Annotated in this window: 56 protein-coding genes (2 of these 56 running past the window's edge); 30 read left to right on the top strand and 26 right to left on the bottom strand. The window is 71.3% G+C overall.

The window, feature by feature from the left end:
• Positions 1-2633, top strand: the 3' portion of a protein-coding gene (locus tag ACH442_RS14885) for a discoidin domain-containing protein (protein ID WP_396338531.1). Its footprint begins 622 nt before the window's first position; only the last 2633 of its 3255 coding nucleotides appear in the window; its start codon lies off the left edge, out of view; it ends in the stop codon at positions 2631-2633.
• 181 nt (positions 2634-2814) lie between these two features.
• Positions 2815-3777 (top strand): LacI family DNA-binding transcriptional regulator, encoded by a 963-nt coding sequence (locus tag ACH442_RS14880; protein WP_396338530.1) that lies wholly within the window; start codon positions 2815-2817, stop codon positions 3775-3777.
• A 265-nt stretch (positions 3778-4042) separates the two neighbouring features.
• Here the strand turns inward: ACH442_RS14880 and ACH442_RS14875 are convergent, their stop codons facing one another.
• From ACH442_RS14875 to ACH442_RS14865, 3 genes are read right to left on the bottom strand one after another with little or no spacing between them, the layout of a single operon-like run.
• Positions 4043-4753 (bottom strand): class I SAM-dependent methyltransferase, encoded by a 711-nt coding sequence (locus tag ACH442_RS14875; protein WP_396338529.1) that lies wholly within the window; start codon positions 4751-4753, stop codon positions 4043-4045.
• A gap of 9 nt (positions 4754-4762) precedes the next feature.
• The gene (locus tag ACH442_RS14870; protein WP_396338528.1) at positions 4763-5077 is read right to left on the bottom strand and encodes a hypothetical protein; all 315 of its coding nucleotides are present in this window, start codon (positions 5075-5077) and stop codon (positions 4763-4765) included.
• 6 nt (positions 5078-5083) lie between these two features.
• Positions 5084-5851 (bottom strand): 3-hydroxybutyrate dehydrogenase, encoded by a 768-nt coding sequence (locus ACH442_RS14865; RefSeq protein ID WP_396338527.1) that lies wholly within the window; start codon positions 5849-5851, stop codon positions 5084-5086.
• Between the two features lie 108 nt (positions 5852-5959).
• Here ACH442_RS14865 and ACH442_RS14860 point away from each other — a divergent pair, with 108 nt between their 5' ends.
• The 4 genes from ACH442_RS14860 (at position 5960) to ACH442_RS14845 (ending at position 11990) form a co-directional block, all read left to right on the top strand.
• Positions 5960-6259 carry a hypothetical protein gene (locus tag ACH442_RS14860; protein ID WP_396338526.1) on the top strand — a complete coding sequence of 100 codons (300 nt, stop codon included), beginning with the start codon at positions 5960-5962 and terminating at the stop codon, positions 6257-6259.
• Positions 6260-6293: 34 nt separating this feature from the next.
• Entirely contained in the window at positions 6294-10259 is a 3966-nt protein-coding gene (locus ACH442_RS14855; protein ID WP_396338525.1) for a fibronectin type III domain-containing protein, read from the top strand.
• A 173-nt stretch (positions 10260-10432) separates the two neighbouring features.
• Positions 10433-11146, top strand: a complete 714-nt coding sequence (locus ACH442_RS14850) for an alpha/beta fold hydrolase (RefSeq protein WP_396338524.1) — start codon at positions 10433-10435, stop codon at positions 11144-11146.
• A gap of 25 nt (positions 11147-11171) precedes the next feature.
• The gene (locus ACH442_RS14845; RefSeq protein ID WP_396338523.1) at positions 11172-11990 is read left to right on the top strand and encodes an alpha/beta fold hydrolase; all 819 of its coding nucleotides are present in this window, start codon (positions 11172-11174) and stop codon (positions 11988-11990) included.
• 330 nt (positions 11991-12320) lie between these two features.
• On the opposite strand, the gene ACH442_RS14840 is transcribed toward ACH442_RS14845, so the two are convergent.
• Positions 12321-12677: a MerR family transcriptional regulator gene (locus ACH442_RS14840; RefSeq protein WP_396338522.1), complete on the bottom strand. Its 357-nt coding sequence runs from the start codon at positions 12675-12677 to the stop codon at positions 12321-12323.
• 59 nt (positions 12678-12736) lie between these two features.
• Here ACH442_RS14840 and ACH442_RS14835 point away from each other — a divergent pair, with 59 nt between their 5' ends.
• Positions 12737-13618, top strand: coding sequence for an NAD(P)-dependent oxidoreductase (locus ACH442_RS14835; RefSeq protein ID WP_396338521.1), 882 nt, complete (start codon positions 12737-12739; stop codon positions 13616-13618).
• On the opposite strand, the gene ACH442_RS14830 is transcribed toward ACH442_RS14835, so the two are convergent.
• Entirely contained in the window at positions 13566-14360 is a 795-nt protein-coding gene (locus ACH442_RS14830; protein WP_396338520.1) for an endonuclease/exonuclease/phosphatase family protein, read from the bottom strand. The genes ACH442_RS14835 and ACH442_RS14830 overlap by 53 nt on opposite strands.
• A gap of 78 nt (positions 14361-14438) precedes the next feature.
• On the opposite strand from ACH442_RS14830, the gene ACH442_RS14825 reads away from it, so the two are divergent.
• From ACH442_RS14825 to ACH442_RS14805, 5 genes are all read left to right on the top strand, one after another.
• A complete protein-coding gene (locus ACH442_RS14825; RefSeq protein ID WP_396338605.1) occupies positions 14439-15254 on the top strand; it encodes a helix-turn-helix transcriptional regulator in 816 nt (271 codons plus the stop codon).
• Positions 15255-15351: 97 nt separating this feature from the next.
• Positions 15352-15789 carry a hypothetical protein gene (locus ACH442_RS14820; protein WP_396338519.1) on the top strand — a complete coding sequence of 146 codons (438 nt, stop codon included), beginning with the start codon at positions 15352-15354 and terminating at the stop codon, positions 15787-15789.
• 97 nt (positions 15790-15886) lie between these two features.
• Positions 15887-16822 carry an NADP-dependent oxidoreductase gene (locus ACH442_RS14815; RefSeq protein WP_396338518.1) on the top strand — a complete coding sequence of 312 codons (936 nt, stop codon included), beginning with the start codon at positions 15887-15889 and terminating at the stop codon, positions 16820-16822.
• Between the two features lie 323 nt (positions 16823-17145).
• Positions 17146-17340, top strand: coding sequence for a hypothetical protein (locus ACH442_RS14810; protein WP_396338517.1), 195 nt, complete (start codon positions 17146-17148; stop codon positions 17338-17340).
• Between the two features lie 236 nt (positions 17341-17576).
• Positions 17577-18140 carry a dihydrofolate reductase family protein gene (locus ACH442_RS14805; RefSeq protein WP_396338516.1) on the top strand — a complete coding sequence of 188 codons (564 nt, stop codon included), beginning with the start codon at positions 17577-17579 and terminating at the stop codon, positions 18138-18140.
• Between the two features lie 99 nt (positions 18141-18239).
• Here the strand turns inward: ACH442_RS14805 and ACH442_RS14800 are convergent, their stop codons facing one another.
• Positions 18240-19187 carry a TIGR03619 family F420-dependent LLM class oxidoreductase gene (locus ACH442_RS14800; RefSeq protein ID WP_396338515.1) on the bottom strand — a complete coding sequence of 316 codons (948 nt, stop codon included), beginning with the start codon at positions 19185-19187 and terminating at the stop codon, positions 18240-18242.
• 679 nt (positions 19188-19866) lie between these two features.
• Positions 19867-20811: a helix-turn-helix domain-containing protein gene (locus tag ACH442_RS14795; protein WP_396338514.1), complete on the bottom strand. Its 945-nt coding sequence runs from the start codon at positions 20809-20811 to the stop codon at positions 19867-19869.
• 177 nt (positions 20812-20988) lie between these two features.
• Here ACH442_RS14795 and ACH442_RS14790 point away from each other — a divergent pair, with 177 nt between their 5' ends.
• Entirely contained in the window at positions 20989-21735 is a 747-nt protein-coding gene (locus ACH442_RS14790; RefSeq protein WP_396338513.1) for an ATPase, read from the top strand.
• Here ACH442_RS14790 and ACH442_RS14785 read toward each other — a convergent pair.
• The 3 genes from ACH442_RS14785 to ACH442_RS14775 form a co-directional block, all read right to left on the bottom strand.
• A complete protein-coding gene (locus tag ACH442_RS14785; RefSeq protein ID WP_396338512.1) occupies positions 21711-24812 on the bottom strand; it encodes a GH92 family glycosyl hydrolase in 3102 nt (1033 codons plus the stop codon). The genes ACH442_RS14790 and ACH442_RS14785 overlap by 25 nt on opposite strands.
• A gap of 113 nt (positions 24813-24925) precedes the next feature.
• Positions 24926-25582 (bottom strand): response regulator, encoded by a 657-nt coding sequence (locus ACH442_RS14780; protein ID WP_396338511.1) that lies wholly within the window; start codon positions 25580-25582, stop codon positions 24926-24928.
• Positions 25579-26853, bottom strand: coding sequence for a sensor histidine kinase (locus ACH442_RS14775; protein WP_396338510.1), 1275 nt, complete (start codon positions 26851-26853; stop codon positions 25579-25581). The genes ACH442_RS14780 and ACH442_RS14775 overlap by 4 nt, the downstream gene beginning before the upstream one ends.
• A 130-nt stretch (positions 26854-26983) precedes the next feature.
• On the opposite strand from ACH442_RS14775, the gene ACH442_RS14770 reads away from it, so the two are divergent.
• The 5 genes from ACH442_RS14770 to ACH442_RS14750 are packed head-to-tail and all read left to right on the top strand — an operon-like array spanning position 26984 to position 30863.
• The gene (locus tag ACH442_RS14770; protein WP_396338509.1) at positions 26984-27529 is read left to right on the top strand and encodes a hypothetical protein; all 546 of its coding nucleotides are present in this window, start codon (positions 26984-26986) and stop codon (positions 27527-27529) included.
• Positions 27526-28608, top strand: a complete 1083-nt coding sequence (locus ACH442_RS14765) for an HlyD family efflux transporter periplasmic adaptor subunit (RefSeq protein ID WP_396338508.1) — start codon at positions 27526-27528, stop codon at positions 28606-28608. Before ACH442_RS14770 ends, ACH442_RS14765 begins: the two co-directional genes overlap by 4 nt.
• Positions 28605-29291, top strand: coding sequence for an ABC transporter ATP-binding protein (locus ACH442_RS14760; RefSeq protein WP_396338507.1), 687 nt, complete (start codon positions 28605-28607; stop codon positions 29289-29291). The genes ACH442_RS14765 and ACH442_RS14760 overlap by 4 nt, the downstream gene beginning before the upstream one ends.
• Positions 29288-30472, top strand: coding sequence for an ABC transporter permease (locus ACH442_RS14755; protein WP_396338506.1), 1185 nt, complete (start codon positions 29288-29290; stop codon positions 30470-30472). The genes ACH442_RS14760 and ACH442_RS14755 overlap by 4 nt, the downstream gene beginning before the upstream one ends.
• Before the next feature lie 43 nt (positions 30473-30515).
• On the top strand, positions 30516-30863 hold the full coding sequence (locus ACH442_RS14750; RefSeq protein WP_396338505.1) for a hypothetical protein: 348 nt from the start codon (positions 30516-30518) through the stop codon (positions 30861-30863).
• A 40-nt stretch (positions 30864-30903) separates the two neighbouring features.
• Here ACH442_RS14750 and ACH442_RS14745 read toward each other — a convergent pair whose 3' ends face one another.
• From ACH442_RS14745 to ACH442_RS14730, 4 genes are all read right to left on the bottom strand, one after another.
• Positions 30904-31425, bottom strand: coding sequence for a hypothetical protein (locus ACH442_RS14745; protein WP_396338504.1), 522 nt, complete (start codon positions 31423-31425; stop codon positions 30904-30906).
• Positions 31426-31775: 350 nt separating this feature from the next.
• Positions 31776-32786, bottom strand: a complete 1011-nt coding sequence (locus tag ACH442_RS14740) for an alpha/beta hydrolase (protein WP_396338503.1) — start codon at positions 32784-32786, stop codon at positions 31776-31778.
• On the bottom strand, positions 32783-33421 hold the full coding sequence (locus ACH442_RS14735; protein ID WP_396338502.1) for a hypothetical protein: 639 nt from the start codon (positions 33419-33421) through the stop codon (positions 32783-32785). The genes ACH442_RS14740 and ACH442_RS14735 overlap by 4 nt, the downstream gene beginning before the upstream one ends.
• On the bottom strand, positions 33418-35166 hold the full coding sequence (locus tag ACH442_RS14730; RefSeq protein ID WP_396338501.1) for a phosphatidylglycerol lysyltransferase domain-containing protein: 1749 nt from the start codon (positions 35164-35166) through the stop codon (positions 33418-33420). The genes ACH442_RS14735 and ACH442_RS14730 overlap by 4 nt, the downstream gene beginning before the upstream one ends.
• Before the next feature lie 169 nt (positions 35167-35335).
• On the opposite strand from ACH442_RS14730, the gene ACH442_RS14725 reads away from it, so the two are divergent.
• The 5 genes from ACH442_RS14725 (at position 35336) to ACH442_RS14705 (ending at position 39240) form a co-directional block, all read left to right on the top strand.
• On the top strand, positions 35336-35899 hold the full coding sequence (locus ACH442_RS14725; protein WP_396338500.1) for a hypothetical protein: 564 nt from the start codon (positions 35336-35338) through the stop codon (positions 35897-35899).
• A gap of 232 nt (positions 35900-36131) precedes the next feature.
• The gene (locus tag ACH442_RS14720; RefSeq protein ID WP_396338499.1) at positions 36132-36596 is read left to right on the top strand and encodes a glutathione peroxidase; all 465 of its coding nucleotides are present in this window, start codon (positions 36132-36134) and stop codon (positions 36594-36596) included.
• A 2-nt stretch (positions 36597-36598) separates the two neighbouring features.
• The gene (locus ACH442_RS14715; protein ID WP_396338498.1) at positions 36599-37321 is read left to right on the top strand and encodes a molybdopterin-dependent oxidoreductase; all 723 of its coding nucleotides are present in this window, start codon (positions 36599-36601) and stop codon (positions 37319-37321) included.
• Positions 37302-37901, top strand: coding sequence for a cytochrome b/b6 domain-containing protein (locus tag ACH442_RS14710; RefSeq protein ID WP_396338497.1), 600 nt, complete (start codon positions 37302-37304; stop codon positions 37899-37901). Before ACH442_RS14715 ends, ACH442_RS14710 begins: the two co-directional genes overlap by 20 nt.
• 334 nt (positions 37902-38235) lie before the next feature.
• The gene (locus ACH442_RS14705) at positions 38236-39240 is read left to right on the top strand and encodes an LLM class flavin-dependent oxidoreductase (protein WP_396338496.1); all 1005 of its coding nucleotides are present in this window, start codon (positions 38236-38238) and stop codon (positions 39238-39240) included.
• A gap of 105 nt (positions 39241-39345) precedes the next feature.
• Here the strand turns inward: ACH442_RS14705 and ACH442_RS14700 are convergent, their stop codons facing one another.
• Positions 39346-39753: an SPW repeat protein gene (locus tag ACH442_RS14700; protein WP_396338495.1), complete on the bottom strand. Its 408-nt coding sequence runs from the start codon at positions 39751-39753 to the stop codon at positions 39346-39348.
• 387 nt (positions 39754-40140) lie between these two features.
• Between ACH442_RS14700 and ACH442_RS14695 the strand changes: the two genes are divergently transcribed.
• A complete protein-coding gene (locus tag ACH442_RS14695) occupies positions 40141-41217 on the top strand; it encodes a winged helix-turn-helix domain-containing protein (protein ID WP_396338494.1) in 1077 nt (358 codons plus the stop codon).
• A gap of 10 nt (positions 41218-41227) precedes the next feature.
• Here ACH442_RS14695 and ACH442_RS14690 read toward each other — a convergent pair whose 3' ends face one another.
• The 5 genes from ACH442_RS14690 to ACH442_RS14670 all read right to left on the bottom strand — a co-directional run bounded on the left by ACH442_RS14690 (position 41228) and on the right by ACH442_RS14670 (position 44678).
• Complete coding sequence (locus ACH442_RS14690) at positions 41228-41449, bottom strand: hypothetical protein (RefSeq protein WP_396338493.1); 222 nt, start codon at positions 41447-41449, stop codon at positions 41228-41230.
• Between the two features lie 175 nt (positions 41450-41624).
• Entirely contained in the window at positions 41625-42248 is a 624-nt protein-coding gene (locus ACH442_RS14685; RefSeq protein ID WP_396338492.1) for a hypothetical protein, read from the bottom strand.
• 260 nt (positions 42249-42508) lie between these two features.
• Positions 42509-42808, bottom strand: coding sequence for a hypothetical protein (locus ACH442_RS14680; protein ID WP_396338491.1), 300 nt, complete (start codon positions 42806-42808; stop codon positions 42509-42511).
• Between the two features lie 121 nt (positions 42809-42929).
• On the bottom strand, positions 42930-43637 hold the full coding sequence (locus ACH442_RS14675; protein WP_396338490.1) for a spermidine synthase: 708 nt from the start codon (positions 43635-43637) through the stop codon (positions 42930-42932).
• Between the two features lie 102 nt (positions 43638-43739).
• Positions 43740-44678, bottom strand: coding sequence for a M20/M25/M40 family metallo-hydrolase (locus ACH442_RS14670; RefSeq protein WP_396338489.1), 939 nt, complete (start codon positions 44676-44678; stop codon positions 43740-43742).
• 109 nt (positions 44679-44787) lie between these two features.
• On the opposite strand from ACH442_RS14670, the gene ACH442_RS14665 reads away from it, so the two are divergent.
• The gene (locus ACH442_RS14665; protein ID WP_396338488.1) at positions 44788-45576 is read left to right on the top strand and encodes a maleylpyruvate isomerase family mycothiol-dependent enzyme; all 789 of its coding nucleotides are present in this window, start codon (positions 44788-44790) and stop codon (positions 45574-45576) included.
• Between the two features lie 74 nt (positions 45577-45650).
• Here ACH442_RS14665 and ACH442_RS14660 read toward each other — a convergent pair whose 3' ends face one another.
• On the bottom strand, positions 45651-46118 hold the full coding sequence (locus ACH442_RS14660) for a peroxiredoxin (RefSeq protein ID WP_396338487.1): 468 nt from the start codon (positions 46116-46118) through the stop codon (positions 45651-45653).
• Positions 46119-46631: 513 nt separating this feature from the next.
• Here ACH442_RS14660 and ACH442_RS14655 point away from each other — a divergent pair.
• Positions 46632-47126 (top strand): GNAT family N-acetyltransferase, encoded by a 495-nt coding sequence (locus ACH442_RS14655; protein WP_396338486.1) that lies wholly within the window; start codon positions 46632-46634, stop codon positions 47124-47126.
• Here ACH442_RS14655 and ACH442_RS14650 read toward each other — a convergent pair.
• The 3 genes from ACH442_RS14650 to ACH442_RS14640 form a co-directional block, all read right to left on the bottom strand.
• On the bottom strand, positions 47123-48199 hold the full coding sequence (locus ACH442_RS14650; RefSeq protein ID WP_396338485.1) for a VanZ family protein: 1077 nt from the start codon (positions 48197-48199) through the stop codon (positions 47123-47125). The two genes, ACH442_RS14655 and ACH442_RS14650, sit on opposite strands and share 4 nt — an antisense overlap.
• 202 nt (positions 48200-48401) lie before the next feature.
• A complete protein-coding gene (locus tag ACH442_RS14645) occupies positions 48402-48809 on the bottom strand; it encodes a hypothetical protein (RefSeq protein ID WP_396338484.1) in 408 nt (135 codons plus the stop codon).
• A 127-nt stretch (positions 48810-48936) separates the two neighbouring features.
• The gene (locus ACH442_RS14640) at positions 48937-50793 is read right to left on the bottom strand and encodes a hypothetical protein (RefSeq protein WP_396338483.1); all 1857 of its coding nucleotides are present in this window, start codon (positions 50791-50793) and stop codon (positions 48937-48939) included.
• A 330-nt stretch (positions 50794-51123) separates the two neighbouring features.
• Between ACH442_RS14640 and ACH442_RS14635 the strand changes: the two genes are divergently transcribed.
• Together ACH442_RS14635 and lexA are read left to right on the top strand one after the other, a co-directional pair.
• Positions 51124-51288 (top strand): hypothetical protein, encoded by a 165-nt coding sequence (locus tag ACH442_RS14635; RefSeq protein WP_396338482.1) that lies wholly within the window; start codon positions 51124-51126, stop codon positions 51286-51288.
• Between the two features lie 221 nt (positions 51289-51509).
• A complete protein-coding gene (lexA, locus tag ACH442_RS14630; protein WP_396338481.1) occupies positions 51510-52169 on the top strand; it encodes a transcriptional repressor LexA in 660 nt (219 codons plus the stop codon).
• 133 nt (positions 52170-52302) lie between these two features.
• Here lexA and ACH442_RS14625 read toward each other — a convergent pair whose 3' ends face one another.
• Positions 52303-53496 (bottom strand): NAD(P)/FAD-dependent oxidoreductase, encoded by a 1194-nt coding sequence (locus tag ACH442_RS14625; RefSeq protein ID WP_396338480.1) that lies wholly within the window; start codon positions 53494-53496, stop codon positions 52303-52305.
• Positions 53493-53714 carry a hypothetical protein gene (locus tag ACH442_RS14620; RefSeq protein WP_396338479.1) on the bottom strand — a complete coding sequence of 74 codons (222 nt, stop codon included), beginning with the start codon at positions 53712-53714 and terminating at the stop codon, positions 53493-53495. The genes ACH442_RS14625 and ACH442_RS14620 overlap by 4 nt, the downstream gene beginning before the upstream one ends.
• 539 nt (positions 53715-54253) lie before the next feature.
• Between ACH442_RS14620 and ACH442_RS14615 the strand changes: the two genes are divergently transcribed.
• The gene (locus tag ACH442_RS14615) at positions 54254-54799 is read left to right on the top strand and encodes a hypothetical protein (protein WP_396338478.1); all 546 of its coding nucleotides are present in this window, start codon (positions 54254-54256) and stop codon (positions 54797-54799) included.
• 58 nt (positions 54800-54857) lie between these two features.
• A protein-coding gene (locus tag ACH442_RS14610; RefSeq protein WP_396338477.1) for a diacylglycerol/lipid kinase family protein crosses the window boundary here: on the top strand, positions 54858-55241 show its 5' portion. It continues 585 nt past the right edge of the window; 384 of the gene's 969 nt are visible here — the first part of the coding sequence; it begins with the start codon at positions 54858-54860; its stop codon lies off the right edge, out of view.

Raw genomic sequence — 55241 nt, 5'->3', positions numbered from 1 at the left:
CGATCTACCCGCGGTTCTCCGGTGACGGATTCACCGCGGCGAGCGGCGCGCTGTCCCGATCGGTGACCGTGCCGGCCGGCACCACCGTGACCACGAAGGTGCAGCTCGGCATGGTTGCGAACGAGATCCCGGCGTCGTTGACCGACTACAACGCCTATCGCGCTTCGAGTGCGGCCGACGCGTTCGCGACGCACGTGCGCGCCTACAACAAATGGTGGGCCGACAACGTCCCGTACATCGACGTGCCCGATCCTGCGATCAAGAAGAACATCTATTATCGCTGGTGGTTGATGCGCTTCAACTATCTGGACGCCGACATTCCGGGGCAGGACTTCCAGTTCCCGCAGTCGGTCGAGGGCGCGACCGGGTACAACAACGCGATCGCGCTGACCCAGCCGATGCACATCGACGACCTGAAGTATCTGCGGAACGCCGAGTACTCGTACGGCCCGTACCTGTCGGTCGGGCAGTACTCGGCCAACGGCCGGTTCGTCGACAACCCGGGTGACCCGGAGAACTGGTCCAATTCGTACACGCAGTACATCGCCGAGGCGGCGTGGCGGGCGTACCAGATTCACGGTGGTCAGCCGGCGATGCTGAACAATTTCGCGCGGTATGCCGAGGGCGACGCCAAGGGTCAGCTGGCGACCTACGACACCAACAACAACGGGGTGATCGAGTACGACTGGGGCGCGATGACCGGCAATGACGCCGACGCGGTCTCGTTCCACTGGAGGGCCGGCAACCTGGATCGGGCCGAGACGGCGTACGTCTGGAGCGCGGCGAACGCCGCCCGGGACGCATATTCGCTGGCCGGGAACAGCGCGAAAGCGACCGAGATGCAGACGCTCGCCGACCGGATCAAGAACGGAGTGGTCGGCACACTCTGGAACCCGGCCGACCAATTGCTGGAGCACAAGCACGTCGCCACCAACGCGTTCGTCCCCTGGAAAGAAATCAACAACTATTATCCGTACGCCGTGGGCCTGATGCCCAACACCGCCGAGTACCGCCAGGCCCTGCGGCTGTTCGCCGACCCGGCGCAGTACCCGATCTTCCCGTTCTACACGGCGAACCAGGTCGACAAGGCGGCAGCCGCGGCCGCCGGGAGTCCGGGCAGCAACAACTTCTCGACGATCAACTCGACGGTGCAGTTCCGGCTCTACTCGTCGGTGCTGCGCCATTACCCCAATCAGTGGATGAGCGCGGACGACTACAAGAAGCTGCTCTACTGGAACAGCTGGGCGCAGTACATCGGCGGCAACACCGACTGGCCGGACGCCAACGAGTTCTGGGCCGACTGGAACGGCAGCGCGATCACGTACCGCTCCTGGATCCACCACAACATCCTCGGCAGCAGCAACTGGACGGTCATCGAGGACGTCGCCGGGCTGCGGCCGCGCAACGACGCGCAGATCGAACTGTCCCCGATCGCCATCGGCTGGCCCAACTTCGCGGTCAACAACCTGCGCTACCGCAACGCCGACCTCTCGATCGTCTGGGACGACCCGGCCGACGGCGTGGTCAAGTACGCGGGTGTCCCGCAGGGCTACTCGATCTTCCTGAACGGGACGCGGGTCGCCACGGTCAACCAGCTCACCCCGTTCGTCTACAACCCGGCGACCGGGGCGGTCACCTTCCCGTCCGGGAGCGGGACGGTCGCGTACAACGTGGCGTTCCCGTCGCTGCAGGCGCCGCAGAACGTGACCCTGAACAGCGACCGCGTCGTGGACGTGTTCGCCAAGGCCGGCGTCGATCTGACCTCGACCGCGCCGAACCTGGCGTCCGGCGCGACGACCTCGGCCTCCTACACCAGCTCGGGCACGACCACGGCCGCGGCGGTCGACGGGCTGCCGACGAACTCGCCACTGTGGGGCAGTTACGGCAGCACGAACACGACCGACTGGTACGAGATCAACTTCGGTTCGGCCAAGACGGTGGACGAGGCCCGCATCTACTTCCGCAACGACCGGGCCGGCAACCACTATCGGCCGCCGACGGCGTACACCGTGCAGTATTGGAACGGCTCGGCCTTCGTCACCGCATCGTCGCAGGTGAAGACACCGACGGCGCCGCAGTCGAACTACAACAAGGTCAGCTTCGCCGGGGTGAGCACCACCCGGCTGCGGATCCAGTTCACCCAGCCGGCCGGCACCGCGAAGACCGGCCTGACCGAGGTCAAGCTGTACCAGCGCGGCGCGGTCGCCTCGTCCAACGTGGCGGCAAGCGCCACGCCCAGCGCCTCCTACACCTCGTCGTGGGAGTCGGTGAACGCGCTCAACGACGGCATCGACCCGCCGTCCTCCGACGACACGATCAACCCCCGATGGGGTACGTGGCCGAACACCGGCCAGCAGTGGGCTGAGCTCACGTGGCCGACGGCGCAGTCGCTGCGCTCGGCCCAGGTGTACTTCTTCGACGACGGCCAGGGCATCGACCTGCCCGCGTCGTGGAAACTCCAGTACTGGACCGGCACGGCGTACGCCGACGTGCCGGACGCCAGTGGCTACCCGATCGCCGCGAACCAGTACAACGAGGTCACGTTCCCTCAGCTCAGCACCACACGACTGCGGGTGGCGCTGACCAGCGGCACGGCCTCGGTCGGCCTGCTGGAGGTGAAGGCCTTCAGCTGACCGGCGGGTGCGGGCCCACCCCGGTGAGCCCGCACCCGCGCCCCGTCATGACGCGGTCTCGTCCCCGCCTTTCGGCGGCGGAGGGCGCGCCGGTGGGCGGCCGCGTACGCGTCGGCGAAACAGTCATGGTCGGTGACCGTGCGGCCGTCCGGGCGAGCCGACTCCGGATAGGGTTTGGTCCATGAGTGAGGAGCGGGCCAAGCTTGCCGATGTGGCGCGGGTGGCCGGGGTCTCCCGGGCCCAGGCGTCGCGGGCCATCAACGGTGGTTACGGCGTCGCGCCGGAGGTCCGCCGACGGGTGCGGGAGGTCGCCGATCGCCTCGGGTTCGAGCCGCACGGCGTGGCCCGCGCCCTCGCCACCGGCCGGGTCAGCGCCGGCTCCCGCGAACGCATCGAGATCCTGATCGTCGACCCGGACCCGCAGGCGCTCAGCGCCAAACCGTTCTACAGCCGGGTGCTGACCGGCGCGACCCAGGCGCTCGCGGGGCAGGACGTCGCGCTGGCGTTGAAGCTGGTCCCGGCCCCACCGACGGCCGACGGCGATCCGCCGTTCGGCCGCATCCTGGTCAACATGCCGCCGCTGCCGGGCGCCGCCTACGCCCGGCGCGGCCGCACCATCGCCCTCGGCGAGTCCGCCCCCGGCGTGCCGTTCGTCGCCCCGGACAACCTCAGCGGCGGCCACCAGGCCGCCGTCCACCTGGTCACCACCGGCCGCCGGCGCGTCGGCGCGGTGTTCGGGCCGGACACCCCGTGCGCCCACGAACGCAAGACCGGCTTCCTCACGATGATGGCCGGTGCCGGCCTGACCGTGGTGTCCGCGCACGGCGATTTCACCCGCGCCACGGCCTACACGGTGGCGAAGAGCCTGCTGGCCCGTGAATCCCGCCTCGACGCGATCTTCGCGGCCTGTGACGTCTCCGCGATGGGCGTCCTGCAGGCCTTGCGCGAAGCCGGCCGTCGCGTGCCGGACGACGTGGCGGTGGTCGGTTTCGACGGCAGCGCCCTGGCCGAGGCCGCCGACCTGTCCTCCATCTTCATGCCGGTCGAGGAGGAAGCCGCCGCCGCGGTCCAGCACCTGCTCGATCCCGCTCTGCCGCCACCGCCCCGCCTCCCGACCACCCTCGCCGTCCGCGGCTCCAGCTGACCGGTCGCGGGGTCGCCGATCGGCCCGGCCGCGGCCTGGGGTGTTGTCATATCTGCGGGCCGGCCCACCTTCCGTGACTGCCGGGCGGCGGCCGAGGCGGTGCGATCCGCGGAGTTCGGCGCCGCGGCGATCGACCTGATGCGTCCCCGGGGCCGCGGCTGCTTCCGGACGCGAGGCCCGGTGTGGCTGCAACTGCTCCGGCCCGGGCCGGGCGCAGCGGCTGGTCCGGCCCGGGCCGGCATCGTTCGCGGTGCTGGCCGCGGCCCTACCCCTGAGCGGTCGCTCTGCGCCCGAGTAGCAGCGAGAACCGCATCAGGTCGTCCTCCGCGAGCAGGTCGATCGTCTCCACGGTGAAACCGGCCGCCCGCAGGTCACGCCGCACCGAGCGGGCCGTGGCGGTCCGGTAGTACATGACGAAGGGCGGCGCCACCACGGCGTTGCGGACGACCATGGCCAGGTCGAAGCCGAGCGTCGCCCAGTAGGCGCCGCTGTTCGCCCCCGGCAGCTCGCCCAGCGCGACCGCGAACAGGCCACCGGGCCGCAACGCCCGGTGCACCCCCTCGAAGACCGCCGGTCGCTCCGACGGCAGGAAATGCCCGAGCGCCCCGAACGTCACCGCCAGGTCGAAGCCGGCGTCGAACGGCAGCGCCCGCGCATCCGCCCGCACCAGCGTGGCCTCCGGAACCGCGCCGCGCGCCTCGTCGAGCATGCCGGCACTGAAGTCGACGCCCGTCACCTGCTCCTGGCACAACTTCCGTAACACCGTCAGGCCGGCGCCGGTGCCGGTGCACACGTCCAGCCCCCGGGCGAACGGCCCGGCCGGGATCAGCGCGTCGACGGTCGCCTCGAGGATCTCCGGCGGGGTCCGGAACGGCGTGTGGTCGAACTTCGGCGCCAGGTGGTCGTATCCCCGTTCCACCGAGGTCAACGCCTGAACGCACAGCTCCCGGAGGGACGGACCTTCAGCAGAGAACACCGGCCGAGGCTACCCGCTCACCGCCTGCCCGCGCGCGAGCGCGGCAGGGGCCGGGGACGGCAGGCGCTCGCGGGGCCACAGCCGGGAAACCGAGACGAGCGCGACGATCCGGTCGGCGGCGCGGCCCGCGCCGGAGCCGGAGCCGAGCAGGATCGTGTAGTGGGCGACGTCCGGGACCAGTTCGGCGTCGGCGCCGTCGAGCTGGTCGGCCCGGTGGAGGCCGCCGGGGTCATCGCGCTGGTCGGCCCGGTGGAGGCCGCCGGGGTCGTCGGCCATCCCGCGCGGAGCCCAGAGCAGCGGGGACGTCGATCTCTTCCATGACACGACTGCTCAGTGCGCGGTCCAGCCGCCGTCGATGAGGATCGACGACCCGGTGATGAACTCGGCCGGGGGGCTGCACAGGTACGCCACGAGTTCGGCGACCTGTTCCGGCTCGATCAGCTTCTTGATCGCCGCCCGGTCCAGCATGATCTTCTCGACGACGTCGGACTCGGGGATCCCGTTCGCGGCGGCCTGGTCGGCGATCTGCTTGTCGATCAGCGGCGTACGCACGAAGGCCGGGTTCACGCAGTTCGAGGTGACCCCGTGCGGCGCGCCTTCGAGCGCGGTCACCTTGGAGAGCCCTTCGAGGCCGTGCTTGGCGGTCACGTACGCGGCTTTGTACGGGGACGCGACCAGGCCGTGCACCGAGGAGATGTTGACGATCCGGCCCCAGCCGCGGTCGTACATGTGGGGCAGCACCAGTTTGACGAGCCGGAACGGTGCCTCCACCATCACCCGCTGGATCAGCGCGAATTTGTCGGCCGGGAAGTCCGGCAGCGGCGCCACGACTTGCAGGCCCGCGTTGTTGACCAGGATGTCGACCGGGGCCGGCAGCGCATCCACCGCGTCGAGGTCGGACAGGTCGGCCCCGATCGCCCGGCCGCCGATCGCCGTGGCCACCTCTTCCGCCGATCTCTCGTCGAGATCGACCACGATCACGTCGGCGCCCGCCACGGCCAGCCGCCCGGCGCAGGCACGCCCGATGCCGCTGCCCGCGCCGGTGACCAGCGCGGTCCGTCCTGTCAGGTCGAGGTCGACCACCCGTGCCGTCGTCATGCCGGTGACCGTACGGATCCGCGCCCGTACCGGGGTATGTGGCCGCGCCACACAAGCAGGCGCCAACCCCTGTGATCGTTCTCCGACCTCACCCTGTCCCTGATCGGGGTGGCCGTGCTCGGCGGGGCCGGGACGCGGTGGGGCGCACTGGCCGGCGGCGTCCTCTACGCCTTCCTGGACCAGCGGCCGGCACGGCTCGGCGGGGACCTGCCGGGGCCGTTGAGCGAGCCGTTGTTCATCCTCGGCACCCTCTTCATCCTGGCCTTCCACTTCGCGCCGGGCGGCCTCCGCTCCCGCTGGTCCGCGCTGCAACGCGCGATCCCGCCGCCTAGCATGCCGATGCGCGGAGAAACCTCTATTTCGGAAATTTCCTGCTTTCCAGTGATCCGTCTCCTCCATCGGCGATAGTGAGAGAACAGCTGGGTCGGGGAGCGGGACGGGCATGTCGGTACGGATGTCGGAGCGTGGTGTCGCGGGTCTGCTGGTCGCCGCGATCATGGGGTTGGTCGTTCTCGCCGGGGTCGGATCGGCCTCCGCGTCGGACCCGGTGCAGGCCGTTCCCGGCCTGCTGACCTACGTCGTGGACGACACCGGGTCGGTCCAGAGGATCGGGCCGGACGGCACGATGACGGAGTTGTCCGACCAGGGTGCCAACGGCTGGGCCACGGACGTCGCGATCGCCGACGACGGCATGGTGTACGTCAGCACCATGTCACCGGACAGGATCATCAAGTTCGGACCGGACGGCACGATCGAAGACAGCTGGGGCGAGGGCACACTGACCCAGCCCATGGCGCTCACCGTGGACAACCACGTCAACGCCGTATATGTCCTCGACTTGAGCCCGACCCCGGTGTACCGGATCGGCCAGGACGGCATCGCTACGCGGATCACGGTCGACGGCCTCGCGATGCCGCAGGGTATCGCGGCCGACCCGTCCGGCAATGTATTCGTCGTCGCCGGCGTGCTCGACGCGACGAACATCTTCAAGCTGACGAACGACGAGTCGAGGATGGTGGCGAGCAGTCTCGACATCAGCGGCCCGTCCGGGATCGACGTGGACGCTGACGACAACGTGTACCTGAGCGCCCTTGACCAGTACGTGAAGGTCGACCCCGACAACTCCTCCGCCCAGATCGCACCGGCCGGCTACACCCGATCGATCGCGGTCGACGCTCGCGGCAACGTGTGGGGCCTCGACGCCTCGGCCACGTCGATCAAACACGTCGGCGGTCCCGACGTCCTGCCCGACCTCGACCTGCCGTTCGCGCCGCTGCAGTTCGCGGTGCGGACCGTGCCGTTGCCGCCGGCCTCCGTCCGTGCCGTCGCGCGCGATCAGGGCATCGAAGTTCACTGGAGCCCCGGTGACGCGAACGGATCACGGGCGATCGCCCACTACACCGCGACGGCCGAGCCCGGCGGAAAGTCGTGCACCGGCACCGAGCTGACCTGCACGATCGGCCAGCTGACGAATGGGCAGGCGTACACGGTCACGGTGACCGCGTCGAACACCGGCACCAACGACGTCGGCCGGTCCGCCGCGACCGCTCCGACGGCGTCGACAACCCCGCACACGCCCACCGCCCCGGCCGCGCCGGTCGTCTCGGCCGAGCCCGGCAACGGGCAGGCGACTCTGACCATCACTCCGGGTGACGACGGGGCCAGCCCGATCACCTCCTGGGAGTGGTCGACTGATGGCAGCACCTGGACGCCGTTCGTGCCCGATGCCGCCGGCGACGACCTGACCACCACCATCGACGGCCTGACCAACGGCAACGCGGTGACCGTCCAGGTACGCGCCCGCAACGCCGTCGACCCGGGCGCGGCCGGGAGTGCTCCGGTCACCCCGCGGCCCGAGGTCCCCGGCCCGCCCGCCCTGTTCCAGGCCGGACCGGCGAACACCGGTGCCCGCCTGATCTTCACCCCGCCCGACAACGACGGCGGATCCCCGGTCACCGGGTACGAAGTGCGGATCGACAACGGCAGCTGGCAGCCGGTGGACTACGCGCCGAGCGAGGTCGGCCCGAACGTCCTGGAGGCCCAGCTGACCGGGCTGGTCAACGCGACGGAATACACCGTGCAGCTGCGGGCCGTGAACATCCTGGGCTCCGGCTCGGCGGCCACGGCGCAGGTGACGCCGGCCACCGTCCCGGGCGCGCTCACCTCGGTGAACATCAGGACGGAGAACGACCTCGCCTACGTCGACTTCCTTCCGGCCGCCGGCAACGGCACCCCGATCGTCTACTACGACCTTTCCGTCGACGGAGACCCGTGGATCGGGTACCGCCCGGTGCCCGCCGAGACGGACGGCTGGTTGGAGTTCATCCGCGGCAACCTGGACAACGGACGCACCTACCAGCTGCGGCTACGCGCGGTGAACGGGATGGGCGCCGGCCCGATCTACGAGACCTCCCTGACCACCGTTCCCGGGATACCGACCGCGCTGGTCGCCACACCGACAGCGGGCGGCGCGCACCTCGTGTTCGAGCCGCCGGCCGACAACGGCGGTCCGGTCATCACCGGCTACGACTACTCCGTCGACAACGGCAGCACCTGGCAGCAGTTCACCACGGGGGCGACGGGCAACGGCGCGACCACTCGAGAAGGCGACGTGTACGACCTGATCTCCCGCAGCGTGTACCCGGTCCGGGTCCGTGCGAACAACGAGAGCGGCCCGGGCCAAGGGTCGGAGACCGCCACGGTCACCCCGATCGGGACGCCGCTCGCGCCCACCGACCTGCAGGTCACGCTCGACGCCGACCACATCGTGCACCTGGTCTTCGAACCGCCGGTGGACACCGGCGGAAGCGCGATCACGCAGTACGACGTGACCACCGACGGCGGTGACCACTGGTGGCGCATGACGACCACCGCGACCGGGGACGACGCGACGACGCTGGAGACGACCGTCGACTGGCTGGAGGCCGGCACGATCGGCGAGTTCCAGGTCCGCGCCGCGAACGTGGCCGGCTGGGGTGACCCGAGCGACACGCGCACCTTGGCGTTGAAGTGGCCACCCGGCCCGCTGGGACACCTGGTCGCGCTCCCCGGCGACCACGAGGCAAGGCTGGTCTTCGAACCGCCGCCCGACACAGGCGGAGAAACGATTTCCGGGTACGAGGTGAGCACCGACGACGGCGTCACGTGGACCACGCTCGACGGGGTGACCGAGTACGACGCGGAGAACCTGACCGCGATGCTGACCGGGCTGACCAACGATGTCGAACTGACCGTGCAGCTGCGGGCCGTCAACTCGCTGGGCTCCGGTGAGGCGTGGTCCAGGACGGTGACGCCGTCCGCCGATGCACCACCGATCGAGCTGCCGTCCGCCGAGCCCTCTGACCCGCCCTCCGACCTGCCGTCGGAATTGCCGTCGGAAATGCCGTCCGAACTTCCCTCGGAGTCGCCGTCCGTCGCGGAGTCGCCGTCGCCCGTCGTCACCAGTGAGTCCCCGGTGCCGCAGCCCGTCGTCACCAGTGAGTCCCCGGTGCCGCAGCCCGTCGTCACCACAGCTCCGTCGCCGACTCCGGTGGCCACCAGCCCGGCCGTGTCGCCGTCCCCGTCCGCGGCCAGCCCGTCCCCGACAGTTTCGGCCGGCCCGTCGCCGTCGGCTTCGGCCGGTCCGTCGCCGTCGATCTCGGCCGGCCCGTCCCCGTCGGTTTCGGTCAGCCCCTCGGTCTCGGTCAGCCCGAGTCCGTCGCCGTCGGTCGCTCCGCCGGGCGCGCCCGGCGGAGTCGTCGCGGTCGCCGGCGTCTCCTCGATCGTCGTCTCCTGGGTCCCGCCGGCTGATGCGAGTGGCGTCGCCCGCTATCGCGCCGAGGCCAGCCCCGGCCCGGGCACCTGCACGTCGAGCGGCACCAGCTGCGTGATCGGCGCGGCCGCGGGCACGTCCTACACGGTCTCGGTGGTCGCGCTCGGCAAGGGCGGCGAGTCCGGGCCGTCGGGCGCCTCGAACGCGGTCACGCCCAGCGCCCCGGAGATCCCGGCGACGGTGCCGTCCACCGACAAGAAGCTGGACCAGCCGGCCGGCACGAACAACACGGTGACGCCCGGCGGCACGGTGACCATCCGGGGCAAGGGGTACGCGCCGTTCTCCACGGTCACCGTCACGCTCTACTCCGAGCCGCTGAACCTGGGCACCGCCGTCGCGGACGCCAACGGGGAGATCAGCGTGACCGTCACCATCCCCGACGGGGTGCCCTTCGGTGACCACTCGATCGTCGCCTCGGGCATCGACTCCAGCGGGAAGGCCCTGGTGCGGCGGCTCGACGTGAAGGCGGCGGCGAAGACGACCACCACGACGCCGACGCTGCCGACGACCGGGCCGCCGGTGATCTGGTTGCTCGTCGCGGGAGCATCGTTCGCGCTGGTCGGGGCGGCCGCCCGGGTGCTCGCGAGCCGCCGCTGACCGATCGGGCGGCCGGTCACGGCGTACGCGAACAAGGGTTTTCCGATCCCATTGAAGAGGTCGGATGACCAGGGCACGGGCCGCGGGTCACCAGTGACCGTCCCGGGGGCGCAGAGCGCCCTCCTCCGGACAAGCTCTTGGCAGAGGAAAGCCAACCGCTTCTGGAGGAAGTCATGTCCGAGCCGATCGTCGTTCTGGTCCACGGCGCGTTTGCCGAGTCGGCCAGTTGGAACGGGGTCATCGAGCGCCTGGCCGCCGAGGGTGTGACCGCCACCGCCGTCGCCAACCCGCTGCGCAGCCTGAGCGGTGACGCGCAGTACCTGAGGGACGTCGTCGCCTCGCTCGGCACGCCGGTGATCCTTGTCGGACACTCGTACGGCGGTCAGGTCATCACCGAGGCGGCCGCCGACAACCCGCCCGTGCGGGCGTTGGTCTACGTGTCCGCGTTCGCGCCGGAGGCCGGTGAGACCGCACTCGGCCTGTCCGGCAAGTTCCCGGGCAGCACACTCGGTGACGCCGTCGTCGCCCGTCCGCTCTCCGGTGGCGGCAACGAGCTCTCGATCGACGTGGCGAAGTTCCCGGCACAGTTCGCCGCGGACGCCGACCCGGCGCAGGCCGCACTGATGGCCGCGACTCAGCGTCCGGTCACCGAGCTGGCGCTGACCGGCAGTATCAGCGGCGCCCCGGCCTGGCGCACTCTGCCCAGCTGGTTCGTCTGGGGTGACGCCGACAAGAACATCCCGGCCGAGGCGTTGCGCTTCATGACCGAGCGCGCCTCCGGTGTCGAGCAGACCGAGGTTCCGGGCGCCGGGCACGCGCTGCCGGTCTCGGCGCCGACCGCGGTCGCGCAGACCATTCTCAGCGCCGCCGGCGCTGTCCGTTCCTGATCACCTTTTTCGAGGAGAAACCGCCATGCACAAGAAGATCCGCGTCATCGCCACTACGTCCGCCGCTGTCGTCCTGGCCGCCGGCGCCCTCGCCGGGCTGGGCCCGTCGGCCGCCGAGGCGCACGGCACCGCCGGCCACAAGAAGCCGACCGTGGTGCTGGTCCACGGCGCGTTCGCCGACTCCAGCGGCTGGAACGACGTGGTCCGCCGCCTGCAGTCCGACGGCTATCCGGTCGTCTCGGTCGCGAACCCGCTGCGGGGCGTGGCCTACGACGCCCAGGCGGTCAAGTCCGTCGTCGACAGTATCGGCGGCCCGGCCGTGCTGGTCGGCCACTCCTACGGCGGCAGTGTGATCACCGAGGCCGCCAGTGGTGACAAGGACGTGAAGGCGCTGGTCTACGTGGCCGCGTTCCTGCCCGAGACCGGGGAGACGGCGGCCGGGCTGTCCGGCGAGTTCCCGGGCAGCACCCTGTCGGCGACGCTCAAGCAGGTGGCGTTGCCCGACGGCGGCACCGACCTCTACATCGACCAGGCGAAGTTCCCGCAGCGGTTCGCGGCCGACGTCCCGGCCCGTGAGTCGAAGCTGTTCGCGGTCAGCCAGCGCCCGATCACGGCCGCGGCGCTGAACGAGGCCGAGGTCGGTACCCCGGCCTGGAAGACCGTCCCGAGCTACTCGATCATCCCGACCGGCGACAAGAACATCCCGCCGGCCGCGCAGTACTGGATGGCGTCGCGTGCGCACGCCGAGGTGACGACCGTGAAGGGCGCGTCGCACCTGGTTCTGGCGTCGCAGCCGGAGAAGACCGCGTCGGTGATCGAGAAGGCCGCCCGCGAGAACGGCTGATCCTCATCCCTCGCGGGCCGAGGGCCGGCAACCGCGTCGCCCTCGAGGCCTACGCCGGGCGCGCGATGACCGGCCCGACCCTGGCCGCGCGGCTCAGCGGGGTCAGCACGCCGACCCTGGTCGTCTGGGGTGAGGGCGACCGGGTCGGCGACGTCGACTTCGGTCGCGCCTTCGCCGCCGCGATCCCCGGCGCCGAGTTCACCCTGCTCCGCGACCGGCCACATGCCGCGGACCGAAACGCCGGATACCCTGGTCGAGGCCGTGTGGAGTTTCGCCGGCGCGCACGCCACGAGGAAGCTCTGGGGCGCCGGCAGCAGCGGTCACACCGCTTCAGCCGCCCGTTCCCGCCCCGATCAGCCGATCGAGGACGGAACGGGCAGCCGTCAGCCTCTCGATCGACTCGGTGATCCGGGCGCGCTCACCGACCAGCCCGTCGATCAGTTCCGGACAGGTGGGCGCGATCGTGGTGGCCTCGTCCGGCACGCACGGCAGGATCTCGGCGATGACCGTCGTGCCCAGCCCCGCGGAGAGCAGCAACCGGATGTGACCGACGGTGTGCACGGCCGTCTCCGCGTACTCCCGGTAGCCGCCGCGGCTGCGGCCCGGCGCGAGCAGTCCCTGCTCCTCGTAGTAGCGCAACGCCCGCGGGGACACCCCGGTCCGGCGGGACAGTTCACTGATCCGCACGGTCCGGAGTCGACCACGGCTTGACCTTCACGTCAACGTGAACCCCTAGCGTCGGTCGCATGTCCGATGTCATCGCCGTTCTCGGCCTGGGCCCGATGGGCCGTTCCCTCACCTCGGCCCTGCTGCGTGCCGGCCGTCCGGCCGTCGTCTGGAACCGCACCCCGGGGCGGGCCGGCGACCTGCTCGACCGGGGTGCACGCTGGGCCGCCGGCCCGGCCGAGGCGCTGGAAGCGGCGTCGGTCGCGTTGATCTGCGTCCGGAACTACGCCGCGGTCGCCTCATTTCTGCCGGTACGGACGTCCACCGTGCTCGTCAACCTGACCAGTGGCCGCCCTGCTGAGGCCCGGGACCTGGCCGCGCGTGACCTGCCCTACCTGGACGGCGCGATCCTGTCCCCCGCCCCGGCGATCGGAACGCCGGCCGCGACGATCCTCTGCAGCGGGCCGCCGGACCTGTTCGAACAGGCCGGCCCGGTGCTGCGGGACCTCGCCCCGACCACGGTCCTCGTCGGCGCGGATCCGGGGGCCGCGGCCGCGTACGAGACCGCCCTGCTCGACCTGTTCGCCATGTCGGTCGGCGGGCTGGTCCACGCGTTCGCGATGGCGGACGCCGAGGGCATCGCGCCACGGAGTTTCGCACCTCTCGCCAAGCCGATGGCCGGGCTGCTCACCGAGCAGATCGACCGGTTCGCGGAACAGTTGACCGAGGGCCGCTTCCCGGCCGCGATCTCCAGCGTCGCGTCGATGTCGTCCACGCTGGAGCACCTGGTCGACGCGGCCGACGGCCACGATCTCGACTCGGGTGCGTTGCGAGCGCTGCGGGCCATCGCCGCCCGTGCGGTGGCGGCCGGTCACGGGGACAGCGGTTACGCCGCGCTGAGCACCGTCATCAGAGATCGAGGAGGAGAGCGCGGTGATCGGAGACCTCCGGCTCGGTCATGATCTCGAAGCGCCCGATCGCCGCCACGTCGGAGACCAGTAGGTAGCTCGCGTGCCGCACCGGCTTGCCGTAGTGCGACGTGCGCGTGTCGGCCTCCCCGACCAGGTCGGTGAAGCCGATCTCGGCCAGCATGCCGAACGTCTCGCTCGACGGCAGCAGGTTCAGGTCGCCGCAGACCACGACCAGGTCCTTCGGCCCGCGGAGGCGGCGCAGCAGCGCGACGAGCCGTTCCGCCTGCTGCCGGCGGGCCGGGGTGTCGCCCTTGCCGGCCGGGTCGCGCAAGCCGTGCAGTTGCACGACCCAGACGTTACGGCCGGCGGCGCGGTCGACGGCGCGGACCGCGAGCGCGACCCGGGGACGGTCGTCGGCGGCCCACTCGTCGTGGTCGGTGAACTCGCCGTGCACGAACGTGGAGTCGACGCCGACGACCGGCACGTGCTCGGCGACCAGCGTGGCCACGCCGAAGTCCTGCCGGTGGCCGACGCCCGCGTCGTCCCGCACCGGCCCGGAGTCACTGGCCACGAAGATCGCCTGGTGGTCGGGCAGGGCGGCCCGTACGTCGTCGAACAGGTCGGCGCGCTGAGGCAGGCTCCGGTGCGCGTCCTCGAAGCGTGTCCAGCCGGGCAGGCCGGGAGTGCGGGTCACCTCCTGCAGGCAGACGACGTCCGCCTTGCTCTCCGGCAGCCACGCCACCAACTGGTCGAACAGTGCCCCACCCCAGGCATTCACGCTCGTGATCCGCACGATGCCGACCCTAGTTCACGGCACGTACGATCGCGGCGTGTGCAACGCGGCGTGCGGTAGGTGACGGTGGCGAAAGTGATGGACCGTGCGCTGCTGGCGGACTTCCTCCGGGCGCGGCGCGGAGCGTTGCAGCCGGAGGACGTCGGGCTGCCGCGGGGCTCCCGGCGCCGTACCGGTGGGCTGCGGCGCGAGGAGGTCGCGGTGCTGGCCGGCATGTCGGCCGACTACTACAGCCGGTTGGAGCAGAAGCGCGGCCCGATGCCGTCCGAGCCGATGCTCACCGCCGTGGCCCGGGCGTTGCGGCTCAGTCCGAGCGAACGGGAGCACTTGTTCACCCTGGGCGGGCACGCGGCACCGCGACGGGCTTCGCCCGACGAGCGGGTCAGCCCGACCATCAGGCACGTCGTCGAGCAGTTGGTGGACACGCCCGCGATCGTCTTCTCCCGCTTCGGCGAGGCGCTGCTGCAGACGCCGGCGGCGAAGGCCCTGTTCGGTGATTACACCCGGTTCACCGGGATGGCGCGCTACCTGACCTATCGCTGGTTCACCGATCCGGTCCAGCGTTCGCTGTATCCGCCGGAGGATCACGACGTACGCGGGCGGGTCTTCACGGTGGACTTGCGGGCGGCCTACACGGCTGATCCGGACGGCACCGCCGGGGAGATCGTCGACGCGCTGCTGACGGTCAGCCCGGAATTCGCCGAGGTGTGGCACCGGCACGAGGTGGGCGTCACCCACCACCTCGACCTGAAGCGGTACCGGCATCCGGTGCTGGGCGATCTGGAGATGTACGGCCGGCGGCTGGTTGATCCCGACGAGAATCAGGAGCTGCTGGTCTTCATGGCCGCGCCCGGTTCGCCGAGCGAGGCGGCCCTGAAGCGGCTGACCGAGTGAGGATTCCGGTATCCATGGTCTGACGTACCGTGGACAACCGCGCCATTCCTCCGCCTCCCGTTTCCGGCCACCATTCAGTGGTCGAACCGGGAAGGCGGTGAGCAACGTGGATCGGGAACTACTGGCGTACTTTCTCCGGATAGACCGCGACGAGGCGGAATCCGGCCATCGGGTCAGCCCGTTCCTGGCGCTCGTCGTCGAGCATCTGCCGGAGGATCTCGCGGCGGTGTTCTCCCGATTCGGTGAGGTGTTGCTGCAGACGCGTCCGGCGATCGCCCTGTTCGGCGACTACAGCGGGGCCGACGGGTCGTCGCGGTTCCTGGTCGATCGCTGGTGGCGTGACCCGTCGGCGCGCCGCCGCCTTCTCGCCGAGGCAGGTCCCGCGCACGACCGCCGGCGGCGCTACCGGCATGCCGAGCTGGGCATGCTGACGCTGCATCGCCAGCTCCTGGTGGATCCGGTGGAGCGTCAGCTGCTGCTGATCTTCACCGCGGTTCCCGGTTCCGTCTCCGACGACAAGCTCCGGCGACTGTAGCCCGCCTCACACCGCACCAACTATTGCTTCGAATCCGAAGCATGTTAGGTTCAAATTGCTTCGAGTTCGAAGCAACCATCCGAAAGGTCGTCCCGTCATGAAGGCAGTGCGTTTCCACGAGTACGGCGACCCCGACGTCCTGCGCTACGAGGACGTGGAGCAGCCCGTCCCCGGCGCCGGGGAGGTCCGGATCCGAGTGGCGGCGACGTCGTTCAACCCGGTCGAGGGCAACATCCGGGCCGGCCGCATGCAGGGCCCGATCCCGGTGGCCCTGCCGCACACCCCGGGCATCGACATCGCCGGCACGATCGACGCCCTCGGCGACGGCGTGACCGGGCTCGCCGTCGGCGACCGGGTCATCGGCGCCCTGCCGCTGGCCAGCCGCGGTGCCGCCGCCGAGTACGTGATCGCCCCCGCCGCGATCCTGGCGGCAGCACCCGCGAGTGTTCCGCTTGCCGACGCCGCCGGCCTGCCGCTGGTCGGCCTCACCGCGTGGCAGGCGCTGTTCGAGCACGCGAACCTGACCGCCGGTCAGCGGCTGCTGATCAACGGTGCCGGCGGCGTCGTCGGCGGCTACGCCGTCCAGCTGGCCAAGAACGCCGGGGCGTACGTGATCGCCACCACCGGCGCGGGCAGCGCCGAACAGGCCGAAGCGGCCGGCGCCGACGAGATCCACGGCCCGGGCCTGCCCGAGCTGGCCGAACCGGTCGACGTGGTGCTGAACCTGGCACCGGTCGATCCGGAGCAGCTGGCCGCCACGGCCGGGCTGATCCGTGACGGCGGCGTCGCCGTCAACACGACGGTCTGGATGCCGGCCCCCACCGACGAGGCCCGCGGCGTGCGCGGCATCAACCTCTTCTTCCACCCGGACGCCGAACAGCTCACCCAACTGGTGACGCTGCTCGACTCCGGCGTACTGCGGCTCGGCCCGACCCGGCGGGTGCCGCTGGCCGACCTGTCGCAGGTGCACACCGAGACGCTCACCGCGCCGATCACCGGCAAGGTCGTCGTCCTGGTCTCCCCGGAGAGCTGACCGTCACCCCGCCCCGGCCGCCGACGCCCGACCGATTTGTGGCCGGGCATCGGCACCGGCTTGCGGGGGACGGCATACCTTCCGCCGCCGTCGCGCCTCTGTTGCCGTACCGCGGAATGGTTTTGGATCATCCTGCTCCGGCTCGACAGCAACCAGTTGGCGACGCTGACCCCGTTGCTGCGCCGGCTCGCCGGGTTACCACCCCGGTAGGCGGCCCGGGCCCACCCGGGGTCCGGCCAGTGGTTCTCCCTGGCGTGCCGGGACGGGCTGCGTGTGAGTGTCGTTCACAGGCAGTCCGGCCCGATTTCGTCAGGAGAATTCCGATGCGACTCCCCCAGCTGATCCTGCAGGCTTTCACCACTCTCGGCGAAACGCTGTACCCCGTTGCGCTGCCCGGTCACTTCCCCGGCGCCGGATTCGTGGCGGCACGCGCCCACGAGGAGGCGTACTACCGAGCCGCGTTCGCCGAGATGGTCCGCCGCGAATGGGGCGCCGGCGCGCTCCCGGCCACTTCCTGAAAGGCACCACGGCCCATGCTCCGCATTCTCGTCGCCGCCGCCGGAAATGCGGGACAAGGCCGGTAACCTGCCCGGTTCGTGCGCTCGGCGGCGTTCCGGCGATTCGGTCCGGGCATCATCATGGCGAACCACGCGCAGTCGCTGGACCTGCCCTGAGAAACTCCGCGACGATGTACAGAACCGGCCACCGGTTCCGACTGACGGACGAGAGTTCGCCACCGTCATCGGGAGTCGTCATGCGGAAGATCATCTACTGGGTGCACACGTCGGTCGACGGGTTCGTCAACGGGCCGGACGGAGAATTCGACTGGCCGGTGATGGGCCCGGAACTCTCCGCCTATTCCGAGAGCCTCGACCGCACCGTCGACACGCTGCTGTTCGGCCGCCCGGTGTGGGAGATGATGGTCGGCTTCTGGCCCCACGCCGAGTCGATCTCCGACGACCCGCACACCCGGGCGTTCGCTCCGTTCTGGCGTGCCACCCCGAAGATCGTCTTTTCCCGGACGTACGCGGGGGACGCCTGGACCAGTCGCGTCATCCGTGACGAACTACGGACCGAGGTGCTCGCGCTGAAGGAGCAGCCCGGCGGCGACCTGCTCCTCACCGGCGGCGCGGGGGTGGCGGCGGCACTCACCGAGCTCGGGCTGATCGACGAGTACCACGTGGCAGTACACCCGGTGGTCCTCGGTGGGGGAAAGCGGCTGTTCGGGGAGCCGAAGCAACGGCTCGGGCTGCGGACCGTACGGTCCCGGCCGGTCGACGATCGGGTCGTGGTGACCAGTTACGAGCCGGTGCGCTGACCCGGGACGGCTCGTCCGCCGACGCCTTCACACGCGGCTTCCGGGATGGGGGTTTCTGCGGGGGCGAGTCTTTGGAGCGACCGCTTCGGGGCGGCCGCTTCAGAGACCGGCGGCGCGGACCTCGGTGTGCAGGCTCTCCGCGACCTCGATCAGCTCGTCGAGGCCGCTCGCCGCCGAGGTCAGCGTCACGTAGACATGATCGACGCCGGCCTCCCCGAGCGCCGCCACGTCCTCGACGATCTGCTTCACGTTCCCGGTGTACGGCTGCCTGCCCTCCGACGGCACCTCGGCCAGACTCCGAATCCCCAGCTGGAAGATGCAGCTGATCTCCGACGGGTCCCGCCCGTACGCGGCCGCCTGCGCCCGCAGTCCGGCCAGGATCTCCCCGGCCTGTTGCGGTGGCACGCCCGTGGGCAGCCAGCCGTCACCCCGACGGGCAATCCGGCCCAGCGCCGTCCGGTTCGACCCGGCCAGGAACAACGGCACTCGTCGCGCCGGCTTCGGGTTGACCCGGCTCGGCGCCAGCCGGTAGCGCTCGTTCTCGAACGACACCGGATCCGGCCCCCAGACCGCGGCCGCATAGTCCAGGAACTCGTCCAGCGCCTGCCCCCGCTCCTCGATCGGCCGGGGCGCGGTCGCCGCGAACTCGTCGATCGACCACCCACTGCCCAGCCCCGCGATCACCCGGCCGTTACTGGCGGTGTCCAAGGCGGCCAGCGTCCGGGCCAGCCGGAACGGCAGGTGCAGCCCCGGGATCAGCACACTGGTGCCCAGCTCGACGCGACTCGTCACGGCCGCCGCCAGACTCAAGGTGACCAGCGCGTCCGTGGTGTGCGCATAGCTCTCCGGCCAGGCCAGGTCCGGGACGCCGTACAGCCCGTGCGGACCGCTGGTGTCCTCCGGGGTGAGGATCCGCTCATATGCCCACAAACTGTCATACCCGATCTCCTCGGCCGCGCGGGCAAAAGCGGTCACGTCCCGCCCGAGGTCATACCGGTTCGTCTGTGGAAGATTCACGCCCAGCCGCATGGCGTGCAGCCTAGCCACCGAAAGATCCATTGAGGAGCCTCGAGCCCGTTCACCACCCACCCAGCCGATCCACCCTCCCCCATTCCTCCCATCCCATCCCATGCCGCCGCCCCTCAACCCCGGCCGCCCGCTCCTCGGCCCCAGCCCCCACCCCCGGATCCGTGTCACCCAGCACCTCACCCGGCCGCCCCAGCACCCCGCCGGACCCCCAGCCGAACTCGCCAGGTCTCCGGCCGGCGCCGAGGGTTGCTTCCGACTCGGGATTCTGACCTTCAGCGCCGGCCGGCCGCGTTCCGGGGCGCGCGACCGGGCCGGACCCGCCGGAGGAACGCTCGACCTGCATCAGTGGCGGGCTCGACCGGGCCCCCGGGCCGCGCGAACGACGCTCGGCCTGCAGGAGCCGGGGTGGGCGGCCGGTTCTGATGGGCGTCACGAGGGACGAACAACGCCCATCAGAACCGGCCGGGAGAGGGGGCGTGCTGCCGGCCGGAGCGGCGGCGGCGGAGCCCGGCCCGGTCGACTGCGTGGACGGGTTTGTTGCTCTGAGCGGGACCACCCACGGAGATCGCCCTGGAGGGCTTCGCGTTCCGGGCCGGCCACGGCCCTGCGAAGCCCGGAAGGGTCCCCGCGGGAGCGGCGGACCCGGACCACCGCGGAGGCGGGACATCAGGAATTTGATCTTGATCTACTCGAACGGTCAGCGGCGACGCAGGGTGGTGGAGGGCAGGACTCCGTAGACGTCGCGGTAGCTGGCGGTGAAGCTGCTGTGGCTGGCGAAGCCCCAGCGCATGGCGATGGCGGAGACCGTGGTGCCGGCCGGGTCGGCGGCGAGGAGCTGGCGGTGGGCGTGGTCGAGTCGCACGCGGCGCAGGTGGGTGGTCGGGGTGGTGCCGAGGTGGCGGCGGAACGCGAGTTGCAGGGAGCGGATCGTGACGCGGGCGGCGAGGGCGATGTCGGCCGGGGAGATGTCGCGGTGAGCGTTCTCGTCGATGAAGGTGAGGGCGCGGCGCAGGGCGGCCGGGTGGGCGTCGTGGCGGTCCTCGATGGTGGGGTCGTCCCCGGTGGTGCTGGGGAAGGTCGAGAGGGTGACGGCGGCGAGCATGCGGGCGGCGGCGCCGACGATCAGTGGTTCGCCGGCGGCGGGCTGGCCGGCGATGTTGTCGCGGATGTAGTCGAAGGTGTGCTGCCAGACGACGGCGGAGCGGGCGGAGATCGGGCGGCGGCCGGTGAAGCGGATCGGCCGGGGTGCGCGGCCCGGTGCGGGGTCGGCGACCTCGGCGAGTAGTTCCGGGAGGAAGCAGACCTGTTCGCCGAGGGGGTTGTCGGCGGTGGCGCGGCCGGCCCGGCCCGGCTGGACTGCCATGAGCAGGTCGCCGGGGCCGCTGGTGAGGACGTCGGAGCCGGTTTCGCGGGTGACTCCACCGGAGAGGACGCGGCCGACGGCGACGAGGTTCATCGGCGCCAGGTCGGCGGAGAAGCGCATGCGGAACGTGAACCCGTCGATCCAGATCGGACCGAGGCCGACGTGGGCGATGCGCAGGTAGTGGTCGTCGCCGGTGGCGCGCAGACGCAACCGGCCGTAGCCGCGTTCGAGTTCGGCGACTGCCTCATCGAGGTCGTGCGTCTCGAAAACCTCTGCCATGCGGCTCCGATCGTAGTGACCTCTACGGATACCCATGTGGTTCGCCGAGAAGACAGGTTTCTTCGTTTTTGCACTAGCTCGTGGCGGGTCGAACCGGGACCGTTGACCAGCGGGGCCGACGGTGGGTAAGGGACCGAATTGAGAACCGCTACGGAACGTGATCAGGTAACCGGCGTCATGACCGTCCGGCTGGCCGGCCGACTGGCGCTGGTGTCGGCGGCGCTCGTGCACGACGTGATCGGCAAGGCGGCCGCGGAGTGTCCGGTCGCCGTCGTGATCGATCTCGAGCTCCTGGAACTGGCGGATCCGGGGCTGCTCAGCATCTTCGCGACCGCGTCCCGGCTGGCGCAGGGGCGGTGGGGTGTGCCGGTGCTGCTCTACGGTGCGGACGCCGAGATCTACCGGGAGCTGGGCGTCTTCCGCAGCTTCGTGTCCCTGCACAGGGACCGGTGGCAGGCGCTGGAGGCGGTGCGCGACTTCGTCCCGCGGTGGCGCCGGCACCGTCTGGAACCCGACCCGACGAGCGTCAGGGTCGCTCGCGCCTCGGTCGGCGAGGCGTGCCTGTGGTGGGACTTGCGGCACGTCGCGGACGAGGCCCGGCTGATCGTCTCCGAGCTGGTGACCAACGCGATCGTGCACGCCGGGACGCAGTTCGACGTGATGGTGTCGTACACCGGTCGCTTCCTGCGGATCGCCGTTCAGGACGGGAGTTTCGCGATGCCCCGGATCACCGAGTCGCCGGATGACGCATCGGGGTGGGGTCTGCGACTGGTCACGCAGACCAGCAGGCACTGGGGAGCGGTCGGACTGCCGACCGGCAAGATCGTCTGGGCGTTGCTCGTCACCCGGCCCGTGACGGCCGGCTGGGAGGAGGTCCAGCCGGCCGTCACCGGTTCGGGTCAGGCCCGTACGTCGAACTCGTAGATGCGGGCCGCGGTGTTGCCGTCGTTCGCCGGGGTGACGACGTTGAGCCGGACGTAACGGGCGTCCGCGTCGATCGTCGTCGTGGTGCTGTCGGCGGTGTTGCCGCGCACCTGCGCCCGGGTCGTCCACGTCGTGCCGTCGGTGGAGGTCAGCACGTCGAAGTCCCGGGTGTTCCAGGACGGGTATTCACCGCCGGCACCGGCGTGCCGGATCACCACCGACCCGACGTGTCTGGTGCTGCCCAGGTCGGTCTGCAGCCACTTGCTCGCGCCGGTGGAGCACCACTTGTCGTTCCAGCCGCCGAGCCAGCTGCCGTTGACCGCCTTGTCCGCGCCCTCGGTCGCGCCGCAGGTGGAGTCGGCACTGGCCGGGCGGGTCAGGGCCAGGTCGGTGGGGGCGCTGCTCGATCCGTACACCTCCAGCTCGTAGATCCGGGCGGCGGTGCTGCCGTCGTTGGCCGGGGTGGTCACGTCGAGCCGGACGTAGCGCGCGGTGCGAGCCGGGATCGGCGCGTAGGTGCGGCTTGCCCGGGCCGAACCGACCGTGACCGCGTTCGACCAGGTCGCGTTGTCGGTGCTGGTGGCGATCGTGAACGCGCCGGTGTTCCAGTTCGTCCGTTCACCGCCGAGCCCGGCGTGCTTGACGACGAACGACGACACGTTCTGCGCGGAGCCGAGGTCGACGCTCAGGGTGCGCGGGGTTGCGCCCGTACACCATTTGCTGTTGTCCTTGAGGATGCCGTCGACCGCCTTGGCCGGGGTCTCCGAGGTGCTGCAGGACGCCGCGCCGCCGGTGATCGGCTTGTTGAGGGCCAGGTCCGGCCCGAGGTCGGGCTCAGCCGGCGGCTGCTGGGCGCCGTCGCCGAAGCTGGGCGGCACGTCGGTGGCGCCGGTCCCCCAGGTGCCGGGTGAGGTTCCCATCCCGTACGCGATCGTCCCGCCCGAAGCGATGTCCGGGTACCGCAGGTAGGTGTGGCTCGTCGTGCTGCCGTTGACCGCAAGTGATTGCACGTAACGGCTCGTCGCGCTGCCTCCGGTGATCGTGATCTTGCCGGTCGGCCGCTGGATGACCGCCTGCGGGAAGAGGCCACCGTGCACCGCCAGGGTGTCGGCGCCGGGAGTGACCGGGTAGAGGCCGAGGGCCGACCAGACGTACCACGAGCTGGTCGCGCCGAGGTCGTCGTTGCCGGGCAGCCCGCCGGCGCCGGTGGTGAACGATTCGCTCATCACGCGCCGGACGGCGTCCGAGGCACCGGCCGGCTTACGCGCGTAGTCGTAGGTCCACGGCACGTTGTGCTCGGGCTCGTTGCCGACGTAGTAGTACGGCCGCGACAGCCCGCCGTTGAGCTCGGTGAAGTGGTGATCAAGCCGCTGCACGGCGGTGCCCGGGCCGCCCATCAGCGTGACCAGCGCACCCAGGTTGTGCGGCACCATCCACGTGTACTGCGCGGCGTTGCCCTCGGTGTAGGGGCTCTCCGTCGCCGGGTTCAGCGGCCACGCGAACGCGCCGTCACTGCCGCGGGTGTGGATGTAGGACGATTCGCCGTTGAAGAGGCTGCGCCAATACTGGGACTGCGTCGCATAGGTGTTGTAGCCGGCCGTGTCACCGAGCGCCTTCGCGAACCGGCTGATCGCGAAATCGCTCGACGCGTATTCCAGGGTCTCCGACGGGTTTCCCGGAATGAAATGATTGCTCTCGTAGGTGCCCCGGTTGCCGCGCAGCACGGTTCCCTGCGTGGTGCCGCCGGTGGCGCTCTTCTTCATCAGCGCCAGTGCCGCCGCGGTGTCGAAGTCGCGGACCCCGAACGCGTAGGCACTGGCCACGATGATCGGCCCCGGGTCGCCGGGCATCACGAAGTCCTCGACGCTCTGGTGCGACCATTTCGGCAGCAGGCCACCCTGCTGACCGTCGAGCACCATGGACTTGACGATGTCGGTCATCACGTCCGGCGCGATCAGCGCGGTCAGCGACGCCCACGACCGGTAGATGTCCCAGCCCGAATAGTTCTGGTAGACCGGATGCGTGGCGGAGTGCACGACGCCGTCGAATCCCATGTACTGCCCGTTGGTGTCACTGGCGACGTTCGGGTTCATCAGCACGTGATAAAGCGCGGTGTAGAACTTCTGCAGATCGGTCGTCCCGCCCCCGGTCACCTGAACACGGTTCAGGGCAGAATTCCAGGACCCCAGAGCATTGGCGCGCACGTTCGCAAAACTGCCCGCCTCCGCGGTCGCATTGTTCTGCGCGTTGGCGACACTCACGAACGAGATGCCGATCGTCGCGTTCACGACGGCGTCGGCGGTGGTGTCGAAGGTGACGTACGCGCCCGCCTGACTCCCGCTGACGCTCGTGCCCCCGGCCGTCACGGTCCCGCGGTTGAACGTGCCGACGCCGGTCGGGGTGCGGTCGAACAGGATCGAGTAGTACATCTTGAACGTGCGCCCGCCGCAGAACCCGCCGGCCGTGTGCTCGCCCGAGACCCGGTTCCCGCTGATCGTCACGGTGCCGGCCCGGTCGCCGGTGGCCGAGCGCGACGCGTTGATCAGCACGCGCGCGGTGGTCGAGGCGGGATAGGTGAGCCGCAGCGCGCCGGTGCGGGTGGTGGCGCTCAGTTCGGCGTCCACGCCGTACTTGTCCAGGCGGTTCTTGTAGTAGCCGGGCGCCGCGGACTCGTTCGTCTTCGTGTAGGCGCTGGCGTAGGAGGTCCAGGCGCTGCCCGGCGAGGAGCCGAGGTTGCCGGTGATCGGCAGGAGCGGGATGTCCTCGTTGTTCGCGCAGCCGGCCCCGTTGAAATGGGTGAGGCTGAACGACTCGATGGTCCGGTCGGAGTCGCGGTAACCGGACGGCGAGCCGGTCGGGGTGTCCGGGCTGAACTGCACCATTCCGAACGGCACGGTGGCGCCGGGGAACGTGCTGCCGCCGGCGCCGCCGCCGACCGGGTTCGGTGAGTTGCTGTCGTCGGTCCCGACGAACGGGTTGACGTATCCGGTGAGGTCGAGGTCGGCGGCCAGGGCCGCTGATGGGATCGAGAGGGCCGCGGCGGTGAGGAGGGCCGCGGTCGCGAGGGCACGGATCATTGGTGCCGTCCCTTCGGACATGACATGGGACTGACAGCGTTGTCATAAGCATCAACCTATGTCAATATCCTTCGACGGTTCCGGAACCTGCGCGGCGGTTAGAGCCGCGGTGGTCAGGGATGGGCGAGGCCGCACTCGTAGCCGAGGATGACCGCCTGGACGCGGTCGCGCAGGTCCAGCTTGGCCAGGACGCGGCCCAGGTGGGTCTTCACGGTGCTCTCCGACAGGACCAGGACCGCGGCGATCTCGGCGTTGGACAGGCCGCGGGTGACCAGGGTCAGGACCTCCCGCTCGCGGGTGGTCAGCATCGCGAGGCGCCGGTCCGCGGCGGCCGGCTCCGGGGGTGTGCTGCCCAGGTAATGGGCGATCAGGCGGCGGGTGACGCTGGGGGCGGCGACCGACTCGCCGGCGGCGACGACCCGTACCGCGGAGATCAGGTCGGCGGCCAGGGCGTCCTTGAGGAGGAAGCCGCTGGCACCGGCCCGCAGCCCGGCGAGCACGTATTCGTCGAGGTCGAACGTGGTCAGGATGATCACTCGGGCGGGGTGCGGGCCGGTCCGGATGCGGCGGGTTGCCGTGATGCCGTCGAGGCCGGGCATGCGGACGTCCATCAGGACGACGTCGGGCCGGGTACGGGCGATCACGTCCAGGGCCTGCGCGCCGTCGGCGGCCTCGCCGACCACCTCCAGGTCGCCGGTCTCGTCGAGGACCAGGCGGAACCCGGTCCGGACCAGGGTCTGGTCGTCGACGAGCACGACCCGGACGGTCATCGGCCGACCGGCAGTGTCGCGGTGAGCCGGAACCCGGCCGGGTCGCCGCGCCCGGTCTCCAAGGTCCCGCCGAGCATCGCCACCCGTTCGGCGATGCCGCGCAGCCCGTTGCCGTGCTCTGCCCCGCCGAGCGCCGGGCCGGCTCCGTCGTCGGTCACCTCGACGCGCAGCCGCGACGGCGCGAAGCACAGGCCGACCCGCACGGCCGCGCCCGGCCCGGCGTGCTTGAGCGTGTTGGTGAGCGCTTCCTGCACGATCCGGTACGCCGACAGGTCCACCCCGGGCGGCACCACGTCGGGCACCCCGTCGACGTGCAGTTCGACCCGCATCCCGGCGTCCCGGAGCTGGTCGACGAGGGCCGGCACCGCACCGAGGCCGGGTTGCGGGGCGAGGTCGGCGGCCGGCTCGGTGCGGTTGGCGGCGAGCAGGCGGCGCATCTCGGCCAGGGACGAACGTCCGGTTTCGATCACGTGCTGCAGGGCGGTTGCGGTCCGTTCCGGGTGCCGGTCGAGGGCCGCGGCCGCGCCCTGCGCCTGCACCACCATCACGGACATGCCGTGGGCGACGACGTCGTGCAGTTCGCGGGTGATCCGGGCGCGTTCGGCGGCGACCGCGAGGGCGGCCCGTTGCTGCTGTTCCCGGGCCAGGTCGGCGGTCCGCTGTTCGAGCGTGGCCAGGTGCGCGCGGCGGCTGCGCATCCCGTCGCCGACGGCGAACGCGGCGACCAGGAGCAGCCACATCTCCAGCACGGCCTGGCTGCTGTCCATCGCGGCGTTCGCCCACGTCGTCGCGGTGGAGACCGTGGCCGCTTTCCCCGCGCCCGGCTTCATCGGCTCGGTGACCTGCATCTTGTCGGCCTTGGCGGCCCGCATGTCCGCGAGGTCGGTGCGGATCCGGCCGGTCAGCATCGCCGTCCAGGTCAGCAGCATGACGACAGCGAGCAGCGCGACGGCGACGCGGCGGCGCCGGGCCACGGTCGCGACCGTGTAGAGGACCAGCGGCAGCGCCAGGTCGAGCAGCTGGAACTTGGTCTGCAGCAGCAGGTGACCGGTCGTCCCGGCCGCGGTCAGGGCGAGCGCGAGCAGGGGACGCGATCGGCGGATCAACAGGCCGGCGACGATCAGCGCGGCGAGCAGCCACCAGGCGATGTCCACGGGGACGGTCGCACCGGTCTTCTGATCCCCCATCAGCAGGGACACGGTTCCGGGCCCGACGGTCAGCAGCATCAGCACCGCCGCGAGCACGGCGTCGGTTCGCAGGCGACGCAGCACGTTCCTCATCGTAGGAAGCGGATCGGCCGCCGTCGTCAGACTGAAGTGCTACATCGCTGGTGCCGCGGCCCGGGAGAAGTGCCGACCGCGGTAGGAGGTATTCGATCTCCACGGCCGCCAGGCTGAGGCCATGAACCGGACGACAACCACCACCATGCTGCTGTCTCTACTGGTCACGGCCGGGCTCGCCGGCTGTGGCAACCATCCGGCGCCGACCACCGCGCCCAGCTCCTCCGGGCTGCTCACGCTCGGCCAGGAGTGGGTGCAGTGCCTGCGCTCGCACGGCCTCACCCGGATGCCCGACGCGGAACTGTCCCAGGACGGCTACCTCGAATTCCCGTCCCGGGACTACGACTGGAAGAGCGACCTGGTCAAGCACCGGGACATCATCGACGCCTGCCAGTCCGTCGAGGATCGTTACCCGGCGAACGCGTTCCGGCCCAAGCAACAGTTCTCCGCCGACGACCTGCGCAAACTCGCCGCGTACGCGGATTGCGTCCGGAAGCACGGCATCCCCGCGTTCCCGGACCCGAACGCGGCCGGCGAGTTCGACCTCAGTGGAACGTCGCTCGCCGACGGCATCCCCGGGGCGCTGCGCGATCAGGCCGACGCCGCCTGCCACAGCGTCTGGGACGGCGCCGTCAAGATCACCGGCGGGGCGGGCGGGAAGAAATGAGCCGCCGAGCCGTGGCCCTCGCCGTCGCGGTGACCGCGCCGCTGGCCGCCGGGGTCGCCTGGGCGGTGCACTCCGAGCCGTCGGCCCCATCAGTTGCCGCGGCCGGGATCGCCACCGGGACGGCCACCGCGCACCGCGGCCGGCTCACCCAGACAACACAGGTCAGCGGCGAACTCGGTTGGTCCGGGTCGTACTCGATCGACCATCAGGGCCGGCCCGGCATCCTCACCGCCTCGGCCGCGCCGGACGCGACCATCGGTCGCGGCCAGATCCTCTACCGGGTGGCTGATCATCCCGTTCGCCTCCTGCTCGGCGTCGTGCCTGCCTTCCGCGATTTGGCGTACGGCGTGAGCGACGGCCCCGACGTCGGCCAGCTGGAGCGCAATCTGGCGGCGATGGGCTTCGACCCGGACCACCGGATGACCGTGGATCGCCACTTCAGCGCCGCCACCGCCGCGGCCATCCGCCGCTGGGAGGCGTCGCAGGGCCGACCGTCATGGCAGCGCACCGGCCGTCTTACCCAGGGCGATGTCGTGTTCCTGCCGGTGCCGGTGCGGATCACCGACCGGGAGTCCCGGGTCGGCACCGCGGTCAGTCCCGGGTCCACGGTGCTCACCGCCACGTCGACCGCCCGAGCCGTGATCGCGCAGGTCGACACGTCCGAGCTCGGCGCGATCCACGTCGGCGACCGGGTCGGCGTGGCCCTGCCGGACGCGGACCCGATCCCGGGGCGGGTGACCGAGATCGGTCCGGCCGCGAGCGTCCCGGCCGGCGACCGGGACGGCCCACCGGACGCGAACGCGGCCACCGTTCCGGTCACCGTCGCGGTCCGCCCGCCACGCGGCGTGACCCTCGGGGCGGCTCCCGTGACCGTGGACATCACCACCCGTACGCGGGAAGGAGTTCTTCTCGTGCCGATCGCCGCACTGCTCGCCCGGCCGGGCGGGGGCTACCAGGTGCGACTGGCCGGGGGCGCGTCCGCGCCGGTCGAGCCGGGCTGGTTCGACGAGGCCGGCGGGCAGGTGGAGATCCTCGACGGGCTCGCCGAGGGCCAGACCGTGGAGGTGCCGGCGACATGACCGCCGTCCTGGAACTGCGTGACGTCCACAAGGTCTACCCCGGTACGCCACCGGTCGCCTCCCTGCGCGGGGTCACCGTCACCGTGCACGCCGGTGACCTGGTCGCGGTGCTCGGCCCGTCCGGCTCCGGCAAGACCACCCTGCTGAACCTGGCCGCCGGGCTGGACCGCCCGTCGAGCGGCTCGGTGAGGATCGCCGGAGAACCGGTCGAACGGCTCGGCGACCGGCAGCTCTCCGCGGTGCGCGCGCACCGGCTCGGCGTCGTCTTCCAGCAGTTCGTCCTCCTCGAACGGCTCAGCGCGCTCGACAACGTCGCGACCGGCCTGCTCTACCGCGGGGTGCCCGCACCCGAACGCCGCCGGGCGGCCCGCGCCGCGCTGGACCGGGTCGGGCTCACGCACCGCGCCGAGTTCCCGGCCGCGCACCTGTCCGGCGGCGAACGCCAGCGGGTCGCGATCGCCCGTGCCCTGGTCGGCCGCCCCGCCGTCGTCCTCGCCGACGAGCCCACCGGCAACCTCGACTCGGCCGCCGGGGACAGCGTCGTCGACCTGCTGCACGAACTCAACGCCGACGGCGTGACGATCGTGGTGATCACCCACGACGAGCGGATCGCCGCGTCCATGCGCCGCCGCGTGTCGCTGCGCGACGGGCTCGTGGTCGCCGACACCGGGGACGCGTCGTGAAGTCGCGCCTGCGGTTCGCCGACCTGCTGCCGGTCAGCACGGCCGGGCTGCGCGCCCGCCCCGGCCGGACGTCGCTGTCGATCCTGGGCGTGGCGATCGGGATCGCGGCGATGGTGGCGGTGCTCGGCGTGACCCGGTCCAGCCAGGCCGACGTGCTGGCCCGGATCGACCGGGTCGGGACGAACCTGCTGACCGTCGCCAACGGCAAGACGATCCGCGGGGCCGAAGCCGAACTGCCGGTGACGGCGGGAGCGGCTATCGGCCGTACCGAAGGAGTGTTGTCCGTCGCGGCGACGGCCACCGTTCCGGAACACGTCTACCGCAACGACCGGATCCCGGCCGGTCGCACCGGCGGCCTCTCCGTGCGGGTCACCGACCCCGGGCTGCCCGGCACGCTCGACGCGTCGCTGCTGCACGGGCGCTTCCTGGACGCGGCCCTCGTGCATTATCCGGCAGTGGTGCTCGGCCACTACGCCGCCGGGGTGCTCGGCGTCGCCGACGTCACCGGCGGACCACAGGTGTGGATCGGCGGCCACTGGTTCAGCGTGGTCGGCATCCTCGCCCCCGTCGAACTCGCGCCCGAACTGGACACCGCGGCGTTGATCGGCGCGCCCGTCGCCGGCGAAGTCCTCGGTTACACCGGGCATCCGACCCGCATCTTCGTACGGGCGGAAACGTCCCGCACCGCCTACGTCGCCGGAATGCTCGGCCGCGCCGCCGACCCGGCCCACCCCGAAGAAGTCGCGGTGAGCCGGCCGTCCGAGGCGCTGACCGCCCGCATCGCGGTCACCGACGCGACCGCGGTCCTGCTGCTCGGCCTCGGAGCGGTCGCGCTGCTCGTCGGCGGCATCGGCATCGCCAACGTCCTGGTCATCTCGGTCCTCGAACGACGCGGCGAAATCGGCCTGCGGCGAGCCCTCGGCGCCACGCGCACCCACGTCGGCGCCCAGTTCCTCACCGAATCCGTGCTGCTCGGGGCGGGCGGGGGCGTTGCCGGGGTCATGCTGGGAAGCCTGCTCACCCTGGCGATGGCCACCGTACGCGGCTGGCCGACCCTGATCCCGGCCACCGCTGCCGGCGCGGCCCTGGTCGCGGCCGTGGTGATCGGCGCGTGCGCCGGCCTGTACCCGGCCTGGCGGGCCGCCCGCCTCTCCCCCACCGACGCCCTGCGCAGCACGTGATCGGACGCGAGGGAACCGTCGGCGGATCGCCGCCGGACCGTCCGTGAGCAGGACCGAGTTCCGCCGCTTCCCGGCCACCGGTGTCGCAGCCCTCGACCGGCAGGGCACCAGGATCGCGCTGGATGTGCAGCAGAGCGGCACGCCCGTGGAGGTCCACGATCTGACGAACGGGAACCTGGTCAACAGCATCTACCGGCTCAATTCGAGCCCGGCGATCTTCAGTGCGGATGGCACCGAGCCGATCGTTCCGGAGGGCGATGTGCTCGCGGATCACCCGCTGGGTGCCGACGTGGCACTCCGGCGGGTCTGCGACCTGGTCGGCCGGGATCTCACGCGAGCCGAATGGCAGACCTACGCGAGTGGCTTCCCGTACCGCCGGATCCGCGCGTGACCGACGGTCCTCCCCGACCCGGAGGAGGACCATCGGGGCATCAGCTCAGGTTGCAGGGCTCGGCGAGCGGCTCGACCCACTTGTTCATCTCGGGTTCGAGCTTGGAGTCGACGTCCTTGACCGTCTTGAACTTCGCGAAGAAGGTCTCGTCCTCGGCGGCGGCGTCCATGCGCTTCTGGACTTCCCGGCCGGCCGTGTTGATCTTCGGGTCCTTGGCTTTCGCGGTGAGGTCGGTCAGGCTCTTCGCCACCGCTTTGAGGTTCACACCCGCCGCGGCCTCGGCCTTCTTCGCCGCGCTGGTCTGCTTCGCCGTGGTGTAGCCGATGCGCTCGCCCAGCTTCTCGCCGAACGCCTCCATCTTCTTGCCGCTCAGCAGGGCGACGACCGCGTCACAGGTCTTGCTGGTGTCGGCCGAGTAGTCGACGGATGGGCTGGGCGCCGCGGCGGCCGCCTTCGTCGCGGCGGGCGCCGCGGCCTCGGTGCCGGCGTCGGTGCTGCTGCCGCAGGCGGTAGCGGTGAGCAGCAGCGCGCCGGTGGTGGCGGCCAGGATTACGCGCTTCATGAGGTGGATCCCCGCACTTTCAGAAAGATCAAGTCGAGGAAATATAGACGAGCCGGCATCGGTGCCGACAGCCAGCCCTTCGTGCCGGCACAGGCACACGATCGGCTCACCGACCACCTCAAAAGCGGCTTTTCTGACTCGGCCGCGCGGCCGGAAACGGGCTGAGCAATCCGTCACGTGGCCGCGCGCCCGGAAACGGGCTGAGCAACCCGTCACGGTGGCCGCACACCCGGAAACGGGCTGAGCAACCCGTCACGGTGGCCGCGCGGCCGGAAACGGGCTGAGCAACCCGTCACGGTGGCCGCGCGGCCGGAAACGGGCTGAACAGCCGGTAACGGTCGCGCGGCCGGTCAGCCGGGAAGAGGCCGGGCCAGATGCGCGGAGAGCCAGTCGAAGGCCGGGCTCTCCATCTGCCGCCACACCGCGAGGCTGTGACCGCCGTGCGGCACGATCGCCGTCGTCACGCTCAGCGGTTCCCGGCCGAGCCGGGCGATGCGCCGCGAACCGTCGCGCGCGGCGTGGTCGTCGTCGGCCCAGCCGACCCACAGGGCGATCGGCGGCTGCGGCCGGTGCGCCAGCTGCCACGCGACGTTGTTGCTGGTCCGCTCGCTGCGGTCGCCGACTTTGATGCCGGGGTCGGCGTATCCGGACAGGCTCGCCGCGGCGGCGTACCGGTCGGGGTGCCGCAGGGCCAGGTTCATCGCGCAGAAGCCTCCGGCGGAGAAGCCGGCCAGACCCCAGGCGCTCGGTTCCGTCCGCACCCGCAGATTCTTCAGAGCCCATTCCGGTACGTCGTGGGTCAGATACGTCTCGGCCTGCGGTCCACCGGTGAGGTTCGTGCACTCGGTGTCGACCAGGCGCTGCGGCGTCAGATACGGCAGCAGTACGACGGTGGGTGACATCCGTCCCGCCGTGATCTCCCGGTTCAGGTGCCCGGCGATGTCGAGCCGCTCGGTCCACGTGTTCGGCGCGCCCGGATAGCCGTGCAACGCCTCGATCACGGGGAACCGCAGGTCGGGCCGGCTGGCGTAGGCCGCGGGCAGGTACACGCCCATCGGCATGCTGATGCCGCTGGACGGGCCGTTCACGACGTACCAGATGATCCGTCCTTGACCGGAGACACCGGCGGATGAGGACGTCGTCACGGACGCCGCGCCGACCAGGTCGCCCCAGCTCGGGTAGGTCTCGGTGAGGCGGTTGACCTGCAGCGCCGCCGCCGCGGTGACGCCGAGCACGACACCGGTGATCAGCACCGACCGGCCCCGCCAGCGGATCCGGTGCCAGAGCAGGGCCAGCGTCACCGTCGCCAGCAGCACGAATCCGACGGTGACCGCGATCGTCGAGGACGCGTCGATCTTCACGACGGCAGCTTCCGCGGGGCGGCCAGCGGCGCCGGGAGTTGCCGCGCGGCCTCGTCGAACGAGCCCAGCGCGCGGCGGCCCGGCCAGGTCTCGCCCGGCCCGGCGACCACCGCGAACGTGTCCGCGGCGCGGAAGTCGCGGCCCAGCTCGGCCGGCACCGCGGCCAGCGACTCGGCACTCGTCTGCCCGCTCGGCGCGAGGACGACCGAGAGCACCCCCTCGGTCGGCTTCGGCGCGACCCCGGTCAGCACGATGACCACGGGGAAGGTCCGATCCGGATACTCCAGATAGTCGGGCGGCACGACGACCGCCGGCGTGGCGGTCAGGTGCCAGCCCTCGGAGCCGGCCGGGTTCCACGGGATCGTCGCGCCGGCGGTCAGCGAATCGTCGAGGCGCCCGGCGGTCGGGGCGGTCACCACCGAGATGTCGGGTGTGCCGCCGAGCGCCTTCCAGGACGGGTAGAAGCGCGCCTCCCGGTTCACGATCAGTCCGGTCTCGGCCACGACCAGCACCTCCAGCAGGATCAGGCCCACGATGCGGATCGGCAGGTGCCGCCACCAGCGCACGGTCGCGACGACCGCGGCGATCGTCAGCGTCCCGGCGAGCAGGATCAGTGGCAGCCCGGTCAGCCTCACGCGGCCATCTCGGGGTGCCGGGCCCCCGAGGCGATCTCGGCCGGTGCGCCCGGCACCGGCAGGAACGACTCGGCGCTCAGCGCCGCGATGGCGATGCGGGGCAGGTCCCGCGCCGACGGGAAGCAGAGGAAACGTGGCTGCCAGTCCGGCAGGTACTTGGCGTTCGCCCGGTACAGCGACTCGATCTGCCACAGCCGGGAGGCGGCCCGCAGGATCCGCGACCACATCCGGATGACCGGCCCGGCGCCGAGTTCCTCGGCCCGGGCGAAAACCGATCGCAGCACGGCGAAGTTCAGTGAGATCCGCTGGACGCCCACGGTCCGCGCGGTCTCGATCGCGGCGACGACCATCAGCTCGGTCAGGCCGTTCGGCGCGGTCCGGTCGCCGCGCATCAGGTCCAGCGACAGGCCACGACGCCCCCACGGCACGAAGTGCAGCAGCCCGCGCAGCACGCCGGTCTCGTCGCGGCAGAGCACCAGCAGGCAGTCGCCGTCGGCCGGGTCGCCCAGCCGGGACAACGCCATCGAATAGCCGCGCTCGACCTTGCCGTCCCGGAGGGCGTCGGCGCAGCTCACCGCCTCGGCCAGGACCTCCGGGGACAGGTCGCTCTGACGGCTGACCGTGCACGTGAAACCGGCCCGGCGCATCCGGCCGACGGCCTGCCGCACCCCGCGCATCGCGCGCCCGTCCAGCGAGAAACCGGCCGGGTCGACAATCGCCTCATCGCCCAGTTCGATCACGTCAAGACCCGATTTGCGGTACGCCTTGCCGCCGCTCGTGCCGCAGGCCAGCACCGCCGGGGTCCACCCGTGGGCAGCGCAGTCGGCGAGCCACTGGCCGATCGCCCGTGGCCATTCCGACGGTGGGCCGATCGGGTCACCCGAGGCCAGGCTCACCCCGTTGATCACCCGGTACGCGATGGCGGCCTTCCCCGACGGTGCCCAGACCAACTGCTTGTCACTGCGCAGCGCGAAATAGCCGAGGGAGTCGCCGTCGCCGTAGCGGTCCAGCATCTCCCGCAGCCGGGCCCGGTCAGCGGCGGCCGTGCGCGCGACACACGCGCCGGAGCTGGGACGCAGCAGCAGAAGCGCGCCCGACGCGAAGGCGAGCAGCCCGAACGCGCCGGTGGTGATCGACACGGTGAGCCCGCCCAGCGGCGACCGGAAATGCACCGGGCCGGTCACCCCGATCAGGCCCAGCGCCGCATGCTCGGCCCAGGTGAGCACACCCGGACTGCCGTCGAGGTGATTGACGCGTACCGCGATCTCGGTGATGCCCAGCGCGAAGCCGGCACCGAGGAACGTCACGCAGGCGCGCAGGGCCCGCCACCGGTTACGCCGGTCGCCCACCGCGGTGAAGTCGTCACGCCGCGCCACCAGCAGCGCGGCGATGCCACCGGCGAAGATCGTCGGCACCAGGCCGCCCTTGATCGCGTGCAGGCCGACCCCGATCAACGACAGGACCAGCGCCAGCTGCCAGGCCCGGCGCTTGCCCCGGCGCAGACCCGAACCCAGGTAGACCAGCAGCACGCCGACGACCGCGGCCGCCACCCGGGCGGTGATCAGCCCCGCGGTCGGGATCATGTGCGCCAGCAGCGAGAAATGCTGATGCCGGGGCGGCAGCACGGAGAAGATCGCACTGACCGCACCGACGAACTGCACCAGCCGCGCCACGACCCGCCGCGACGACGGCGGCCGCACCCACCGCGGCGAAACGTCCTCGCGCGTGTCCCCCGTGATCGACATCCGTTCTTCCTCCCCCGTAGCGCTGCCTCGTGAGCATGCCGAGCGCATGCAAGTCATCCTGCTCGGCGGGCGCCAGGGAGCCATCCGTCCAAGGTCTATGCCCGGGACGTGGCACTACGACTTTCGGCCGAGACAGCAGGTCCGCCGTAGGCAATGGCACACTGGCGCGGTGAGGGACTGGTCTTACTACGGTGCCGCCCACCGCTACGACATCCACGGCGACCCCGACGCCGAGCAGCGCTGCACCGAGGTGATGCGCGAACTGCGGTCGGCGGGCGACGAGGACGAGTTGCGGCGCCGGGCCGACGCCGGCGACCGATGCGCATTCATCGCTCTGCTCGAGATCCTGGTCGACGCCGACCGGCTCGATGAGCTGCGGGCCAGGCAGGAAGCGGGGGACGACCGGGCCGGCGCGACCCTCCTGGAAGTGCTGGTCCGGCAGGAGCGCGAGGACGAACTCCGTGACGAGGTCGCCGCCGGCCACGACGTCATGTGGCTGCTGGACTATCTCAGCGAGCGGGGGCGGGCCGACGATGCACTCGCCGCTCTGCGGCAGTGGGCCGAGGCGCATCCGGAGCTGGACCGGCTGGCGCACGCGCGGCGCCTCGACCTGTTGATGGCCCACGGTCGTGTGGACGAGGTCCGCCGAGCCGCCGAGTCCGGCGACCACACAGCCGTCCGACGCATGCGCGACCTGTCCCGGCGCACAGCCGCCGAAATGCCCGGAGCCTGATGACGTCAGTGCCGGCCTGAGCCGTATCGTTCGGCGAGCGCGCCGCCGATCGAAGGACTGACCGCATTCGCGCCGGACCTGGAAGTGGTCGTCCGGACTGCGGTCATTGGATCCAGCAGGAGAAGCCGGACGAAACGACCGAGGCAATGCTGAACTGGCTGGCCCGGCGGGATTCGGGCGCCGGGGTTCTGCAGTACGGTTGCGCGAGCCCTCGCCTCGACAAGGAGTCCGCATGACTGTCCATGACTTCACCGTCAGCACGGCCGACGGTGCGAAGCAGCCGCTGAGTGACTACGCCGGCCGGGTTCTGCTCATCGTCAACGTGGCGAGCAGATGCGGCATGACCCCGCAGTATGCCGGGTTGGAGGCGTTGCACCGCGAGTTCGGCGAGCGGGGCCTGCAGGTGCTCGGGTTCCCGTGCAACCAGTTCGGCGGGCAGGAGCCGGGCACCGACGAGGAGATCCAGGAGTTCTGCTCGGTCAACTACGGTGTGACGTTCCCGGTCTTCGCCAAGGTGGACGTGAACGGGCCGGAGGCCGCGCCGCTCTACGAGTTCCTGCGGGCGCAGGACGGTGGCGACGTGCGGTGGAACTTCACGAAGTTCCTGGTCGGGCGGGACGGGGCGGTGCTCCGGCGGTATGAGCCGAACGTCACCCCGGAGGAGATCGGCAAGGATCTGACCGAGGTTCTGGGCTGACGATGGCGGCGGACGAGCGCGGGGGCACACCGGTCGGGCGGCGGGTCGTCCTCGGTGTGCTCGCGCTCGGGGCTGCCGGGGTCGCCGTCGGCGCGCGGGTGCAGAAAGCCACCGACGGGGTGCTCGCCACGGTCAGCAGCAAGGATCCGACCGGGTTGACCGGGCTGCTCCCGGGTGGGGGTGGCTTCCGCTTCTACTCGGTCGCGTCGAGCGTGCCGCACCGGTCCGCGGACGAGTACCGGCTGACGGTGGACGGGCTGGTCGAGCGGCCCACGGCGTACACCCTGAAGCAGTTGAGAAGTGAGATGCCGAGCACTCGCCTGGTGCGGGACGTCCAGTGCGTGACCGGCTGGCGCGTGCCGCAGACCGCGTTCACCGGTGTCCTGCTCGGCGATCTGCTGACCGCGGCCGGTGTCCGGCCGGAGGCGACGGCGCTGCGGTTCACCTGCTTCGACGGGGTCTACACCGAGAGTCTGACGCTGGAGCAGGCGCGGCGGCCGGACATGCTCGTCGCCCACAGCATGCGGGACGAGCCGATCACCGACGCGCACGGCGGCCCGGTCCGGTTGTATGCCGCGCCGATGTACTTCTACAAGTCGGCGAAGTGGCTGGCCGGGATCACGGTCACCGACGAGGTCACTCCCGGGTACTGGGAGAGGCGCGGTTACGACGTCGACGGCTGGGTCGGCCGCTCGAACGGGCGTGATGACCATCCCACCTCGTGACGGGTCGCGGCGGCGCTTCACCGTCGCCGAGCGCTGGATTCATCGATCAACCGCAGGCTTGTTGGGTACGACCTTGATCACCGCCGCGTTCCTCTACCTGCCGATGCTGAGCGAGTTGGCCGGCCGGCGCTACCTGCTCGTCACCGTGCACGAATGGTCGGGCATCGCGGCGCCCGTCCCGGTGCTCGCCGGGCTGCTGTCCCGGGCGTTCCGCGCCGACCTCGCCCGGCTGAACCGTTTCGGTCAGCACGATCGCGGCTGGTGGCGGGCGGCGCTGCGCCGGCGCCCGCACCCGTCGGGCAAGTTCAACGCCGGCCAGAAGCTGTACGCGTCGCTGCTCGCCGGTGGCACGCTCGTCATGATCGGCACCGGGCTGATCCTGTGGTTCCCCCGGCTGGCGCCGCTGGTCTACCGCACCGGGGCGACGTTCGTCCACGACTGGGGTGCGCTGCTGCTGGGGGCGCTGGTCGCCGGCCACATCGGGAAGGCGTCCAACGATCCGGAGGCGCGGGCCGGGCTGCGCACCGGTTTCGTCTCCGACGCCTGGGCCCGCCGCCACCACGAACTCTGGGAGGAATAGCTCCCGCCCTGGTCACCGCCCGCGGTCGACCCTCGCAGCACGGTGCGGACCTGGCCGACCGGCAGAGGCGCATCACCGCTGCGGCAGCACCCCTGCCACCCAGCCGAGCGCGAGGCCGGCCGGCAGAGGCGCATCACCCCGGCGGCAGCACCCCTGCCACCCAGCCGAGCGCGAGGCCGGCCGGCAGAGGCGCATCACCCCGGCGGCAGCACCCCTGCCACCCAGCCGCGCGCGAGGCCGGCCGTCAGAGGCGCGTCGCTCCCCTGCCGGGTCATGATCATGGTCACGGGCCGGGGCGGGAACGAAGGGGCCGGGCCGGGCGTTGACACAACCCATGACGAGCACTTTCTCGGCGAAGCCGCGCCTGTCCGTTCTTGACCTCGCGCCGATCACGCCCGGCGGCACCGTGGCGCAGGCGTTCGAGAACTCCGTGGCGCTCGCGCAGGCCGCCGAGCGGCACGGTTACCAGCGGGTCTGGTACGCCGAGCACCACAACATGGCGCGGATCGCGTCGAGTGCGACGAGCCTGCTGATCGGGCACGTCGCCGGGAAGACGTCGACGATCCGGCTGGGTGCGGGCGGCATCATGCTGCCGAATCACGCGCCGCTGACGATCGCCGAGCAGTTCGGGACGCTGGAGTCGCTGTACCCGGGGCGCATCGATCTGGGCCTGGGCCGCGCGCCCGGAAGTGATCAGGTCACGATGCGGGCGATGCGCCGGAGTCCGATGTCGGCGGAAAGTTTCCCGCAGGACGTACTCGAACTGCAGGGCTACCTGAGCGACGAGTCCCGCGTCGAGGGGGTCCGGGCGACGCCGGGCGCGGGGACGAACGTGCCGCTCTACATCCTGGGTTCGTCGATGTTCGGGGCGAAGCTCGCCGCCGCCTACGGGTTGCCGTATGCGTTCGCCTCGCACTTCTCCCCCGGGCTGCTGCACCAGGCGGTGGCGCTCTACCGCGACGAGTTCACCCCGTCGAAGCAGCTGAGCGAGCCGCACGTGATCGCCGGCGTGAACGTGGTCGCCGCCGACGAGTCCGAGAACGCCCAGCAGCAGTTCGCCACCACGCGCCGCACGCTGGTGCGCGGCCTGATCACGCGGTCGACCGGCCCGGCCGACTACACCGACGAGGAGATCGACGAGTTCCTGACCACGCCGAACGGCCGTCAGCTGGCCTCGATGCTGACCTATGCCGCGGTGGGCACGCCGGCCGAGGTGGGCGCCTACCTGACCCGCTTCGCCGAGGAAGCACAGGCCGACGAGCTGATCATCGCCCATCAGTCGCCGCTGATCGCCGACCGCGTCCGTTCCGTCGAGCTGACCGCCGCCGCTCTCCTCTGAGACAAGTTCAACCGATTGCGCGTACGGCCATGGCCGAACGCACCGGCGAGGCGACCGCCGGCTTCATCGCCCGGGTCACGGACGACGCCGCCACATGACCCGGCGTCAGCGGTAACCGCGCTGGCCACGACGGGCCCGCGCCTTCTCGATCTCGCGGATCCAGGCCTCCGACGCGCGCTGGGCACTGCTGGTCACCCAGCCGGCCGTGCTCAGCGCGATCACGACCGCGCCGGTGAGCAGGTCGTTCCAGGTGGCGCCGGCCGAGTCGGCGTAGCCGCGGACGAACGGCGACAACATCACCCAGACGCCGATCACCGCGGTGACCAGGCTCAACCGGGTGGTGCCGGCCGGGTGGACGGCCCGCGTGTAGCCGAGCGCGACCAGCACCAGGCCGGACAGGACGTCACTCCAACCGGCGTACGGCGCGATCGCCGCATGGTGGTCGAAGATCAGCGGCCCGACGGTCAGCCAGCCGCCGGCCATCACCAGCAGCTCGCTCGGCGTGTGGCTCATCTCGACCACCACCCGCCGCCCGCCGCGGATCGGATGCCAGTGTCGAAGAGGTGGACTCAGGTGCATGGCTCTCCCCCGTACCGATGCCGCCGCCGGTCTCCTGCCGGAAGCTTCCCACGCCAGGATGCTCGCGCGGCTCGTTTCCGGCCGTTACACAAAACGCCGCCCCCGGCCGTCTAGGAGGCGGGGACGGTGAGCCACCCCTCACCCGACCGGGCATCGGAGCCGGGGCACGCAACCGCCTGCCCCGGCTCCGTTCTTCACGATCAAGATCACGACCAGTCGCGCGTACGCCCGTGAGCCGCCCGCCGGGTGACAGCCCTCGCCCGCCCGGTCCGGCCGTCGCTATGCTGCTGGCACCATCGGACGGCTGAACAGGGAATCGACATGATCGGCGGCGCGCTGCGGTTCGAGATCCTCGGCCCGCTCCGGGCGTACCGTGACGGTCAACCGGTCGATCTCGGGCCACTCACCCAGCAGGCCGTCCTCGCCCTCCTCCTGCTGCACGCCGGCGACCCGGTGCCGATGGGCCGGATCATCGAGGCACTGTGGGACCACGACCCACCGGAGAACGGCGTCGACCTCGTACAGCGGTACATCGGCAACCTGCGACGGGCCCTCGACCCGGAACGTACGTCGCTGATCGCGCTGACCGAGGGCGGTTACCTGCTCCGGGTCAGCGACAGCGCCATCGACGCCGGCCAGTTCCGGGCGGTGCTGGCCCAGGCCCGCGCCGAGCAGCGCACCGGGCAGTTCGACACCGCGACCCTCGAAGTGCGGCGGGTGCTCGGGAACTGGGCGGGCGAGCCGCTGACCGGGTTGACGGGGGCGGTGTTCGAGGCGGGTCGCGCGCGCCTCAACCGGGAACGCGCCAGCGCCTCCGAACTCCTGGCCACACCCCCACCGACCTCGGCCCCTGCCCCGATCCAGGCCCCGATCCAGGCCCCGGCCCCGATCCAGGCCCCGGCCCGCGCCCCGGCCCCGATCCAGGCCCCGGCCCGCGCCCCGGCCCCGATCCAGGCCTTCGCCGAGCCGGCCTCGGCTCGCACCGAGCCGGCCGTAACCCGCGCCGAGCTGAACCCGACCCGCACCGAACCGGCCGCACCCCGCAGCGAGCTGCACCCCACCCGCACCGAACCGGCCGCACCCCGCAGCGAGCTGCACCCCACCCGCACCGAACCGGGCCCGACCCGCGCCATGCCTGCACCACAGCCAGCCGCCACCCGTGGCGTTCCGGCAGCTCAAGCGGCTGCGACGCGGCCGATGCCCACATCTCAGCCGGCTGCGAGGCGCGCCGTCCCGGCCGGCGTCGAGCCGACCGCCGTTCAGCAGGCCGGGCCCGTCGAGCGGACCGAGGCCGAGCCGGTCGCCGACGCTGAGACGGTTGCGGGGTCCGATTACGCCGAGCCGGTCGACCCGTGGGCCGGGCACGACCTGTTCCCGCCGGATCCGCTGCGGTTCTGACCGGAACCGATCAGCGGTAGGGGTCGTTCTCCGGGTCAGGCTGGACGCGGTTGTGCCGGGCGAGTCGCAGGCCGATGAGCGACAGAGCGATGTAGCCGCCGAGGTGCACGACGTACCCGCCGGGCAGCACGCGCAGCGCGCCGGGATCGTGGTTGATGAGGAGCCGGATGCACCCCTGCGCCCCGTAAGCAAGCAGCAGCAGACCGAAAACGAGCCATACCGCCTGGCGCATCGTCGCCTCCCCGGAGACGACACTAGGCCGCGCTCAGCCGCCCGAGGACTGGTTCGGCAGAAACCGGCTCGGCCCGGTGCAGGAACCCGGCCGCGGCTCGGCCGCCGATCCCGCCCCCGACCACCGCGCTGCTCGGCATGCCGCCGATCATGACGTCTTTCGACGGGCAGCCGGATCAGGTGAGGGTGAGCGCCGGGACCGGACCGGTGCCGGCCGGCTTCGGGGCCGGGCGTTCCTTGCAGTCGGTGGCCACGTCGAAGGTCCGGCCGCCGGGCAGCCCGACGGTCGCCGCGTCGAAGGCCTGGCCGCCGGGCACCGCGACGGTCGCCATGTCGAAAGTTCGGCCGCCGGGCGGCGTGACAGCCGCCATGTCGAAGGTTCGGCCGACCGGCAGCGCGACAGCCGCCATGTCGAAGGTTCGGCCGACCGGCAGCGCGACAGCCGCCATGTCGAAGGTTCGGCCGACCGGCAGCGCGAAGGTGGCGGCGTCGAAGGACCGGCCGATCGGCAGCGCGACGGTCGCGAAGCCGGGCCTCACCGGCGGCACGCGCCGCACGACCGCGATGGTCATCAGCCCGTAGACGACGGCCGCCGCGCCGAGCAGGGCGGTGATCGCGCCGGGGCCGCAGAAGACGGCGAACACCGTGGCGCCGATCGCCCAGGGCAGCACGCTGACCCGACGCGGGCGGCCGGCGACGACCTCGGCGGCCGCTGCCAGCAGCATCCAGCCGAACAGCGCCCCGACCGCCGCGCCGGGCGGGCCGAACCCGGCCGGGCCGGTGCCGACTCCCAGCAGCATGGCCGAGGCGGAGACGATGAGGTACGCCGTCGGGGTGCGACCGATCGGTCTCCGGGGGCAAGGCTCGAGGCACATGCCCACAGTGAACCCAGGAGACGGTCGGCATCGGCATGACAGAAACTCGACTGGGCACGAATTCCGGAGTCAGCGACGGCCGGATCGCGGCGCCACGGCCGGGCGGTGAACGACGGTGACACCCGCTCCGGCCGTGGCGTCGCGGGGCTGATCAGGCACTGCCCGCCTGGTCAGCCCGGTGACGGTCAGTGGGTGCGCGGGTCGTGGTCGTTGCTGCGGCTGCCGGCCTTGGCCAGGCCACGGCTGATCATGTATCCGACAGTGAGCAGGGTGATGTACCACCACGCCTTGTCGGCCGCGAAGTAGTCGGCGCCGTTCTCGGCGTTGCCGTCGCCGAGCACCTTCGAGGCGATCAGGACGCCGATCACGGCCAGCACGTAGACGGCCAGCTCGGTGGTCTTCCAGGACGGCTTGGTCTCCTCGCCGCGGGACCGGTGGACGAGGTGGTCGGTGCCCTCGGTGCGCGGGTGGGTGGTCATGGCCATGTCAGTTGCTCCCTGAGTTCGTGGTCGCCGGTGTGCCGGTGCGGTGTGTGCCACCGGCGTTACTCAGGGACTACCCACCGTCGTGGACAAAACCGCCTCTTGTCCCCCATACGGGTGTGCCTCAGTCGACGCCGGCGATGTAGACGGTGTTGGCCGACCGTCCGCCGGTGAGCGGGTTGGGGAACGTCACCACGTGGGCGGCGGCGGTGGCGAACGGCTGCCGGAGCGTGGTCAGGAACGTCTCGTCGGGCGCGTCGTCGGACCAGAGGCCGAACACGCCCCCGGGACGTAGCCGGCCGGCGAGGCGTTCCAGGCCGTCCGGGGTGTAGAGCGCCGCGTGGCTCGGGTCGAGGACGTTGACCGGCGAGTGGTCGATGTCGACGAGGATCGCGTCGAAGCGTCTCCCCCGGTCGGCCGGGTCGAAGCCGGCGCCGTCGCGCAGCAGGGCGAAGAAGTCACCGTGCAGCATCGTCGTACGCGGGTCGGTGGTCAGCTCGCGCCCGTGCGGGATCAGATCCTCGCGGTGCCAGTCGATGACCGGCGCGAGCGCCTCGACCACGGTCATCGAGCGGACGCGGGAATCGGCGAGCACGGCCCGGGCGGTGTATCCGAGACCGAGTCCACCCACGACGACGTCACCGGGCCGGTCCGGCAGGGCGGCCAGGCCGAGCCGGGCCAGCTCCTCCTCCGCGACGGTGAACAAACTGGACATCAGGTATTCGTCGCCGAGCTTGACCTCGTACACCTCAATCTTGGTCGTGGGTTCCTGGCGGCGACGCAGGCTGATCTCGCCGATGCGGGTGGGGGCCCAGCCGAGCTCGGCGAACACGGGTCTCCTCGGGACAGACGGGACGGGAACACCGCTGACCTTAGATGTGACCGGGGTCACGGTAAAGCCCGCCACCCCGGTCGTCGCCCGTTCGGCGCGCTTCTATGCTCCGGCCAGGGACCAGACCGCGGCGGCGATGGCGTTCGAGCCGAGGGCCATACTGCTGGTGCTGACGTCGGTCAGGTCGTCGCACGCCTTGTGGTAGCAGGCGCCGAGCGCGCTGAGGCTGCGGACCGAGCTGACGCCGGTGACCTTGACGCCGGCCCGCTTGAACGCGGCGTGGTCGGAGCGGTCGTCGGTGTTCAGTGACGGGTTGACCGTGATCCCCTGCGACGTGAAGTAGGTCTGGAACGGCGCGTTCAGCCCGTTCGACTGGCCCTCGACGTAGAGGCTCCAGCCCACCGTCCGCCCGTTCTCCGGCTTGTTGCCGATCATGTCGAAGTTCAGGTACGCGTCGATCTTCTTCGACTCGCCACTGGCCAGGTGCGACACGTAGTAGCCGGAGCCGACGTCGCCCTGCTCCTCGGCGCCCCAGAAACCGAACCGGATCCGCTTGGCCGGTACCAGCTTGGCCTGCGAGATCGCGGCGGCGTTGGCGAGCAGCGCGGCCACCCCGGAGCCGTCGTCGTTGATGCCGGGACCGGCCGAGACCGAGTCGGAGTGCGCGCCCGCCATGATCACGTGGGTGGCGTCGCCGTACGGCCATTCGGCCACGACGTTGGCGGCGGCCTTGCCCCCGGTGGTGAAGTTCTGCACGGTGGTCTTCCAGCCGAGCGCGTCCAGCTGCTGCTTGATGTAGGTCACCGTGGAGGTGAACCCGGTGCTGCCGATCACCCGGGTGTTGTTGCTGGCCGTGGCGAAGCTCATCAGCTTCTGCAGATGCACCATCGAGGCGTCCGCGCTGATCACCGGCGGGGCGGCGGCGACCGGGGCGGCGACGGCGGTGGCCGGGCCGGTGCCGGCGTAGGCCGTACCGGTGAGCGCGAGGGCGGCCGTGAGGGTGGCGGCGACGCCCGCGTAGGCGAGCTTGCGAACCCGCATGTGTTCCTCCAGGGGATGGGGATCCGAACCTGGGATCGAACTCTACGGATGTATTCCGGCGCCGGGTCATACCGAAATGACCCTCTTGCCGGGGACTACGATCGGTGGAATGACTTCCCTCGCCGGCCGCACGATCGCGGCCCTGCGCAGTGAGCACGACGCTCTCGCCGCCGCGGTCCCCGCGCTCACCACCGACCAGCTCACCGGACCGTCCGGCGCCACCGAGTGGACCGTCGCCGACGTCCTCTCCCACCTGGGCAGCGGCGCCGAGATCAACCTCGCCACGATCCGCGCGGCGCTCGGCGAGGCGGAGAAACCGGGGCCCGGCTTCAACCAGGGCATCTGGGACCGGTGGAACGCGCTGGGCCCGCAGGACCAGGCCGCCGGCTGGCTCGCCTCCGACGAGGCACTGGTCGCGGCGCTGGAAGCGATCCCGGCGGAGCGCCACGACGAGTTGCGGGTCGACATGGGCTTCCTGCCCGAGCCGCTGCCGCTGGCCGGGTACACCGCGATGCGGCTCAGCGAGGTCGCCCTGCACAGCTGGGACGTGCGGGCCGGCGTCGACCCGGCCGCGCCCCTGGCCGAGCCGTCCGCGCAGTTGCTCGCCGAGCACCTCAGCGCCGGGATCAGCTTCCTGCTCGGGTTCATCGGCAAACCGGCCGCCGAGCGGGGAGAGGCCGTCGTCGGGATCGACAAGACGGCGTACCGGATCGTGCTCGCCGACAACGCGCGGCTGACCACCGAGGATCTGCCGGTGACGGCGACGTTCGACGGGCCGCTGGAGGCGGCGATCCGGCTGATCTACGGCCGGTTGGGCGCGGCGCACACGCCGGCCGGGGTGGACGTGACCGGGAACATCACGCTCGACGAGCTGCGGGCGACATTCCCGGGCTTCTGACTTCGGGAAGCGGCTTCCCGCCCCTGAGCGAACTGCCCGGCACCGCGACCTCCGCTGTGCCGGGCAGACTTCGATCAGCCCTTGGCGTCGACCGCCACGCGCAGCGCGTCCGCCGCGTGCTGGTTCATGTCGAGCTCACTGTGGATCACGTCGAGCACCTTCTGATCGGTGCCGATGACGAACGTCAGCCGCTTCGTGCTCAGCGGGCCGAGGGCCAGCTTGCGCTTCACGCCGTACGCCGCGATGGTCTCTGAATTCGGATCCGACAAGAGCGGATAATCGAAGGAGTAGGTCTCCGCGAAGAGTTTCTGCTTCTCGACCGGATCCTTGCTGATGCCGACGCGCTGCACCCCGGCCGTCTGATATTCCGCCGCGAGGTCGCGGAAGTGGCAGGCCTCGGCGGTGCACCCCTTGGTCATCGCGCCGGGGTAGAAGAAGAGGACGACGGGCCCGGCGACCAGCAGATCGGTCAGCCGTCGTGGCGTCCCGTCCTGGTCGGGCAGTTCGAAGTCAGGGGCGATGTCACCTTTGCCGATGCTCACCCGCAAGAGGGTACGTCACTTCGTTTGCGAAACAATCCCACGGAACCCCCGGGCCCGGTACCGGGCGAGGCGCTCTACAAGCGCTACCACGTCCCGGCCGACGGCGGCATCCTGTGGGGCAGCGCGCTCGCCAACTTCCAGCCCGGCCACCAGGACACCTGGGGATTGCGAACAGCGACATATCCGGAAGTTGATACGGCTGGGGTGGAGCGCGCGGGAGGCGTGAACGGCCGTCACGGGTCAGAACGTTTGCCACAACCGGAGACCGCCGGCGCTCGTGACGAAACTCAAACCGTGGTCAGCGCGCCGGCTGGACGGGGCCGGCCGGCGCATCTCCGGGCGCCCCGCCGGTGTCGTCCGGCTGCGCGCGAGCCAGGTTGATCATCGTTGTGTCCGGCTGGCGTCCGGCGGTGTCAAAGGTGGCACTCGGTCATGCGATCAGGCGCCCGGGGCGTCGTGGTCACCGAGCGGTGGCCGGGGTCAGGGAGTTGGCATGTCATATGGTTCTCCGCGATGGAGAATCTTCTGGTCCGGCCGTATGAGGCCGGTGACGCCGGTGCCACTTGGCAGGTGTTCCACGCGGCCGTTCGCGGTACGGCCAGTCGGGACTACACGCCTTCGCAGATTGCGGCATGGGCGCCTGATGTCGTGGATGAGGGGCGCTGGCAGCGGCGGCGTTCTGCGGCGCGGACCTTTGTGGCCTGTCAGGGTGGGGTGGTTGCGGGTTTCAGCGACTTCACCGATGCCGGGGTGCTGGACATGCTTTTCGTTCATCCCGACTTCGGGGGGCGTGGGGTGGCTCGGGCGCTGGTCGGCCGTGTTCTGCGGGAGGCTGCGGCGGCTGGGCATTCGCGGCTGCTGGTGCATGCGAGTCTTACCGCGCGGCCCGCGTTCGAGCGTTTCGGGTTCGTCGTGGACGCGTCCCGGGTGGCCGAGATCGGTGGGCAGCGGCTGGCGAACTTCGACATGAGCATCGATCTGGTGCGGGCTGACGGCGTACCGAATTAATTCTTTCGCCACCAGTGGTGGGATGCGAGGCCGGCCAGGAGGGCGCCGGTGGCGTTGACCAGCACGTCGTCGACCGATGAGACCCGGTCGAGCCGGAAGGCGTATTGGGCCACTTCGACCACGGTGGAGCAGGCGGCCCCCAGAGCCAGGATGCGGGGCGCGGAGGCGAGCGCGGCGAAGCGGATCGGGGCGAAGAAGCCGAGTGCGGCGAAGAGGACCAGGTTGCCGGCGATGCCGAGGGTGCCCATCGTGACGAGGTCCTGGAGCGGGATGAGGCTGACTCGGCCGTCGACCAGGCCGGCGGCGGGGCCGGGCATCATGGTCAGCCAGACCATCGGCACGGTTCCGTAGACCATGCCGACCTCGGCCAGCGACAGGCGCCACGCCGTCGTGTCGAGCGGGGTCCGGCGCACCCGGGCCAGGACCCAGGCGCCGAGCAGGGCGATCGGCAGGCCGACGAGGGTCATCAGGACCACGCCGTTGTCGGTGTCGAGGCAGCCGTGCCAGTGGCCGGCCATGCAGCGCGGCGCGGACATCAGCAGCATGCGGCGGAGCGCGAAGACGGCGCCGGCGACTGCCGCGAAGACCACGGCGAAGATCAGGAACACGACTTTGCTCGTACGGCGGGACGGCGCGGACACCCTCACTGTCTCGTTCACGCGGGTCATTGAACACGGCAGTCTGTTACGGCGGCATAAGCGTCGACCCGGCCGGGGTGACCAGCGTGGCGCCGAGCAGGGCCAGTTTCTCCTCGTCGGCGGTCCCCGCGTCGGCGTGGTGGACGACCGGCGGGGCTTCTCGGCCGCCAGCCCGAGCAGGTAGTCGCGCAGGTTCTCGTCGAGGCGCAGCACCCGGGCCGGCGACTCGAGGACCTGCAGGGACGGCCGCCGGTCCCGGCCGCGCTCCGGACGCAGGTAGTAGTCGGCGCTGATCCCGGCCGGCATCGCCACCTCCTCGCGGCGCAGGCCGGGGGTCCGCCGCACCCCGGTCACCGGGATGCCGGCCTGCTCGGGGGTCACCGGCTCACGGCGGGCGCGCAGGAAAGCGCCCAGCAGATTCGGCGCCTCGGTCACCGGTCCACGGTAAGCGGAACAGGGCGGACGAGCGGGGGTCCGGTCGGACCCCCGGCTGAGCGTGCAGCGGGCGGCCCAAGATGCGGGCGCGCGGTGGTCTCCACCGAGCCGGCCCGCACCGAGCCGGCCGGCGGCGCGTGCCCCCGGAGCAGGCGGTCGTCGCCGCCGGCGAAAGCCTGCTCCGGGTCCGCGGTCGGTCCGGTCAGCAGCGCACCCGGTAGGTCGCCGAGCCCCACGCCTTCGGGTTGCCGGCGACGCGCCCGGTCACCAGCGTGCGGTAGGTGAACGTGCCGCTGCCCCGACAGCTCGCCGTGACGGTCGGGCGGCCGGACGCGGGCACCCCGGCCGACTTCACGTTCTGCCAGCCCCACCACCGCTTGCGTTGCACGGTCAGGGTCGCCCGGCCGCTGCAGTGGGAGAACGTGGTGGCGCCGCGAATGCTGCTGCCGACCTTCACCGGCCGGACCGGATGGGCGACGCAGACGGCGGCCGCGCCGACCGGCTGCCCCGGCCCACTGGCGGGGGCCGCGGTCGCCGCCGTGGCGCCGCCGGCCAGGATCGCGCCGGCCAGAACGCCGGTCAGCGCCAGCCGCTGGACGTGTCGACTCATGTCTGTCTCCTGTCGTCAGGTCGGTGCGTCTGCCGCACCGCTGACTCCAAGCTGGTCGACGAGTGCCGGGGTGGACAACGCGCAGCTGTCCCCGCCCGACAGATCGTCCGGACGCGGGGACAGCTGGTCAGAGCGGGTGACAGATGTCGGGCTGATCAGGGCGTACGTCATAGCAGGCGTACTGCAGGCCGTCGGCGGGCTGGTCCCGGCCGGGGTTCGTGAAGTAGGCCAGCGACACCCAGCCCCACCGGCCGTTGTCGGCCCGCGTGTACGCCCACCAGAAGTTCGTCGCCGCCGCTCGGGTCACCGGCCGGCCCGGCTGCTGTCCCACGAACCAGTGAGCGCCACCCTTCGCGAGCGAGCCGACCCGTTCGGAGAGCGGGTCGGGCCCGCTCATCACCGGCACGTCACCGGTCACCAGCGTGCAGAACTGCCCGTTCACCCGCTGCGCCGCGATCCACGCGGGCACGGCACAGTTGCCGCCGCCACCGCCGACGGCGTTCGACCCGAGCCAGGTACTCAGCGGCTCCAGCTCGCCGGCGCTGATGTAGTCGACACCGCCGTTGATCGCGTCCGACCAGGAATCCTCCCGCTCCGGGCAGGCCGCCGGATGCGTCACGCGCACGTGGTGACCGGTGGTCTGGGCGGTGACGATGTCGTCCCAGTGCACCTCTTCGATCGAATCTTCCTTGTGGTACGTGCAATCGCTGCCGAAGGCCGGATCCGGGAAACTGATCACCGGGACCAGGTCGGCGTCGTACAGATCCCGGTCGACGCCGAAGCTCCCGTCGAGGAACGCGTACGTGTCGCCCTGCCGCGACAGCAGTCCACGCACCGAGTCGTGGCGGCCGGCACCGGCCGGAACCTGCTCGTCGTTGTGACTGCCGGTGACGACGACCTGCACCGGCCCCCAATGCCGCCCCGAGCCGTCGACATGAAAGAGCATTCCGCGGTACGGCGTGAGCGCGCTCATCACCTGCCGCGCCACGACCAGCGGGTTGTTCTCGTCCGCGGCCGCCTCGGCCGGGTCCGCGGGCAGCCGGCAACTGTCCCCGTCGGTCACACACCCGATCGCGACGAAGAGCAGGACCGGCTGGTGATAGCCGGGGTAGACCCGCCCGCCGGCCGCACTGACCCGGGCGTTGAGCCCCTGCAGGTAGGTCGCCGGGAAGAGTCGGTCGCCGCAGTCGGAGCCGGAACAGAGCAGCAGGTTCCCGTTCCGCAGCATTACCTGCGCCTCGACACCGGTGTATCCGCGGTCGAGCGCGTCCTGCAACGGTCGCGTGCTGCGGAACGCGGTGCCGGCGTGCCCGTGGTCCAGGGGCACCACCGCGCCCGGCACGTCCACGGGAGGTGACGTCGTTTCCGGCCGGTCGCCCGGATCGCGGTTCCCCACGATCACCACCGTCGCGGCGACGGCCACCAGGATCAGACCGAGCGCCCCGGCGATCAGGGCCCGGCGGCGCCCGGGGCGGCGCGTGGTGAAGTACGCGTCGATGACCACGGGCTCCCGCGCCGGGCGTTCCACCTCGGTACTCGGTTCGGGAGACGGCTCGGGGACAGTTCGCGGGGCCTGCTCGTCGGCTTTCCGGGCGGCGTCGACGAGCGCAGCGACGTGCGTGCCGGCGACGACCAGCCGATCCGCGTCGAGCTGGTCGAAAGGCGCGCCGGCGATGAGATGAGCGGCCCGCGCGACCGCGACCACGAGAACCGGCTCGGTGATGCGGCGCGGATCGCCGGACAGGACCGCCGCGATGTCGTCCTTGTCGACGGACAGTCCGGGGGCCAGGCGGTGCGTGCGGATCACCTCCGCGAGGTGCCGCAGGGACGCGGGCTGCCGGCGGCGGCGCGGGGGCGGCGACCCGGGTGGCGGCGTGTACGTCCCGACCTGGGCGGCGTGAGCCACCACGGCATTGAGCTGCGAAGCCAGCAGCTGGGCAGCGTCCTGAACCTCGGTCCACCACGGCGTCAACGTCTCCTGCATTCCGACCCCCTCAGGCCCCGGTCCATCGACGACGATAGTTAGCCGTGTCATCCCCGGTCTGTCGGCGGGGACAGACCGGGGGCGTCGCCGTGGGAGACGTCACAGACCCGGGCGTGGGGCGGCTTCCGGACCACGGGGCGCGACGCCGCCGGGACGGGCGGTGAGAGTGCGCGGGGCTTTCGGTCGGCATCCGTACCCGGGAAGGCTTTTGGCGGTTTCCGGGACGGGTGGGTGCCGGTGAGCGATGCGTGACGCGATGTCCATTCACAACAATAACAAATTGGTTATGCGATTCGACCCGAACGGACAGGCCCGTGTACCGTTCCCGCCATGTTCGATTTCGAGTACGAGTCCGACGTAATCCACAATGAACCCCGCTGGGGCCGAATAGGAACCCTTTCCGGGGCGGTATTCGCCATGGTCGGCGCCACCCTCGCGGTACTGACGATCCCCAGCTTTGCGCTGGTCTGGGCCGTGCGAGTAATCGGCGGCTGACCGCCGGTAACAGGTGACGTCCCGGCAAACACGTACCGACCGTTTCGTTATTGAACGATGACCATCGGTAATGACCGGAATCGTTCCGCTGTCATTCCGTGACTCGCCGTCATCCAATGTCCGTCGTCTTTATCGGCCGGGAGTCGACTCCCGGCCGCGCCCGTATTACCGGCGTCACATCCGGGCGCCCGACGGCGCGGCGATCGAGGTTCACGTCCGTGATGAGGCAGAATTCCCGGGTGCTGCCCGAGGAAGAGTTCGACACGTCCGTCCTGCCTGACCACCTGCGCCGGATCCTCACCGTGATCCGCGACGCGGCGGTGAAGCACGGATACGCGCCACCCACCCGCGAGATCGCCGACGCGCTCGGCATGTCCACGTCGACCGTCGGCCGCCACCTGCGCACCCTCGAAGACCACGGCTTCCTGCGCCGCGGGCGGACCGTGGGCCGGCCCGTCGACATCCGGATGTTCCTGCAGCCGACCGGCGAAACCGCGGCACCGGCCGACACCGTCGGCGTGCCGTTGGTCGGCACGATCGCGGCCGGCTCCCCCATCCTGGCCGCCGAATCCGCCGACGAACTGCTGAACCTCCCGCGCGACCTGGTCGGCCGCGGCACCCTGTTCAGCCTCCGCGTCCAGGGCGACTCCATGATCGACGCCGCCATCTGTGACGGCGACATCGTCGTCGTCCGCCAGCAGTCCGAAGCCTGGAACGGCGACATCGTCGCCGCGATGATCGACGAAGAGGCGACGGTCAAGGTTTTCCGCCGCCGCGGCGGGCACGTCTTCCTGGAGCCGCGCAACCCGGCCTATCAGCCCATCCCCGGCGACGACGCCGTCATCCTGGGCAAGGTCGTCTCCGTCCTCCGCCGCGTCTGACCACCCCCGCCCTCTCCCGGGCTGAACCGGCCGATGCCGCACGCGTCCGGCATCGCCGGCATGCGGCTGCCGCTCACGCTTTCCTGCTCGGATCGCGCCATCGGGGTGGCGACCACGCCGGGGCTGACGGTGTTCAAGCTTCGACGGCTCGGCCCGGGGCTTCGGGAACGCGCGGGACTTCCGTCCAGGGGGTTGCGGTGACGACGGCCTGGCGCCATGGGCGGATCGCTTTGGGCGGCATGCCGACCGCGAGCGCCCCGGCAAGCCGATCCCCGGTGCGGTACGCCGCGACGAAACGCCGCTCCTCCAGGTCACCCTCGACAACCCGGACCTCGTCGTGCCCGCGCAGGTATCCGTACGCGTGGATCTTCATGTCGTATTGGTCGGACCAGAAGTACGGAACCGGCGCGAACGGCTTGCGCGCCCCGGGGTGCAGCAGGTTGCGGGCGGCAGCCATACCCTGCTCGGCGGCGTTGGTCCTGTGCTCCACCCGCATCGACACACCGAACAACGGATTGTGCCACCGCGCTACATCCCCAGCCCCGTAGATGTCCGGCCCGGCGCTGCTGAACTCGTCGCACACGAGCCCGTCCGCGATCGTCAGTCCGCTCCCGTCGAGCCATTCGGTGTTCGGCTGCGATCCGACCGCGACCAGCACCTCGTCGGCGGCGACCAGTTCGCCGCCGTCCAGCAGCACCCCACCGTCGGTGATCCCGGTGACGGTGACCCCGGTACGCAGGTCGACGCCGTGCTCGGTGTGCGCGCGGGACAGCACCCGCCCGATCTCGTCGCCGACGGCGTGGGCGAGCGGGACCGGTGCCGGTTCCAGCAGGATCACCTCGCAGCCGAGGCCGCGGGCCACGGCGGCACATTCGGCACCGAGGAAGCCGGCGCCGACCACGGCCAGGCGTACGCCCGGGGCCAGCCGTTTGCGCAGCGCGATCGCGTCGGCGAGGTGGCGCAGCACGTGACCGCCCCGCCCGGGCAGGCGGCGCGGACGGACGCCGGTCGCCACGATCAGCCCGTCGTAGGTGAGCTCGTCCCCGTCGGCCAGCCGCACGGTTCGCAGGCCCGGGTCGAGCCCGGTCGCGCGCACGCCCAGCCGCAGGTCGAGGCGGAGCGCGGTGAGCTGGTCCAGGGTGCGCAGGGCGAGCCGGTCGGCTTCCCAGGTGCCGGCCAGGATTTGTTTGGAGAGCGGCGGACGGTCGTACGGGAAATCGAGCTCCGCGCCGATCAGCGTGAGCGCCCCGTCGTAGCCCTCGCGGCGCAGGGTTTCGGCGGCCGCGAGGCCGGCCGCCGACGCGCCCACGACGACGACGTGCCTCACGCCTCGACCAGCCGGATCGCTGCGTCGCGGTCGACGACGACCAGGCCGGCCGGGCGCCCGGCCAGAACCCGGACCGCGGCCGCGCCCGTAGCCGTCGCGGTGACCCGGTGGCCGCCGCCGGTCAGATCCGCCGCCGGCTCGTCCCGCAGCCCCGGCTCGGCCGTCACGACCAGCGCGTCCGGCGCGTCGCCGAACTGCGTCATCCCCGGGTAGGACACACCCACACCTCACCTCGGCCACACCGAACCAGAAAGGGGCGTATCGATTCAATCATCCCCAGCCGCCCCCGGCCACGCCCACGCCGGCCCGGCACGCGACACAGGCTGTCTGCGGCCCGGCCGGCCGCGCGCCCCGATCTCCACGCTGGTTCGCACCGTCGCCGGTCGTGCCTCATGAGAACGGTGGGAGCCGGCTCGGTGCCGGTGTCGCTGTGCGAGGATTCGTGAGATGACGTCCTCGAGGGTCGGTAAGGCTGACCGGCTTCGTCGCGCCGCCGAGTCACGGGCTCTCGTGCGAATCGCGCGTTCTCCGCGCAACGCCGACCGATCCGACGGCATCGTCCGCGCTGTCGGCGCCGGATCGACCCTGATCGGCTGTGGCTGCGTGAAGTCCGCCCGGACGCCTCTTGGCACAGACGGCCGGTCGGGTACGAGCCTCGCCGCATCACCAAGGTCTCCGTCCTGGATCGCCACCTCACCGCTCTCGCGGCGATCGCCGGGACGGAGCCCACGCAGCAGGTGACGAGAGGAGCGGTGTGATGAGCGAGTCCGGCCTGGTCGCCCGGCGGGAGGCCGAGCTGCGCTCGCGGGTCGGTGAGCATCTGGACCCCGGCGAGACGCTGGAAGCGGCACTCTGGATCGCCCGTTCCTCCGGGCTTCCGCTGATCGCCAAGGTCACCCGTGCGCCGGAGGACCTGCCCGGCCTCGGCGGCACGGTGCTCTCACCGAACCCGCACCACGGTCTGCGCGGCCCGGTCGGCAGCCTCGCCGCCGGCCTGGACCACCACCTGCCGGAGCACACGACGGCCGCGGTCCTGGCCCTGACCACCGCCCGGGTGCTGCTGCTCCTCATCTCCGACGGGCCGGCGCCGGCCCGGCCGAAGCCCGCGGGACTGACCGACCGTCTCCGCCGGATGTTAGACCGGGCCGAACCCGAACCGCTGCCCCCGCTGACCCCGGCCTGGCACCGCCCCCGCGCCGCCCTGGCCGCCGCCGAGGTCAGCGACCCCGGGAGCGAACTGACCCTGCGTTTCACCGACGACTCGAGCCTCACCGTCGACGCGCCCCTCGCCCATCGGCTTTGACGAACGACCGCCCGGGGTATGAGCAGACGTCACCGTATTCGAGCCCTGAGGACTCCCCATGGACACAGCCCTGCGGTCAGCCGTCGTCGTCAACCCGGTGAAGGTTGCCGACCTGGACGAACTGCGCCGCACCATCACCGAGGCCCTCGCCCCGGCCGGCTGGCCGGAGCCGATGTGGCTGGAAACGACCGCCGAGGACCCCGGCGCGGGCCAGGCCGCGCAGGCGGTGCGGGACGGCGCCGAGGTGGTCTTCGTCTGCGGCGGTGACGGCACCGTGATGGCCTGCGTCGGCGCCCTGGCCGGCACCGAGGTCGCGCTCGCCGTGCTCCCGGCCGGCACCGGCAACCTGCTCGCCGCGAACCTGGGCCTCAGCAACGACCTCGCCACCGGCATCGAGGTGGCGTTGCAGGGCGGCCGGCGCCGCATCGACGTCGGTTGTGTC

The organism is Actinoplanes sp. NPDC020271, from assembly GCF_044388125.1.
GTDB lineage: Bacteria > Actinomycetota > Actinomycetes > Mycobacteriales > Micromonosporaceae > Actinoplanes.
Note: the sequence above shows the minus strand (reverse complement) of the source record. Positions and strands in the feature narration are given on the sequence as shown.

Excerpts from the sequence above, each read along its gene's own strand:
- ACH442_RS14880 (WP_396338530.1), top strand. The coding sequence starts at position 2,815 with ATGAGTGAGGAGCGGGCCAAGCTTGCCGATGTGGCGCGGGTGGCCGGG.
- ACH442_RS14865 (WP_396338527.1), bottom strand. The coding sequence starts at position 5,851 with ATGACGACGGCACGGGTGGTCGACCTCGACCTGACAGGACGGACCGCG.
- ACH442_RS14855 (WP_396338525.1), top strand. The coding sequence starts at position 6,294 with ATGTCGGTACGGATGTCGGAGCGTGGTGTCGCGGGTCTGCTGGTCGCC.
- ACH442_RS14850 (WP_396338524.1), top strand. The coding sequence starts at position 10,433 with ATGTCCGAGCCGATCGTCGTTCTGGTCCACGGCGCGTTTGCCGAGTCG.
- ACH442_RS14845 (WP_396338523.1), top strand. The coding sequence starts at position 11,172 with ATGCACAAGAAGATCCGCGTCATCGCCACTACGTCCGCCGCTGTCGTC.
- ACH442_RS14835 (WP_396338521.1), top strand. The coding sequence starts at position 12,737 with ATGTCCGATGTCATCGCCGTTCTCGGCCTGGGCCCGATGGGCCGTTCC.
- ACH442_RS14825 (WP_396338605.1), top strand. The coding sequence starts at position 14,439 with ATGGACCGTGCGCTGCTGGCGGACTTCCTCCGGGCGCGGCGCGGAGCG.
- ACH442_RS14815 (WP_396338518.1), top strand. The coding sequence starts at position 15,887 with ATGAAGGCAGTGCGTTTCCACGAGTACGGCGACCCCGACGTCCTGCGC.
- ACH442_RS14810 (WP_396338517.1), top strand. The coding sequence starts at position 17,146 with ATGCGACTCCCCCAGCTGATCCTGCAGGCTTTCACCACTCTCGGCGAA.
- ACH442_RS14805 (WP_396338516.1), top strand. The coding sequence starts at position 17,577 with ATGCGGAAGATCATCTACTGGGTGCACACGTCGGTCGACGGGTTCGTC.
- ACH442_RS14795 (WP_396338514.1), bottom strand. The coding sequence starts at position 20,811 with ATGGCAGAGGTTTTCGAGACGCACGACCTCGATGAGGCAGTCGCCGAA.
- ACH442_RS14790 (WP_396338513.1), top strand. The coding sequence starts at position 20,989 with ATGACCGTCCGGCTGGCCGGCCGACTGGCGCTGGTGTCGGCGGCGCTC.
- ACH442_RS14785 (WP_396338512.1), bottom strand. The coding sequence starts at position 24,812 with ATGATCCGTGCCCTCGCGACCGCGGCCCTCCTCACCGCCGCGGCCCTC.
- ACH442_RS14780 (WP_396338511.1), bottom strand. The coding sequence starts at position 25,582 with ATGACCGTCCGGGTCGTGCTCGTCGACGACCAGACCCTGGTCCGGACC.
- ACH442_RS14770 (WP_396338509.1), top strand. The coding sequence starts at position 26,984 with ATGAACCGGACGACAACCACCACCATGCTGCTGTCTCTACTGGTCACG.
- ACH442_RS14765 (WP_396338508.1), top strand. The coding sequence starts at position 27,526 with ATGAGCCGCCGAGCCGTGGCCCTCGCCGTCGCGGTGACCGCGCCGCTG.
- ACH442_RS14760 (WP_396338507.1), top strand. The coding sequence starts at position 28,605 with ATGACCGCCGTCCTGGAACTGCGTGACGTCCACAAGGTCTACCCCGGT.
- ACH442_RS14745 (WP_396338504.1), bottom strand. The coding sequence starts at position 31,425 with ATGAAGCGCGTAATCCTGGCCGCCACCACCGGCGCGCTGCTGCTCACC.
- ACH442_RS14730 (WP_396338501.1), bottom strand. The coding sequence starts at position 35,166 with ATGTCGATCACGGGGGACACGCGCGAGGACGTTTCGCCGCGGTGGGTG.
- ACH442_RS14720 (WP_396338499.1), top strand. The coding sequence starts at position 36,132 with ATGACTGTCCATGACTTCACCGTCAGCACGGCCGACGGTGCGAAGCAG.
- ACH442_RS14715 (WP_396338498.1), top strand. The coding sequence starts at position 36,599 with ATGGCGGCGGACGAGCGCGGGGGCACACCGGTCGGGCGGCGGGTCGTC.
- ACH442_RS14710 (WP_396338497.1), top strand. The coding sequence starts at position 37,302 with ATGACCATCCCACCTCGTGACGGGTCGCGGCGGCGCTTCACCGTCGCC.
- ACH442_RS14705 (WP_396338496.1), top strand. The coding sequence starts at position 38,236 with ATGACGAGCACTTTCTCGGCGAAGCCGCGCCTGTCCGTTCTTGACCTC.
- ACH442_RS14700 (WP_396338495.1), bottom strand. The coding sequence starts at position 39,753 with ATGAGCCACACGCCGAGCGAGCTGCTGGTGATGGCCGGCGGCTGGCTG.
- ACH442_RS14695 (WP_396338494.1), top strand. The coding sequence starts at position 40,141 with ATGATCGGCGGCGCGCTGCGGTTCGAGATCCTCGGCCCGCTCCGGGCG.
- ACH442_RS14690 (WP_396338493.1), bottom strand. The coding sequence starts at position 41,449 with ATGCGCCAGGCGGTATGGCTCGTTTTCGGTCTGCTGCTGCTTGCTTAC.
- ACH442_RS14685 (WP_396338492.1), bottom strand. The coding sequence starts at position 42,248 with ATGCTGCTGGGAGTCGGCACCGGCCCGGCCGGGTTCGGCCCGCCCGGC.
- ACH442_RS14680 (WP_396338491.1), bottom strand. The coding sequence starts at position 42,808 with ATGGCCATGACCACCCACCCGCGCACCGAGGGCACCGACCACCTCGTC.
- ACH442_RS14670 (WP_396338489.1), bottom strand. The coding sequence starts at position 44,678 with ATGCGGGTTCGCAAGCTCGCCTACGCGGGCGTCGCCGCCACCCTCACG.
- ACH442_RS14665 (WP_396338488.1), top strand. The coding sequence starts at position 44,788 with ATGACTTCCCTCGCCGGCCGCACGATCGCGGCCCTGCGCAGTGAGCAC.
- ACH442_RS14655 (WP_396338486.1), top strand. The coding sequence starts at position 46,632 with ATGGAGAATCTTCTGGTCCGGCCGTATGAGGCCGGTGACGCCGGTGCC.
- ACH442_RS14645 (WP_396338484.1), bottom strand. The coding sequence starts at position 48,809 with ATGAGTCGACACGTCCAGCGGCTGGCGCTGACCGGCGTTCTGGCCGGC.
- ACH442_RS14640 (WP_396338483.1), bottom strand. The coding sequence starts at position 50,793 with ATGCAGGAGACGTTGACGCCGTGGTGGACCGAGGTTCAGGACGCTGCC.
- ACH442_RS14635 (WP_396338482.1), top strand. The coding sequence starts at position 51,124 with ATGTTCGATTTCGAGTACGAGTCCGACGTAATCCACAATGAACCCCGC.
- lexA (WP_396338481.1), top strand. The coding sequence starts at position 51,510 with ATGAGGCAGAATTCCCGGGTGCTGCCCGAGGAAGAGTTCGACACGTCC.
- ACH442_RS14615 (WP_396338478.1), top strand. The coding sequence starts at position 54,254 with ATGAGCGAGTCCGGCCTGGTCGCCCGGCGGGAGGCCGAGCTGCGCTCG.